The 54,663-nt window shown below is 70.1% G+C and carries 54 protein-coding genes and 1 tRNA gene (1 of these 55 only partly in view); 29 read left to right on the plus strand and 26 right to left on the minus strand.

What is annotated here, in order from left to right; genetic code table 11:
* Nucleotides 1-265 precede the first annotated feature (265 nt).
* The 5 genes from DEIPH_RS06640 to metG all read right to left on the minus strand — a co-directional run bounded on the left by DEIPH_RS06640 (nt 266) and on the right by metG (nt 6,251).
* Entirely contained in the window at nt 266-1,147 is an 882-nt protein-coding gene (locus DEIPH_RS06640) for a DMT family transporter (protein ID WP_034355946.1), read from the minus strand.
* Entirely contained in the window at nt 1,144-1,881 is a 738-nt protein-coding gene (locus tag DEIPH_RS06645) for a glucodextranase DOMON-like domain-containing protein (RefSeq protein ID WP_235183189.1), read from the minus strand. Before DEIPH_RS06645 ends, DEIPH_RS06640 begins: the two co-directional genes overlap by 4 nt.
* A 63-nt stretch (nt 1,882-1,944) precedes the next feature.
* Nucleotides 1,945-3,276, minus strand: a complete 1,332-nt coding sequence (locus DEIPH_RS06650) for a gluconeogenesis factor YvcK family protein (protein WP_034355784.1) — start codon at nt 3,274-3,276, stop codon at nt 1,945-1,947.
* Nucleotides 3,273-4,130: an RNase adapter RapZ gene (gene rapZ / locus DEIPH_RS06655; RefSeq protein ID WP_034355787.1), complete on the minus strand. Its 858-nt coding sequence runs from the start codon at nt 4,128-4,130 to the stop codon at nt 3,273-3,275. Before rapZ ends, DEIPH_RS06650 begins: the two co-directional genes overlap by 4 nt.
* A 66-nt stretch (nt 4,131-4,196) precedes the next feature.
* The gene (gene metG / locus DEIPH_RS06660) at nt 4,197-6,251 is read right to left on the minus strand and encodes a methionine--tRNA ligase (protein ID WP_034355790.1); all 2,055 of its coding nucleotides are present in this window, start codon (nt 6,249-6,251) and stop codon (nt 4,197-4,199) included.
* Nucleotides 6,252-6,561: 310 nt separating this feature from the next.
* On the opposite strand from metG, the gene DEIPH_RS06665 reads away from it, so the two are divergent.
* The 3 genes from DEIPH_RS06665 (at nt 6,562) to DEIPH_RS06675 (ending at nt 10,868) form a co-directional block, all read left to right on the plus strand.
* Nucleotides 6,562-8,925: a glycoside hydrolase family 15 protein gene (locus tag DEIPH_RS06665; RefSeq protein ID WP_051517209.1), complete on the plus strand. Its 2,364-nt coding sequence runs from the start codon at nt 6,562-6,564 to the stop codon at nt 8,923-8,925.
* Nucleotides 8,926-9,020: 95 nt separating this feature from the next.
* Nucleotides 9,021-9,620, plus strand: coding sequence for a Holliday junction branch migration protein RuvA (gene ruvA / locus DEIPH_RS06670; protein WP_034355792.1), 600 nt, complete (start codon nt 9,021-9,023; stop codon nt 9,618-9,620).
* Nucleotides 9,621-10,868 (plus strand): low temperature requirement protein A, encoded by a 1,248-nt coding sequence (locus tag DEIPH_RS06675; RefSeq protein WP_034355794.1) that lies wholly within the window; start codon nt 9,621-9,623, stop codon nt 10,866-10,868.
* Nucleotides 10,869-10,989: 121 nt separating this feature from the next.
* Here the strand turns inward: DEIPH_RS06675 and DEIPH_RS06680 are convergent, their stop codons facing one another.
* A complete protein-coding gene (locus DEIPH_RS06680) occupies nt 10,990-12,822 on the minus strand; it encodes a hypothetical protein (RefSeq protein WP_034355797.1) in 1,833 nt (610 codons plus the stop codon).
* 157 nt (nt 12,823-12,979) lie between these two features.
* Here DEIPH_RS06680 and DEIPH_RS06685 point away from each other — a divergent pair, with 157 nt between their 5' ends.
* The 4 genes from DEIPH_RS06685 (at nt 12,980) to DEIPH_RS20150 (ending at nt 16,843) form a co-directional block, all read left to right on the plus strand.
* A complete protein-coding gene (locus DEIPH_RS06685) occupies nt 12,980-15,025 on the plus strand; it encodes a protein kinase domain-containing protein (protein ID WP_034355953.1) in 2,046 nt (681 codons plus the stop codon).
* 3 nt (nt 15,026-15,028) lie between these two features.
* Complete coding sequence (locus DEIPH_RS06690; RefSeq protein ID WP_034355800.1) at nt 15,029-15,295, plus strand: glutaredoxin family protein; 267 nt, start codon at nt 15,029-15,031, stop codon at nt 15,293-15,295.
* Between the two features lie 36 nt (nt 15,296-15,331).
* Nucleotides 15,332-16,294, plus strand: a complete 963-nt coding sequence (gene ftsY, locus DEIPH_RS06695; protein ID WP_034355803.1) for a signal recognition particle-docking protein FtsY — start codon at nt 15,332-15,334, stop codon at nt 16,292-16,294.
* A 171-nt stretch (nt 16,295-16,465) separates the two neighbouring features.
* A complete protein-coding gene (locus DEIPH_RS20150) occupies nt 16,466-16,843 on the plus strand; it encodes a CAP domain-containing protein (RefSeq protein ID WP_267134649.1) in 378 nt (125 codons plus the stop codon).
* 223 nt (nt 16,844-17,066) lie between these two features.
* On the opposite strand, the gene DEIPH_RS06705 is transcribed toward DEIPH_RS20150, so the two are convergent.
* From DEIPH_RS06705 to DEIPH_RS06735, 7 genes are all read right to left on the minus strand, one after another.
* Nucleotides 17,067-17,777, minus strand: coding sequence for an ABC transporter ATP-binding protein (locus DEIPH_RS06705; RefSeq protein WP_034355806.1), 711 nt, complete (start codon nt 17,775-17,777; stop codon nt 17,067-17,069).
* 78 nt (nt 17,778-17,855) lie between these two features.
* A complete protein-coding gene (locus DEIPH_RS06710; RefSeq protein ID WP_081790833.1) occupies nt 17,856-18,641 on the minus strand; it encodes an ABC transporter ATP-binding protein in 786 nt (261 codons plus the stop codon).
* 5 nt (nt 18,642-18,646) lie between these two features.
* Nucleotides 18,647-19,588 carry a branched-chain amino acid ABC transporter permease gene (locus DEIPH_RS06715; protein ID WP_034355814.1) on the minus strand — a complete coding sequence of 314 codons (942 nt, stop codon included), beginning with the start codon at nt 19,586-19,588 and terminating at the stop codon, nt 18,647-18,649.
* A 1-nt stretch (nt 19,589) separates the two neighbouring features.
* Nucleotides 19,590-20,564 (minus strand): branched-chain amino acid ABC transporter permease, encoded by a 975-nt coding sequence (locus tag DEIPH_RS06720; protein WP_034355817.1) that lies wholly within the window; start codon nt 20,562-20,564, stop codon nt 19,590-19,592.
* 195 nt (nt 20,565-20,759) lie between these two features.
* The gene (locus DEIPH_RS06725) at nt 20,760-21,917 is read right to left on the minus strand and encodes an ABC transporter substrate-binding protein (protein ID WP_034355820.1); all 1,158 of its coding nucleotides are present in this window, start codon (nt 21,915-21,917) and stop codon (nt 20,760-20,762) included.
* A gap of 220 nt (nt 21,918-22,137) precedes the next feature.
* The gene (locus tag DEIPH_RS06730; protein WP_034355821.1) at nt 22,138-23,277 is read right to left on the minus strand and encodes an acyl-CoA dehydrogenase family protein; all 1,140 of its coding nucleotides are present in this window, start codon (nt 23,275-23,277) and stop codon (nt 22,138-22,140) included.
* 154 nt (nt 23,278-23,431) lie between these two features.
* On the minus strand, nt 23,432-24,496 hold the full coding sequence (locus tag DEIPH_RS06735) for a lipid II:glycine glycyltransferase FemX (protein ID WP_034355823.1): 1,065 nt from the start codon (nt 24,494-24,496) through the stop codon (nt 23,432-23,434).
* Between the two features lie 110 nt (nt 24,497-24,606).
* On the opposite strand from DEIPH_RS06735, the gene DEIPH_RS06740 reads away from it, so the two are divergent.
* From DEIPH_RS06740 to DEIPH_RS06765, 6 genes are all read left to right on the plus strand, one after another.
* Entirely contained in the window at nt 24,607-25,611 is a 1,005-nt protein-coding gene (locus DEIPH_RS06740) for a peptidylprolyl isomerase (protein WP_034355825.1), read from the plus strand.
* Between the two features lie 313 nt (nt 25,612-25,924).
* Complete coding sequence (locus DEIPH_RS06745; protein WP_034355827.1) at nt 25,925-26,797, plus strand: PRC and DUF2382 domain-containing protein; 873 nt, start codon at nt 25,925-25,927, stop codon at nt 26,795-26,797.
* Between the two features lie 107 nt (nt 26,798-26,904).
* Entirely contained in the window at nt 26,905-27,375 is a 471-nt protein-coding gene (locus DEIPH_RS06750) for a YsnF/AvaK domain-containing protein (protein WP_034355829.1), read from the plus strand.
* A 109-nt stretch (nt 27,376-27,484) separates the two neighbouring features.
* A complete protein-coding gene (gene mnmD, locus DEIPH_RS06755; protein WP_034355832.1) occupies nt 27,485-28,183 on the plus strand; it encodes a tRNA (5-methylaminomethyl-2-thiouridine)(34)-methyltransferase MnmD in 699 nt (232 codons plus the stop codon).
* Nucleotides 28,180-29,157 (plus strand): NAD(P)/FAD-dependent oxidoreductase, encoded by a 978-nt coding sequence (locus DEIPH_RS06760; protein WP_034355959.1) that lies wholly within the window; start codon nt 28,180-28,182, stop codon nt 29,155-29,157. Before mnmD ends, DEIPH_RS06760 begins: the two co-directional genes overlap by 4 nt.
* 35 nt (nt 29,158-29,192) lie before the next feature.
* Nucleotides 29,193-30,194 (plus strand): isocitrate/isopropylmalate dehydrogenase family protein, encoded by a 1,002-nt coding sequence (locus DEIPH_RS06765; protein ID WP_034355835.1) that lies wholly within the window; start codon nt 29,193-29,195, stop codon nt 30,192-30,194.
* Nucleotides 30,195-30,245: 51 nt separating this feature from the next.
* Here the strand turns inward: DEIPH_RS06765 and DEIPH_RS06770 are convergent, their stop codons facing one another.
* The 3 genes from DEIPH_RS06770 to DEIPH_RS06780 form a co-directional block, all read right to left on the minus strand.
* Nucleotides 30,246-30,692, minus strand: coding sequence for a DUF421 domain-containing protein (locus DEIPH_RS06770; RefSeq protein ID WP_034355838.1), 447 nt, complete (start codon nt 30,690-30,692; stop codon nt 30,246-30,248).
* Nucleotides 30,693-30,704: 12 nt separating this feature from the next.
* Nucleotides 30,705-31,238 (minus strand): hypothetical protein, encoded by a 534-nt coding sequence (locus DEIPH_RS06775; RefSeq protein WP_152544844.1) that lies wholly within the window; start codon nt 31,236-31,238, stop codon nt 30,705-30,707.
* A gap of 174 nt (nt 31,239-31,412) precedes the next feature.
* Nucleotides 31,413-31,904, minus strand: a complete 492-nt coding sequence (locus tag DEIPH_RS06780) for a DinB family protein (protein WP_034355841.1) — start codon at nt 31,902-31,904, stop codon at nt 31,413-31,415.
* A gap of 71 nt (nt 31,905-31,975) precedes the next feature.
* Between DEIPH_RS06780 and DEIPH_RS06785 the strand changes: the two genes are divergently transcribed.
* From DEIPH_RS06785 to DEIPH_RS06795, 3 genes are all read left to right on the plus strand, one after another.
* Nucleotides 31,976-32,938 (plus strand): helix-turn-helix transcriptional regulator, encoded by a 963-nt coding sequence (locus DEIPH_RS06785; RefSeq protein WP_034355844.1) that lies wholly within the window; start codon nt 31,976-31,978, stop codon nt 32,936-32,938.
* A gap of 114 nt (nt 32,939-33,052) precedes the next feature.
* On the plus strand, nt 33,053-33,970 hold the full coding sequence (gene mraY, locus DEIPH_RS06790; protein WP_034355847.1) for a phospho-N-acetylmuramoyl-pentapeptide-transferase: 918 nt from the start codon (nt 33,053-33,055) through the stop codon (nt 33,968-33,970).
* 102 nt (nt 33,971-34,072) lie between these two features.
* On the plus strand, nt 34,073-35,029 hold the full coding sequence (locus tag DEIPH_RS06795; RefSeq protein WP_034355850.1) for a class I SAM-dependent rRNA methyltransferase: 957 nt from the start codon (nt 34,073-34,075) through the stop codon (nt 35,027-35,029).
* 57 nt (nt 35,030-35,086) lie between these two features.
* Here DEIPH_RS06795 and DEIPH_RS06800 read toward each other — a convergent pair whose 3' ends face one another.
* Entirely contained in the window at nt 35,087-35,323 is a 237-nt protein-coding gene (locus DEIPH_RS06800; RefSeq protein WP_034355853.1) for a hypothetical protein, read from the minus strand.
* Nucleotides 35,324-35,395: 72 nt separating this feature from the next.
* Here DEIPH_RS06800 and DEIPH_RS06805 point away from each other — a divergent pair, with 72 nt between their 5' ends.
* From DEIPH_RS06805 to DEIPH_RS20790, 4 genes are all read left to right on the plus strand, one after another.
* Nucleotides 35,396-36,055 (plus strand): monothiol bacilliredoxin BrxC family protein, encoded by a 660-nt coding sequence (locus DEIPH_RS06805; protein WP_034355856.1) that lies wholly within the window; start codon nt 35,396-35,398, stop codon nt 36,053-36,055.
* A gap of 228 nt (nt 36,056-36,283) precedes the next feature.
* Nucleotides 36,284-37,111, plus strand: a complete 828-nt coding sequence (locus DEIPH_RS06810) for a hypothetical protein (RefSeq protein ID WP_034355858.1) — start codon at nt 36,284-36,286, stop codon at nt 37,109-37,111.
* Nucleotides 37,108-37,530: a hypothetical protein gene (locus tag DEIPH_RS06815; RefSeq protein WP_034355860.1), complete on the plus strand. Its 423-nt coding sequence runs from the start codon at nt 37,108-37,110 to the stop codon at nt 37,528-37,530. Before DEIPH_RS06810 ends, DEIPH_RS06815 begins: the two co-directional genes overlap by 4 nt.
* A 103-nt stretch (nt 37,531-37,633) precedes the next feature.
* Nucleotides 37,634-39,307: a HAMP domain-containing protein gene (locus DEIPH_RS20790; RefSeq protein WP_034355863.1), complete on the plus strand. Its 1,674-nt coding sequence runs from the start codon at nt 37,634-37,636 to the stop codon at nt 39,305-39,307.
* Nucleotides 39,308-39,373: 66 nt separating this feature from the next.
* On the opposite strand, the gene DEIPH_RS06825 is transcribed toward DEIPH_RS20790, so the two are convergent.
* The 3 genes from DEIPH_RS06825 to DEIPH_RS06835 form a co-directional block, all read right to left on the minus strand.
* Entirely contained in the window at nt 39,374-40,354 is a 981-nt protein-coding gene (locus DEIPH_RS06825; RefSeq protein WP_034355866.1) for a hypothetical protein, read from the minus strand.
* A gap of 61 nt (nt 40,355-40,415) precedes the next feature.
* Nucleotides 40,416-41,915 carry a YifB family Mg chelatase-like AAA ATPase gene (locus DEIPH_RS06830; RefSeq protein WP_034355869.1) on the minus strand — a complete coding sequence of 500 codons (1,500 nt, stop codon included), beginning with the start codon at nt 41,913-41,915 and terminating at the stop codon, nt 40,416-40,418.
* The gene (locus DEIPH_RS06835) at nt 41,915-42,772 is read right to left on the minus strand and encodes a DegV family protein (protein WP_235183191.1); all 858 of its coding nucleotides are present in this window, start codon (nt 42,770-42,772) and stop codon (nt 41,915-41,917) included. Before DEIPH_RS06835 ends, DEIPH_RS06830 begins: the two co-directional genes overlap by 1 nt.
* A 224-nt stretch (nt 42,773-42,996) precedes the next feature.
* On the opposite strand from DEIPH_RS06835, the gene DEIPH_RS06840 reads away from it, so the two are divergent.
* From DEIPH_RS06840 to DEIPH_RS06860, 5 genes are all read left to right on the plus strand, one after another.
* Nucleotides 42,997-45,042, plus strand: a complete 2,046-nt coding sequence (locus DEIPH_RS06840; RefSeq protein ID WP_034355875.1) for an elongation factor G — start codon at nt 42,997-42,999, stop codon at nt 45,040-45,042.
* Nucleotides 45,043-45,123: 81 nt separating this feature from the next.
* Nucleotides 45,124-46,149: a threonine aldolase family protein gene (locus tag DEIPH_RS06845; RefSeq protein ID WP_034355878.1), complete on the plus strand. Its 1,026-nt coding sequence runs from the start codon at nt 45,124-45,126 to the stop codon at nt 46,147-46,149.
* Between the two features lie 51 nt (nt 46,150-46,200).
* Entirely contained in the window at nt 46,201-47,154 is a 954-nt protein-coding gene (locus DEIPH_RS06850) for a type II CAAX endopeptidase family protein (RefSeq protein ID WP_034355881.1), read from the plus strand.
* A 5-nt stretch (nt 47,155-47,159) separates the two neighbouring features.
* Nucleotides 47,160-47,537, plus strand: a complete 378-nt coding sequence (locus DEIPH_RS06855) for a YkvA family protein (RefSeq protein ID WP_034355884.1) — start codon at nt 47,160-47,162, stop codon at nt 47,535-47,537.
* Nucleotides 47,538-47,559: 22 nt separating this feature from the next.
* The gene (locus DEIPH_RS06860; protein WP_034355887.1) at nt 47,560-48,252 is read left to right on the plus strand and encodes a YIP1 family protein; all 693 of its coding nucleotides are present in this window, start codon (nt 47,560-47,562) and stop codon (nt 48,250-48,252) included.
* Between the two features lie 17 nt (nt 48,253-48,269).
* Here the strand turns inward: DEIPH_RS06860 and DEIPH_RS06865 are convergent, their stop codons facing one another.
* The gene (locus DEIPH_RS06865) at nt 48,270-48,770 is read right to left on the minus strand and encodes a DUF456 domain-containing protein (protein ID WP_034355890.1); all 501 of its coding nucleotides are present in this window, start codon (nt 48,768-48,770) and stop codon (nt 48,270-48,272) included.
* A gap of 94 nt (nt 48,771-48,864) precedes the next feature.
* Between DEIPH_RS06865 and DEIPH_RS06870 the strand changes: the two genes are divergently transcribed.
* Together DEIPH_RS06870 and DEIPH_RS06875 are read left to right on the plus strand one after the other, a co-directional pair.
* A complete protein-coding gene (locus DEIPH_RS06870; protein ID WP_034355893.1) occupies nt 48,865-49,455 on the plus strand; it encodes a peroxidase-related enzyme in 591 nt (196 codons plus the stop codon).
* An 89-nt stretch (nt 49,456-49,544) separates the two neighbouring features.
* Complete coding sequence (locus DEIPH_RS06875; protein ID WP_034355896.1) at nt 49,545-49,724, plus strand: hypothetical protein; 180 nt, start codon at nt 49,545-49,547, stop codon at nt 49,722-49,724.
* Nucleotides 49,725-49,788: 64 nt separating this feature from the next.
* Here the strand turns inward: DEIPH_RS06875 and DEIPH_RS06880 are convergent, their stop codons facing one another.
* The 4 genes from DEIPH_RS06880 to DEIPH_RS06895 form a co-directional block, all read right to left on the minus strand.
* Nucleotides 49,789-50,625: a 3-hydroxyacyl-CoA dehydrogenase family protein gene (locus DEIPH_RS06880; RefSeq protein ID WP_034355899.1), complete on the minus strand. Its 837-nt coding sequence runs from the start codon at nt 50,623-50,625 to the stop codon at nt 49,789-49,791.
* A gap of 119 nt (nt 50,626-50,744) precedes the next feature.
* Complete coding sequence (locus tag DEIPH_RS06885; RefSeq protein ID WP_034355903.1) at nt 50,745-51,068, minus strand: YciI family protein; 324 nt, start codon at nt 51,066-51,068, stop codon at nt 50,745-50,747.
* Between the two features lie 19 nt (nt 51,069-51,087).
* Nucleotides 51,088-52,269, minus strand: a complete 1,182-nt coding sequence (locus tag DEIPH_RS06890; RefSeq protein WP_034355906.1) for a thiolase family protein — start codon at nt 52,267-52,269, stop codon at nt 51,088-51,090.
* A gap of 23 nt (nt 52,270-52,292) precedes the next feature.
* Nucleotides 52,293-52,598 (minus strand): nucleoside triphosphate pyrophosphohydrolase, encoded by a 306-nt coding sequence (locus tag DEIPH_RS06895; protein ID WP_034355909.1) that lies wholly within the window; start codon nt 52,596-52,598, stop codon nt 52,293-52,295.
* A gap of 49 nt (nt 52,599-52,647) precedes the next feature.
* Between DEIPH_RS06895 and ffh the strand changes: the two genes are divergently transcribed.
* Complete coding sequence (gene ffh, locus DEIPH_RS06900) at nt 52,648-54,000, plus strand: signal recognition particle protein (protein WP_034355912.1); 1,353 nt, start codon at nt 52,648-52,650, stop codon at nt 53,998-54,000.
* Between the two features lie 82 nt (nt 54,001-54,082).
* A tRNA-Lys gene (locus DEIPH_RS06905) sits at nt 54,083-54,158 on the plus strand.
* 94 nt (nt 54,159-54,252) lie between these two features.
* Here DEIPH_RS06905 and DEIPH_RS06910 read toward each other — a convergent pair.
* Nucleotides 54,253-54,663, minus strand: the 3' portion of a protein-coding gene (locus DEIPH_RS06910) for a tyrosine-type recombinase/integrase (RefSeq protein ID WP_034355914.1). It continues 798 nt past the right edge of the window; the window shows 411 of its 1,209 coding nt (coding positions 799-1,209); its start codon lies beyond the right edge, outside the window — the gene reads right to left on this strand; the stop codon is at nt 54,253-54,255.

Consider the following 54,663-nt stretch of genomic DNA (forward strand, 5'->3'; position numbering starts at 1 on the left):
TGGGAGTACGGCCTCATACCCCACCTTACGCCTCCGGCAACCTTTCTGCGCCCCGCCCTAGTGGGCCGTCCCCGGGGTGAGAGACTGGCGTGTGGGCGGTTCCCTCCTGTTCCTCCTCTTTTCCCCGGCGGGCGCTGTCCTGCTTGCCCTGCTCATGGGCGTTGTGGCTCTGCTGGGCGTGACGTATCGGGTGCCGCGCTGCTCCTGGGGCTGGCTTCTGCTGATCGGTTGCCCGCTCCTCGCGTTCGGCCCGGTCTCGGTCGCCCTACTCCTGGGCGCGCGCTGAGGCGGGGACCGCCGGGCGTTTCTCCATGCTCAGCAGCAGCGCCGCGCCGATCACCAGCGCGGCCCCACAGAGCGCGGTGGGCGAGAGGCGCTCCCCGAACAGCAGGGCGGCCAGCGCCGCCGCCACCACCGGCTCCAGGCTGGCGATCACGCTGGCGCGCGTGGCGGGCAGGTGCCGCAGGCCCGCGCTGTACGCGAGATAGGCGAGGTAGGTGCTCAGGACCGCGATCCCGGTCAGGCTGCCCCAGGCGGCGGGCGTCTTGGCGCTGAACCCCACGAAGGGCAGCAGCCCCAGCGCCCCGACCGGCAGCGCGACCGCGAACAGGGCCGCCGGGGCGTAACGCGTGAAGTAGGCCTTGCCGTACAGGTAGTACAGGCTGTAGGTGAAGCCGGCAGTCAGGCCCCAGGCCAGCGCCGCGCCGGTCACGCTCACGCCCTGCCCGCCGCCCAGGCTGATCAGGGTGATGCCCGCCAGCGTTCCGGCCACCGCCAGCCCCTCCCGCGCGCCCAGCCGCTCGCGCAGCAGCGCCCAGCCCAGCAGCGCCACGAAGGCCGGGGCGGTGTACAGCAGCACGCTGGCGAGGCTCGCGCCGCCCGCCCGCACCGCCAGCTGGTAGGTGCCGTAGAACACGCTCACGCCCACCACGCCGAAAGCCGCCGTCATCAGCAGGTCCCGCCCACGCGGAAAGGTCGCCCGGGTCGCCGCCGCGTGCAGGGCGAACAGGCCCCCGGCCAGGACCGCCCGCCAGAAGGCCACCTCCAGCGGTCCCACGCCCGCCGACTGCGCGTTCTTGCCCAGGATGCCCAGCAGGCCCCACAGCACGGCGGCCAGCAGGATCAGCAGAGGCGCGGGGACCCTCATGGGCCGCGCCGCCACAGGATGACGGTTGCCACGACCACCAGCAGGAGGCCCAGGCCACCCAGCGCCACCAGGACCAGGGTGCGGTGGTCGCGCGTCTGCCCGACGGGTGCGAGCGTGCCCTGGGTGTAGGGCGACCCTTCCCCGGACGGCAGCAGCACGTCCACCGGCACCGGGGCGTCGGCCCGGCCCGCCTGGAGATTGGTGGGGCCGGGCGTGGTCCCGGGGCGCAGCACCCCATCCGCCGTGAGCGGTGAGTACACGCTGCTGGTGACCCAGTAGGCGTACTCGCCGGGCGGAATGGCCGCGTCGACCACCAGGCTGGTGCCCTCCACGCGCACGGTCGGGGCCGGGAGCGGCAGGGGTGTTCCGCCGCCTTCCGGCACCTGCTCCAGCGTGCTGCCGAAGCCGGTCACACGCAGGTGGTAGTCCCAGCCGCCGCCCGACGTGTTCAGCCGCAGGCCGTCCAGGGTCCGCTGCCCCCCCAGGCTGCTGCCCACGAAGATGTCGGTTACGCCCGCCGAGAAGCCCCCCGGCGCGTCCCAGGGGTTCTCGATGCGGCCCAGCCCCACCGTGAAGCGCATCCCCGCGCCCTGCGGCGCGGCCTGGAAACTCCGCAGGTCCAGCGCGTCCTCACTGACGGCGGGCCGGGTGGGCAGCACGTACCCGCCGTCTCCCCGCGCGTCCCCCGCAGGATCGGAAAAGGACAGGAGCGCGGCGGTGAGAAGCGTCAGCACGCGCGCCAGCATAGCGGCTGACCGCGAAGGGTGAACAGGGGAGAAGCTGGCCCGCCCCCCCGTTCAGTTCCCCGTGCGGGGGCGGGCGAACAGGTTCAGCAGGGCCAGGGCCAGGGCTTCCGGGTCGTGGCGGGCCGTTTCCCCGGCTTGCAACAGCGGGGCGCTGCGGACCCGGCTGCGCAGGTCCCGGCTCGCGCCCTGTAGGTTCAGGACCTGCGCCCCCTCGGCGGCGTAGCGGGCCTGCACCTCCGGCGGAATGGTCTTGCTGTTCAGCAGGACGCCGTCGGGCGTGCGGCCCAGGTGGGTGCTGATGGCGGCCACGTGGTCTTCCAGGCTGAGGCCGGTGGTCTCGCCGGGTTCGGTCATCAGGCTGGCGACGTACACGACGGGCACCGCCGAATCGCGCAGCGCCCGCGCGATGCCGGGCACCAGCAGCGCCGGAATGATGCTGGTAAACAGGCTGCCCGGTCCCAGCACGATCAGTTCCGCGTCCCGGATGGCGTCCAGCACGGCGGGCAGCGCGGGCAGGTCCGGGGGTTCCAGCCGCACGCTCTCGACCCGCGCCGCACCGACCTGGCGGGCCAGTTCGCTCTCGCCGCGCACCTCCCGCCCGTCCGAGAGCCGGGCCACCAGCGTGGTGGGCGTGGTCGTGGCCGGAAAGACCTGCCCGCGCACCCGCAGCACCTCGTGAACGTCGCGCATCGCCCCTTGCAGCCCGCCCTGTTCCTCGCTGAGGGTGGCGAGCAGCAGATTGCCGAAGGTGTGCCCCTCCAGCCCCTCCCCGCGCCCGAAGCGGTGCAGCAGCAGCCGGGCCAGCACCGGGCTGTCCGAGAGCGCCGCGTAGCAGTCGGTCAGGTCGCCGGGGGCGATCATGTCCAGCGATTCGCGCAGCCGCCCGCTGGAGCCGCCGTCGTCCGCGACCGTCACGATGGCGGTAATGTTGCCGGTGTGGGTCTTCAGGCCGGTCAGCAGGTTCGACAGGCCGGTGCCGCCCCCGACCGCCACGATCCGCGCGCCGCGTGAGAGGGCGCGGCGCGAATAGATCACGTCCACCGCCGTTTCGGGCGCGGTGCCGGTCGAGCGCAGCATCGAGCGGTTCAGCATCACGATGCTCAGGAACGCGCCCGCCAGCGCCAGCGCCATGACGAACATGCCCCCCGCGTACAGCGGCATGACGTTCGGCTCGGTCAGCGCGTTCAGCCACAGAATCCAGCGGGTCGCCACGAAGTGCAGCGGCCCCGTCCAGGTGAAGTGCAAAAAGCCCACCGCGCCGATCAGGGTACACAGCACGAACAGCAGCAGCCAGCGTTTCACGCCCATCCCCGGCGTGAGCCACATCCGGGCGCGGCGGCGTGCCCGTCCGGCCTCCGCCCAGCCGCGCGGCAGGTCGCTCATCCGCCCACGTCCGGTTGCGGGGCGGGAGGCTGCATATCGCGGTGGTCGGCCACCTGCGTGCCCAGGTCCGCCAGATCCTGCTCCAGCCGCGCGGCGACCGCCACCGAGCGGTGTTGCCCGCCCGTGCAGCCGATCGCCACCGTGTACCCGTGCCGCCCCGACGCCTGCGCCCGCTCGGCGGCGGTCCGCACGAAGTCCCGCACCTCTCCGTAGAACTGTTCGGAGGCCGGGTCGCGGAACACGTACCCCGCCACGTCGGCCTCCAGCCCGGTCCGGGGGCGCAGCGCCGGGTCGTAGTAGGGGTTGGGCAGCGAGCGCACGTCGATCACCAGGTCGGCGTCGCGTGGCGGGGCGTGCTTGAAGCCGAAACTCAGCAGCCGCAGGTGGAAGTCCTGTTCCAGCCGCAGGGTCTGAAGCACCCGTTGCGACAGGTCCGCCGCGCTGAGGCTGGTCGTGTCGATCACGATGTCGGCCAGGGCGCGCAGGGGGGCCAGCAGGTCACGCTCACGGGCAAAGTCCACCATCAGCGTCTCGCCCAGGGGATGCTCGCGGCGCGTCAGGTTGTAGCGGCGCAGCAGCACTTCCGAGTCCGCCTCCAGAAACAGCACCCGCAGGTCCTCGCGGCGGCGCGAGAGCCGCAGGTAACTGTCCTCCAGCGCCCCCAGAAAGTCCCGCGTGCGCGCGTCCGTGCTGACCGCCACCCGCTCCAGCCCGCGCGCCTGCGCCAGGTCGTGCATCGCCCCCCACAGCTCGGGCGGCAGGTTGTCGGTGATGAAAAAGCCCGCGTCCTCCAGCGTGCGCAGCGCAGTACTCTTTCCACTCCCCGACAACCCCGAGACGATCACGAACGGCATGGGGGCAGTGTAGCGGGGCGGGGGAGGCCGTGCGCGGTGAGGGCCGTCCCTTTCCCGCCCCCCCGCTTACCTGACCTTCGTCCCGCTCGGCAGGTCCAGCCGCGTGCCGACCAGATCGAGGTTCCCCTGATCGTCCTCGGCGGCCAGGATCATGCCCTGCGACTCGATGCCGCGCAGTTTGGCGGGCTTGAGGTTGACCACCAGAATCACCTTGCGGCCCACCAGGTCCTCCGGCGCGAACCACTTGCGGATGCCGCTGACCACCGTGCGCGTTTCCTCGCCCAGCCGCACCGTCAGCTTCAGCAGCTTGTCGGCCTTTTCGACCGCCTCGGCGGCGACCACTTCCGCGATGCGCAGGTCCACGCGGGCGAAGTCGTCGATGGAGATCAGCGGTTCGGTCGCGGCGGGCGTGTCCGTGGGCGTGGGGGCGGGCTTCGGCTCGGGGGCCGGGCTGTTCTGGGTCATGGCTTTCTTCTCCTTCTTGGGGGCGGGCGGGGTGGGGGCCTGCGCCGCTTCTTTCTGTTCGGGTTGGGTGAGTTCAGGCCTGGGCCGCTCTGGTTTGGGCCGCTCTGGTTTAGGAAAGAGGATCGGGCCGCCCACCACCCGTGTCCCGGCGGGCGTGAGGCCCCAGGCCCCGGTCAGGCTGTACGACTGTCCCCCCAGGCCGAGCTGCGCGCGCAGTTCGCGGGCCTTGCCGGGAATGACGGCTTCCAGGGCCACGCTGGCGACCCGCAGCCCCTCGGCGGCGGTGTACAGCACGGTATCGAGCCGCCGCGCCGTGTCCTCCGACTTGGCGAGGTTCCAGGGCGCGCTTTCCGCGATGTAGCGGTTGAGGTCGCGCACGAAGTTCATGGCCGCCTCGATCGCCATGTTCACCTTCAGGTCACGCGCCAGCCGCAAGACTTCACCGGGCAGGGCCAGCGCCGCCGCCTCGATCTGGTGTTCGCGTTCGCTGGGGTCGTGGGCCTGGGGCAGCACACCGCCCCGGTACTTCTGGATCATGCTGATGGTCCGCGAGAGCAGGTTGCCCAGGTCGTTCGCCAGGTCGGAGTTCAGGCGCGACACCAGGATGCCCTCGCCGTAAGGGCTGTCGGCGCTGAGGGTGGCCTCGCGCAGCAGGGTATAGCGGACCGCGTCCACCGGATACTCGCGCACGAGCTGCTCGGGGTCCAGGGCGTTGCCCAGAGACTTGCCCATCTTGCGCCCGTCCTCCGCCAGGATGTGGCTGTGCACCACCAGCTTGCGGTAGACCGGCAGGCCCGCCGCCCTGAGCATGGTCGGCCAGAACACCGCGTGCGGCTTGAGGATGTCCTTGCCGATCACGTGCCACGCCGTCCCGATGACGGCCTCGCTCTCGCCCCGGCTGACCGGCGCGGACACGTAGTTCAGCAGCGCGTCGAACCACACGTAGGTCACGTGGTCGGGGTCCCAGGGCAGCTCGATGCCCCAGGGCACGCGCGACTTGGGGCGGCTGATGCTCAGCGGCCCGATGGGTTCCCGGAGCATCTCCAGCACTTCGTTGCGGTACCCGGCGGGCTGGATGAAGTCGGGGTTCTGCTCGATGTGCGCGCGCAGCCAGTCCTGGTACTTCTCCATCTTGAAAAAGTAGTTGGCTTCGCGCCGCAGCTCGGGCGGGTCCTTGTCGCCGGGATAGCGGCGCACGCCGTCAGCGCCCTCGACCAGTTCCTTCTCGGTCACGTAGCGTTCGGCCCCGACCGAATACAGGCCCTCGTATTCCGCGAAGTAGATGTCGCCCGAGTCGTACACCCGCTGGAGAATCTCGGTCACGAAGCGCTTGTGGCGCCCTTCCGTGGTGCGGATAAAGTCGTCGTAGCTGATCTCCAGCCGGTCCCACAGGCTCCTGAAAGCGTTGTCGCTGAGATTGTCCGCAAAGGTCTGGGGCGTGACGCCTTCCTGCGCGGCGAGCTTCACGATGCGCTCGCCATGTTCGTCGGTCCCGGTCAGAAAGGTCACGTCGTACCCGGCCAGGCGGTGATACCGCGCCAGCGCGTCGGCCAGCACCTTCTCGTAGACGTGCCCGACATGGGGTGGCCCGGTCAGGTAGTCGATGGCGGTGGTAATAAAGAACTCTTTGTGGTCGGACTCAGGCGGTCTCGTCATGCGCGGCTCCCCGCCCGGTGGCTGTCCCTGATGAGAGGATGACCGGGCAACTTCCCAAAGATACGGAAAAAATCACGTGCCCCCCAAAAGCAGCTGAGACAAGGGCCTGGCACAAGGGGAGGCGGGGTGCCCTGCCTCAGACACCCCGCCGCTCCTGATCCGGTCAGGCGCGCGGGGGCATTCGCATCATCACGGCGGGGGTGATGGTCATGCGCCCAGTGTACGGCGTGGAGGAGCCGCAGGGCGCGTAGACTCGCGGCAGGCATCCCGACCCGTCAGCCCTGTCACCGCCCCATGAAGGAGAGGCCGCATGAGTGATGTCCCCGCCCAACCCCTTCCAGAGCCGCCCCTCCCGGACCAGCACCTGGCTCCCGGCGCCCCCGGCCTGCCGCCCACCTGGACCAGCAGCGACAAGGACTTCGTGACCACGGCGCTCGGCGGCGCGTCCCGGCTGTGGGCGACCGGCGGACACGGGATGATCAACGAGGTGTACTGGCCGTCCACCGGGCAGCCCCAGATCCGCGACCTGAACTTTTACCTGATCGGAGAGTCGGGGTGGGTGGATCTCAAGCGGGTGCAGCAGTATGTGTTTTCCAGGCCCAAACCGTACTTGCCGCTCCCGACCATCCTGCACCGGGGCGAGGACTACCAGCTCGCGCTGGAGGTGGTGCCCGACCCCAGCCGCGACGTGCTGCTGGTCCGCTACGCCCTGACGGGGCCTTACCGGCTGGCCGTGGTGCTGGCCCCCCACCTGACCTCCACCGGGCATGACAACGCCGCCTGGGTGGAGGGCCAACGGCTGCTGGCGGTGTCCGGCGACCGGGCACTGGCGCTGCTGGCGAGCGGGCCGATGAACCACCTCAGCGCCGGGTACGTGGGCTTCTCGGACGGGTGGCAGGACCTGAACGCGCACGGCCGCCTGACCTGGAGCTACCTGCGCGCGGAGAACGGCAACGTGGCCCTCAGCGCCGAGCTTCAGGAGCCTTCGGGGCTACTGGCGCTGGGCTTCGCGGAGAATGTGACGGGGGCGCAGGGCCTGGCGCGTGCCAGCCTGGCGGAAGGGGACGAGGTGGCCCGCCGCGCCTTCCTGCACGCCTGGGAAGCCTGGGGCAGCGCGCTGAAACTGGGCGGTCCCAGTCCCGAGCTGGACGCGGAGGCGCTGCTCAGCGCGACGGTCCTCAAGATTCACGAGGACCGCGCCTATCCGGGGGCGCTGGTCGCCAGCCTCAGCATTCCCTGGGGCAACAGCACCGACACGCTGGGCGGCTACCACCTGGTCTGGCCGCGCGACGCGACCCTGGCGGCCTTCGCCCTGATCGCCTGCAACCAGCGCGAGGACGCCCGGCGGGTGCTGGCGGGCTTCATCGCCAACCAGCAGCCCGACGGCCACTGGCTCCAGAACTACTACCCCGACGGCCAGGGCTTCTGGCACGGCATCCAGCTCGACGAGACGGCCTTTCCGGTGCTGCTGGCCGCCAAGCTGCGCGAGGAGGGCGAGCCGGAACTGGAAGGCACCCGCGATATGGTGCGCCGGGCGCTGGCCTTCGTGGCCCGCACCGGCCCCACCAGCGACCAGGACCGCTGGGAGGAGAACCGGGGCGTCAATCCCTTTACGTTGGCGGTCGCCATCGCCGCCCTCGTGGCGGGGTCGGGCTGGCTGGAGGAGAACGAACGCCACTACGCCCTCGATCTGGCCGACGACTGGAACGAGCGGTTGGAGAGCCTCTGCTACGTCACCGGCACGCCGCTGTGCCGCGAGCTGAACGTGCAGGGCTACTACGTGCGGCTGGCCCCCCCCGACCGCGACGGCGACCTGACCGGACAGGTGACGCTGCAAAACCGCCAGGGGCAGACCGTGGAGGCGTCCGCGCTGGTCAGCCTGGACTTCTCCTACCTGCCGCGTCTGGGGCTGCGGTCGGCGCTCGACCCCCGCATCCGCGACACCGTGAAGGTGGTGGACCATGTGCTGGCGCAGGAGCTGCCGACCGGCATCTTCTACCACCGCTACAACGACGACGGCTACGGCGAACACGCCGACGGTTCTCCTTACGACGGGCACGGCATCGGGCGGCTGTGGCCGCTGCTGAGCGGCGAACGCGGCCACCTGGCCCTCCAGGCGGGCGAGGACCCCCGGCCCTACCTCGAAACGCTGCTGCGCTGCTCCAGCCCCGGCGGCCTGCTGCCCGAGCAGGTCTGGGACGGCCCCCCCGTTCCCGAACGCGGCCTCTTTCCGGGCCGCCCCAACGGCAGCGCGATGCCGCTGCTGTGGGCGCACGCCGAGTTCCTGAAGCTGCTGCACGCCGCCCAGACGGGCCGCCCCGCCGAACTGCTGCGCGAGGTCGAGAACCGCTACGCCGAGCCGCTGCCCGCCGAGGCCCGCCACTGGCGCCCCGCCGCACCCGTCCCGCAACTCGAACCGGGCCGCCTGCTGCTGATCGAGGACGAGAGGCCGTTTACCCTCCACTTCGGCTTCGACGGCTGGCAGGACCCGCAGGACCGCCAGGCGCTGCCCCTGCCGTTCGGCCTGTGGGGCGTGACCTTCAGCCCCACCGAACTGGACACCCACCACGTCCTGAACTTCACCCGCCGCACCGCCGCCGGGTGGGAAGGGCAGGACCACCAGATTCGTCTGGGGCAGAGCGAGGCCACGTCTCTCCCCGAGCGGCGCGGCTGAGTGGTAGGGCTGACCGGTGGGGGCTGCGGGAGGCCCGGTGAGAATCGGGCGCCATGGCCCCTTCCCCCCGCAGCCGGCCCTCTAGAATCCGGGGCGTGATTGCCTACCTGAGTGGCGTGGTGCGCGAGGTGCGCGAGGCGAGCGCCGTGATTGTCGCCGGGGGCGTGGGCTACGAGGTCTTCTGCCCCGCCTCCACCCTGGGCCGCCTCGCCGTGGGCCAGCCCGCCGAACTGAACACCCGCCATATCGTCCGCGAGGACGCCCAGCTGCTGTTCGGCTTTCTGGATGCGGACAGCCTGCGCCTCTTCGACCTGCTGACCGGCGTGAGCGGCGTCGGCCCGAAGCTGGCACTCAGCCTGCTGTCCGCGGTGCCCGTCAGCGCGGTCGCGCAGGGCCTCCTGACCGGTGACGTGAAGCTGCTCTCCAGCGTCTCCGGCGTGGGCAAGAAGACCGCCGAGCGGCTGGTGCTGGAACTCCAGAACAAGGTGCCCGAACATCTGGCGGCGGGCGCGCCGGGGGGCGGGGGCCGGGCCGCCCCGGTCGTCAGCACGGCGGGGCGCGACGCGGTCGAGGCGCTGCTGGCCCTGGGCTTCCGCGAACCCCAGGTGCGCGGCGTGGTGGCCGAGCTGCTGGCTGCCGATCCGGACCAGAGCGCCGACGCCCTGATTCGCAAGGGCCTGGGGAAACTGCGCTAGATGACGCGCGGCCAGCCTGACGCCGTCAATCTGGAAGACAGCGGCCCCCTGTCCATGCCCCCCGGCCCGCCTGACCTGGGCGGACAGGACGAGCAGCGGGTCACCTGGCTGGAACTTTTCTTCGACCTGATTTTCGTGGTGGCCTTCGACCAGCTCGCCAAGCGGCTGGGGGACACGCCCAGCGGGGCGAATATCGGGATCTTCCTGCTGCTGTTCACTGCCGTCTGGTGGGCCTGGGCGGGCAACACCACCTTTGCCGCCCGGCATGGCAACGGCGGGCGCACGTACCGCTGGGGCACGCTGCTGCAACTGCTGACGCTGGGCATCCTCGCCCTGACCGAGCGCGGCGATCTGGACCAGACGGGGCGGGTCTTCGCGCTGGCCTTCGCGGCCAACCGCCTGGTGCTGGTCGGGATGCACCTGCTTCTCCTGCGCCGTGATCCGGGCAGCGCCGCTTTCACCCGCCCCACCGCGGCCGGGTACGGCGTGGCCGCCCTGATCTGGCTGGGCAGCGCGCTGCTGACGGGGCCGGCGCAACTGGTGGCCTGGGGCGCGGCGCTGACCACCGACCTGCTCACGCCGCTGCTGATCCGGCGGCGGCACGGCGCGGCCCTGCCCCACCAGGAACATCTGCCCGAGCGGGTCGGCCTCCTCCAGATCATCGCGCTGGGCGGCATCGTGACCGAGGTGGTCACGGGCGGGCGGCAACGCGACCTGACCTGGGAGGCGCTGGCACCGGCCCTGTTCGCGCTGCTCGCGGCCCTGGCCCTCTGGCGGCTGTACTTCGATCAGGCCCGCGCACTGCCCGTGCTGCACGCCCACCGCGCGGGGCGCGTCGGCGCGTTCCTCACCTGGATGTATGGGCACCTCCCCTTTACCCTCGGCATCGTGATGCTCGGCGTGGGGCTGGGGCACGGCATCAGCGACACCGAGAACGCCCGCGACGCCGTGAACCGCCAGCTCGTCGCCTGGCCGCTGGCCGGTGCCCTGCTGACCCTCGCGCTGCTGCGCTGGAATGCGCTGCGTCTCACGGCGCGCCGCTCCCGGCTGGACCGCAGCCTGCTGGCGCTGGGCACGGGGGTGCTGCTCGCGGCGGCCCTGGCCTTCAGCGGCCTCGGCACCTTTCCCCTGCACGGGGCGGTCGCGGCCCTGACGCTGGGCCTCGCGCTGATCGTCGCCACCGACCCCGCCACCCGGCGTCTGGGGCGGCTGGAAGAGCATCTGGGCGGAAGCGGCTCAACCCTGTAGGCGCGTGGGCCTGCGCCGGCGGCCCTTCACGATGGGGGCGAAGCAGAGCGCATGAACGGGGAAGCGCGTCGGGGACATTTTCCCTCCTGAGCTGTCCTTTGGGCCAATGTTCCGGGCGGCTCTAGGCGGGGGGCGTGGCCGTATCCGCTGTCCGGACCTCGGCGGCGGCCAGCCAGCGGCCCTGGCGGACCAGCAGGAGGTGGGCGCCGGGCACGCGCAGCACCAGCAGGTCCGCCAGCGGCACCGGGGGCTGACCGGGCAGCAGAACGGCCAGGCTGCCCTGGTCGTCCCGCAGGGTCAGGGCGCGGCCCCGGGCTTGCAGCGTCACCGGGTCGTCCCCCAGGGTCACGCTCACGAAACGGCCGTCGCCGGGCAACTCCAGCTGCGTGATGGGATACGGTTCGGGCAGACGCTCCGGGATAAAGGTGGCCGCGTGCAGCGCCTCGTGCAGGGCCTGGGCACGCGGCGTCGGCAGGCCGAGGGCCGCCGCACTGGCGCTGAGCGCCGCCGCGACCTCGGCGGGCGTCAGGCGGGAGAGGCGGGTGGTCAGCGCCCCCACGCCCCGGCGCGCAAAGGCCAGCAGGGTGTCGGGGTCCGCCGCCGCATATTTCGCGGCGCTGGCCGGCCCGAGCGCCGCCGCGTCCACCGGTTCACCTTGCAGCGCCTGGGCGGCGGCCCGGGCCAGACGCAGGTTCGCATACTGCCCTTCCGGGTCGAGCAGCCGCGCGGCGGCGCGGGCCTGCGCCGCCAGCCGGCCGAGCTGTTCGGCGGGGCGCTCCCCGGCCTGGAGCAGCAGGTACGCGCCGCTCAGGGCCAGGCGCAGGGGCAGGTGGGGCGTGTTCAGCGTCAGCACCCGCTCGGCGGCGGGCAGGCCCGGGCGCAGCAGGACCACCTGTTTCTGCCCGTCCGGCCCCTCCACCAGCATCTGCCAGTTCGGCTCCTGCGCGCTGTCCTGCCTGTTCGGGCCGACGGGTTGCCAGCGGAAGTCCAGGCCGCGCCAGCGGGCCGCCTCGCCCCCCGCCAGGTGGATGACCAGCTCGCTCGCCGCGTCGTCCGGGGCGGGGAGAGCGGCGGAGGCGGCCCCGGCATACAGGATGCTGTGGGCCAGCGTCACGCCCAGGCCAGGGCCGGGCGCATCTTCCAGCAGCGTCTCCAGCGTCTGCTGCAACTGGCGCGCGGCCTCGCGGATGGCGGGCCGTTCGCGCGGGTCGCGGTTCTCTTGCGGGTACGGCGCGCGCAGGGCCTGCACCAGCGCCTCCCGCGCCTCCGGGGCGAGAGGTTCACGCCCGGCGGCCTGAATCCGGGCGGCCAGCACGTCCGCGTCCGCGTGGCGGGGAAAGGGAGCCTCCTGAACGGCCCCCAGCGCCCCCAGAAAGCGCGCCCGGCCTTCGGGGGTCAGCAGGCGCTCGGCCAGGGCCAGCATCAGGTCGCGGACCACCTCGGGGTCGTGCAGGGACACCAGGGAGTCGCCCACCGGGGGCACCGCCAGCGCCGGCGTGACGCCCCGCGCGTCCCGGTCGGCGTTCTCGACGGCCGTATACAGCACCCGCAGCGACAGGCGTTCCGGTTGCGTCTGGAGGGTGCGGCCCAGGTGCAGCAGCCGCGTCCGCAGGTCCGCAAACCACACCAGCCGCTGCACCTCCTCCCAGGCGCGGGCCTCCGGCGTGCTGCCGGGCGCGGGTGCCGTCCAGGTGGCCCGGGCCGCCGGCGGTGGGGGAGGGGGGGGGAGAGACCTGGACACCGGCCCCCCTTCCTCCCGCGCCCGCTTCAGGTGGGTGCGGTACTGGCGGTCGGTGTCCAGCAGGCGGCGGGACAGGGCCGGTTCCAGCGGCGCGGCGAACAGCACGTCGCGCAGGTACGCCAGCGACCCCCGCCCCCCGCGCGGCAGGCGGCCTTCCAGGGCGTCCGCCACCCTGTACTCGTACAGCTCCACGAGTTCCGCCCAGTAGGTCACGGAAGTCAGTATAGGCAAGGCCCACTGGGGGCATGCCCCAGGCTGTCAGCTTCCGGGCAGAGGGGTCCGCTATAACTTAGGAGCGCATGCCTGTCCCCCCCGCCCCCTGCTGGTCCTGGCCGCCCCCCTCGCCCGGAGGCAGGCCGTGAGTGTCCTGCTGAATGTGCTGCTGCTGGCCGCGCTGTTCGTGGTGGGGCTGCTGCTCACGGTGCGGGCCAGCGAGCGGACCCTCAGCGCCCTGGTGAGCGTGCTGTCGCTGGCCCTCGCCGCGCTGCTCGCCGTGCTGGCGCTCCAGGGCGGCAACCTCGACCGCGCGCAGGGGGTGCTGGTGGTCGTCGCCGTGTTGCTGGGGAGCGCGGCCTTTGTGCTGGGCACCCTGCCACTGCCGGGCCAGGGGCTGGGCGGTTTCCTGGGGCGCGGGGCAAAACCCGTGCGGGTGCAGCGGACCGCCCCGCCCCGGCCGGCCTCGCCCACGCCGACCGTGCCGGACCTGCGCTTTCAGGACTACGAGGTGCAGGGCCGTATCGGCGTGGGCGGGATGGGCAGCGTGTACCGGGCGCGGCGCAAGCTCGACGGGCGCACCGTGGCCCTCAAGGTTCCGCAGGAGAAGTACCTGGCGGACGCCAAGTTCGTCAAACGCTTCTACCGGGAGGCCGAGGTGCTCAAGCGCTTCAACCACCCCAACATCGTGCGGGTGTACGACTACCGGATGCAGGACCCCGAGCATTACATCGCGATGGAGTTCCTCGACGGCGAGAGCCTGGAGGCCCTGCTCGAAGACCGCCGCCTGCCCTTTGCCGAGGGGGCCCAGGTGCTCCGCGCCCTGGCCGACGCCCTGCGGCACATCCATATGCAGAACGTGGTCCACCGCGACATCAAGCCCGCCAACGTGATGGTGCTCAAGGGGGCCTTCGTGGACGGGCAACTGCGCGAGGGCGGCGTCAAGCTGATGGATTTCGGCATCGCGGTCGGGCGGGTCCTGACCCGGCTCACCATGACGGGCGCGCGGGTCGGCACACCGATCTATATGGCCCCCGAACAGGCCAAGGGGCACCGGGTGGACGCCCGCAGCGACGTGTATTCGCTGGGGCTGCTGGCCTACGAACTCGTGACCGGCGAGACCGCCTTCCGGGGCAGTTACGAGGCGGTGGTGCATCAGCAGGTCTTCGAGGCCCCCAAGCCGCCCAAGCAGGTGAACATCGAGGTGCCCGGACGCCTCAGCGACCTGATCCTGAACATGATCGAAAAGGACCCCGCCGCCCGCCCCACCCTCGACGAGGTGATCGCCCGCCTGGACGCCGGGGTGCTGACCGACGAGGTGTTCGACGACCCCGTGGCGCTGGCCCTCAGCGTGGGCGAGAAGCGCGCGGCCCTGCGCCTGCTGGACCTGCAAGGCAAGCTGCGCCTGGGGCTGCGGAACCTGTCGGGGGCCGAAGGCGGGCTGCCCAGCGTGCCGAATGCGCTGGCCGGTGATCCCGAAGGCAACCTGTATCTCACGCTGCTGGAGTTCCGGCAGGGCAAGGCGGGGGCGCTGGTCCGCAAGCTGGCCCCCGACGGGCGGGAAGTCGCCTCGTTCGGAAGCTACGGCCTGGGTGAGGGCGAACTGCTGCAACCGGTCAGCATCGCGGTGTCGCAGGGGCACGTGTACGTTCTCGATGCCGAGGCGCACCACGTCGTCGTGTATGACGCCCAGGGCCACTTCGTGCGGCGGTTCGGGGGACGCGGGCAGGGCCTGGGCCGCTTCGAGAAGCCGCGCGCCATCGTCGCCGCGCCGGACGGCCAGATCTACATCCTCGACAGCGGCAACAAGGAGGTGCAGCGCTTCACCCCGCAGGGCGAGTACCTCAGCCGCTACGCCTTTCGCCTCGACCGCAACAGCGAGGCCCTGCGTGACCTCGACGGGCTGGGGGTGGACGCTTCGGGTACGGTCTACATCGTGGACAGCGTGGCCCGCAAAGTCCGCCGGATCGAGGCGGACGGCACGCCCGGCCCGACCTTTGCCCTGGAAACGCTGGTGGGCGAGCCGGAGGGTGCCCCCTGGCTTCTCCAGATCAGCGCCGACGGCCAGGTCTATGCGGTGCGGCAGGGCGGACAGGTGCTGCGGACCTACAACGCGGCGGGCGACCTGCTGACCTCGCGCGACATGTACGCGCCCGTCCACGCCATGACCCTGGTCGCCCGCCCCACGCCGGTCGGTGCCTGAGCCGTGAGCCGCCTGCCCACGCTGACCCTCTATACCCGCCTGGGCTGCCACCTGTGCGAGCAGGCCGAGTCCGGGTTGCGGGCGCTGGACTACCGCTACGAGGCGGTGAATATTGACCTCGATCCCGTTCTGAAGGCCCGGTACGGCCACGACGTGCCGGTGCTGGCCCTCGGAGACCGGGTGCTGCTCAAGGGCGTGCTGGGCCGGGGCCGCCTGAGTGCGCTCAAGCTGCAATTGCTGCGGGAAGTGCAGGCGAACGGGACACCCTGACCGTTCCCCCGTCCCGGCGGACGCTATGGTGGGAGCATGAGTTGGCTAGAGCGCCTGCGGGACGGGCTGAGCAAGACCCGCAAGCAACTGAATGACACCGCCGGGAACCTCGGCACCGACCTCAAAGACACCTTCACCCGCCTGGACTCCGTCGAAGACCTGGAGTACGCCCTGATTGCCGCCGACGTGGGCCGCACGGCGACCGAAGAAATCCTGGAGGATGTCCGCGCCAGCCGCCAGCCGAACCTCCAGCAGGCCCTGATGGAGGCCCTGACCCTCCAGCTCGAACCCGACGCCCGCCGCGCACAGTTTCGCAAGCTGGGCTTCTCGCCCGACGCGCGCCGCACCGTGGTGGACCCCAAAGGCCACGTCGTTATGGTGATCGGCGTGAACGGCGTCGGGAAAACCACCACCATCGCCAAGCTGGGCCAGTACTACATGGGCCGGGGCCGCAGCGTGATGTTCGCCGCCGGGGACACCTTCCGCGCGGCGGCGGGCGCGCAGCTCGGCGTGTGGGGCGAGCGGCTGGGCGTGCCCGTCGTGCAGGGGCCGGAGGGGGGCGACCCTGCCGCCGTGGCGTTCGACGCCGCTTCCGCCCGCGCCGCCCGCGGGACCGACCTGCTGTTCGTGGACACCGCCGGACGCCTCCACACCAAGCACAACCTGATGGAGGAGCTGAAAAAGGTGCGCCGCGTGATCGACAAGGCCGACCCCGGCGAACCCACCGAGGTGTGGTTGGTCCTCGACGCCGTCACCGGACAAAACGGCCTCGCGCAGGCCAAGAAGTTCCACGAGGCCACCCCCCTGACCGGCGTGATCGTCACCAAGCTCGACGGCACGGCCAAAGGCGGCATCCTGGTGCCCATCGTCCGCGAACTCGGCGTGCCGATCAAGTTCATCGGCGTGGGCGAGCAGGCGGACGACCTGCAACCCTTCGACAGCCAGGACTTCGTCCGGGCACTGTTCGACGTGGAGATTCCCCGCAGCCAGCCGGGCTGAGCGGGGGCGGCGGGGCTGCGCGTGAGGCGCGTGTCAGAGCTAGGCCGTTGGATCTCAGGCGGTTGCTCCTGCGAGGCGCCGCACAAAGGACTCCCCATGCGTCTTGCCCTGCCCCTGCTGATTCTCGGAACCATGGCCCTGACCGCCTGCAACACGGCAGCCCACGTTCCGATGCGGACGACCAGACCAGGAGCGTCGAGGAAGCCCAGGTCCTGGCGCTCGTCAACGAGGACGAGGCCCGCGCGCAGCCCCGCACATGTGGCGGCATGCCGCCGATATGGCAGTCCACGCCTTGATCACGTGAACCCCGAGGGCCAGGGGGTTCGGGAGCGGGCCGAGGCGGCCAGCTACACCGGTTGGCAGGAACTGGGCAAGAACCTCGCGGCTGGAGCCGCCACGCCCGCAGAAGCCGTTCAGGACTGGCTGGACAGCCCCGGCCACTGCCAGACCCTGATGGACCCGAAGTTCAGGGAACTGGGTGTCGGGTCCGTGGCGGCTCCCGGCAGCCCTTATGCCCGCTCCTGGGTCCAGAACTTCGGCACGCGCTGACGCTGGCCGTGAGACACGGAGAAGGGGCGGTTCCTCCCGTGGGGCGCCCCCTTTTCTTCCCCTGTTGATACGGCTTCCATCTGTAACGCTCACAAACCGGGCGAGCGCCGGTTGGTTCATGCCATGCCTGGAACCCGTTTTTCTCCTTCTCGCTCTGCTTCGCAGCTTTGCAAGGCCGCCCGGATTTCAGGTTGACGGGTAAACCTTTCTATCGGAATCCGTATTACCCCCCCAGATAGGCGTGCAACACGCGCTCGTCGTTCACCAGCCGGGCGCTGTCGCCTTCCAGGGTCAGCTGCCCGGCTTCCAGCACGTAGGTCCGGTGGCTGCGCTGCATGGCGAGGCGGGCATTTTGCTCGACCAGCAGGATGGTGGTGCCGCCCGCGTTCAGCTCCCCGATGATGTCGAAGATTTCCCGCACGATGATCGGCGCGAGGCCCAGCGAGGGTTCATCGAGCAGCAGCAGCCGGGGACGGCTCATCAGGGCGCGGGCAATCGCCAGCATCTGCTGTTCGCCGCCCGACAGGGTGCCGGCCAGCTGGTTGCGGCGCTCGCCCAGGCGGGGAAAGCGCCCGTACATGCGCCCGATGTCCGCCCGCACCTCGCCCATGTCCCTGCGGGTGTACGCGCCGAGTTCCAGATTGTCCTGAATGCTCTGCCGCGCCAGCACCTGCCGGCCCTCGGGACTCTGCGCCACGCCGAGCCGCACGGCCTCGTCGGGGGCCACGCGGGTGATGTCCCGGCCCGCGAACACGATGCGGCCCTCGCGCGGGCGCAGCATCCGCGACACGGCCCGCAGCGTGGTCGTCTTGCCCGCCCCGTTCGCGCCGATCAGGGTGACCACCTCACCTTCCTCGACCTTCAGGCTCAGGCCGCGCACCGCCTGAACGCCGCCGTAATTCACGCTCAGGTTCTCGATTTCCAGCAGCGCCACGCTAGGCCGCCTTTCCCGCCCGGCGGGCGTTCATGTCGGGGGTCTTGTCAGAAAGCAGTAAGACGGAGGGCGGCACCTTCACTCGCCCCCCAGGTAGGCCTCGATCACCTTCGGGTCGCGCTGCACCGCCGCCGGGTCACCCACCGCGATCAGCTGCCCGAAGTTCAGCACCGCCACCCGGTCGCACAGGTCCATCACCAGCGGGACGTGGTGTTCGATCACCAGCACCGTCAGGTCGAAGCGCGCCCGCACCTCGCGGATAAAGGCCGTCAGCTGGCCCTTCTCGGCGGTGTTCATGCCCGCCGCCGGTTCATCGAGCAGCAGCACGCGCGGCTCGGTGGCCAGCGCCCGGGCGATTTCCAGCCGCCGCTGGTCGCCGTAGCTGAAGTTCCCCGCGCTCTCCCCGGCCCGGTCGGCCAGGCCCACCAGGTCCAGCAGCGCCCAGGCTTGGTCCTCCACCCGCCGCTCCTCCGCCCGCGAGGTGCCGAAGACGCCTGCCCACAGCCCGGCCCGGGTGCGGACATGCTGCGCGATCTTCACGTTTTCCAGCGCCGAGAGCGCCCGGAACAGCCGGATATTCTGGAAGGTGCGGCTGATGCCCAGCGCGGCGATGCGGTGCGGCGCGAGGCCGGTCACCTTCTGGCCCCGGTAGGCCAGCGTCCCGCTGCTCGGCGGCGTCAGGCCGGTCATCAGGTTAAAGAGGGTGGTTTTGCCCGCCCCGTTCGGCCCGATCAGCCCGAAGATTTCCCCCTCGCGCACGTCGAACGACACGTCGTTCACGGCCACCAGGCCCCCGAAGCGCCGGGTCAGGCCGCGCGCCTCCAGCACGGTTCCCCGTTCGACAGTGCCGCGCTCGGTAGTCACGGCGGTCACGAGCCGCCTCCCGGCGCTTCCACCACGACCGGGACGGACGGCGGACGGCGGGGCGGCGGCGGACGGCGCACCCCTCCCAGCGCCCCCACGATGCCCTGCGGCAGATACAGGCTCGCCACGACCAGCACCAGCCCGTTGATGACCAGCCGCCAGTCGGCCAGGAAGCGCAGCAGCTCCGGCACGGCGGTCAGGAGTGCGCCGCCCACCACCGGCCCCCAGATGTTGCGCGAGCCGCCGATCAGCACGAAGGCCAGAATGGCGATGGAGGCGTCGAAGGTGCCCTGCTTGGCGTTCCAGGTGTTCAGGAAGGGCGCACTCATCGCCCCCACGAGGCCCGCCAGCACCGCGCCGATCACGAAGGCCAGCACCTTGTAATGCGTCGGCGGCACGCCCATCGCGTCAGCGGCCAGCTCGTCCTCGCGGATGGCGCGGAAGGCCCGACCGACCCGCGAGCGTTCCAGTTGCCGCGCGAACAGCAGCGTCAGGATCAGCAGCGGCCCGAACAACCAGATGTACTGCCAGCGGTCCTGGAAACCGAACGCCTGCGGAATCCCGAAGATGCCGATGGCGCCGCCCGTAATGGAGAGGTTCAGGCTGATGACCCGCAGAATCTCGATAAAGGCGATGGTCGCCAGCGCCAGATAAATGCCGCGCAGCCGCAGCGCGGGCACGCCCACGATCAGCCCCAGCACCCCGCAGATCAGCGCCGCCGCCAGCCACGTCAGCGGGAACATGCCGTTGCCCAGCGCGTCCCGCCAGCCCGCGAAGGCCGGATTCGTCAGCAGGATCGCCGCGACGTACCCGCCCACCGCGTAGAAGCCCGGACTCGCCAGGCTGAGCTGCCCCGCCTGAAGGGGGAAATAGAGGCTGAGGCCCAGCAGCCCCGCCTGCACCATCGTGACGATCAGGAAACCGTACTGCCCGAGGAAGTCGCCCACGTTACACCTTCTGAATCTGGGCGCGGCCCAGCAGCCCCTGGGGCCGCACGAGGAGAATCACGAACAGCAGCGCGAAGGCCACCGCGTCCTTGTAGGCGCTGTACTGCGCGGGCACGAACGCCTCGGCCAGCCCGATCACCAGGCCGCCGACCACCGCGCCCGGGATGCTGCCCAGGCCGCCCAGCACGATCACCGCCAGCCCCTTGAGGCCGTAGGAGACGCCGAAATACGGCCCCGCCACCCCAAAGGCCGTGCCGACCAGCGTGCCTGCCAGACCGCCCAGAAAGCCCGACAGAAAAAAGGTGATCAGAATGAAGCGGTCCACGCTGATACCCAGCAGGCTGGCCGTGCCGGGATTCTCCGCGACGGCCCGCAGCGCCTTGCCCACCCGGGTGCGCCCGATCACGTAGCCCAGCAGGGCCAGCATCACCAGGCTGACCGCGAAGATGATCAGCTGCACGGTGCGGATAATCACGACCTTCTCGCCGATATGAAAACTCAGCGCGGGCCGCACCTGCCCGTAGGCGTCCGACGGAAAGTTGTAGATCTCGGCCCCGACCAGCAGCTGAATCAGGTTCACGACCACCAGCGCCACGCCCAGGCTGCTCACCAGCGCCAGCAGCGGATCGCCCCCGCGTGACCGCATCGGGCGGAAGGCCAGGCGCTCGATCAGCACCGCGACCAGTCCCGCGACCGCCGCGCCGATCAGCGTCGCCAGCGCAAAGAGCCAGGGGTTTCCCGAAAAGGGCGACCCGTCCGGAAACAGGTTGATGCCCTTCAGGAGGCCGTTGTTCTCGAACTGCCCGACCACCAGCGTGTAGGTGAAGTACGCGCCGAGCGTAAAGACCGCCCCGTGCGCGAAATTGATGATGCCCAGGATCGAGAACACCAGCGTGTAGCCCAGCGCAAAGATCGCGTAGACGCTGCCGATCGCCAGGCCGTTCATCAGGTTCTGAATAAGTTGACTCAGTTCCATAGATTGGGTTCCGCGGCTTCCTTTGCTGTGCAAGAGGCTTTCAGGCGTCAGCCGCCAGCTCTCAGCTTTGTTCCTGCTGACGGCTGACGGCTGACCGTTTCTCCGGCTTCCGTTGTTTCCTTCTCGCCCTGCTCCGCAGCTTTGCAGGTCCGCTTGGCCTGAACAGGGAGCAGAACTACTCAGGCGAAGTCGGTCTTACTTCAGAAAGACGAACGTGCCGGTCTTGGCGTCCTTCATTCTGATCTGCGCGACGTAGAAGTCCTTTTGCAGGATCTCGCCTTCCTTGTCGAAGCGCAGTTCGCCCAGCGGCGTGTTGTACTTCCCGGCCAGAATCTGCTTGTTCAGGGCCGCGCGCAGCTCGTCCAGGTCCCACTGGGCCAGCTTCTTCTTGCGGTCCAGGACCCTGAGGGCGTCGGTCATGACCTGCACGCCCGCGTAGGCCTGGGCGGCGAACTGGGGCGGGTCTTTCTTGTACTGCGCACGGTATTCCTTCACGAACAGCTGGTTGGCGGCGCTGGGCTGCGCGGGGCTGTACGCCTGCGCGATAATCACGCCGTCGCAGTACTTCTGGCAGACCGGGAAGATGTTGGAGGTGTTCAGGCCGTTGCCGCCCACGATCAGCCCCTTGTAGCCCAGCTGCCGGAGCTGCTTGACCAGGTTGCCGCCGTCCGCCGCCAGGCCGGAGAGGATCACCAGATCCACGTCCGCGTTCAGCACCGCCGTGACCTGCGTGGTGAAGTCGGTGTCGGTCGTCTGGAACTTCTGCACGGTGGCGACACTGATGCCCTGATCCTTGGCCGCCTTCTGGAAAGCCTCGGTCTCGCTGACCGAGAAGGCGTCGTTCTGCGCGTACAGGACGGCGGCCTTCTTGATCTTGGGATCGAGTTTCATGGCCTGCCGCACGGCGTTCGGCGCGACCACCGCGATGGGGGCCGACACGCGCGCCACGTAGTCCCCGATCTGCGGAATGCCCTTGGCCGTGTTGCTCGGCCCCAGCACCGGCACCCTGGCGCGCTCGGCGATGGGATCGGCGGCGAAGGCCTGTTGCGAGAGCGTCGGCCCCACGATGCCCACCACGTTCGACTTGGTGATCAGGTTCTGGAACGCGTTGATGGCGCTGTTCTCGTCGCCCGCCGCGTCCTGGAACACCAGTTTGATCGGCGTGCCGCCAATGCCGCCGTGGGCGTTGATGTGCTTCTCGGCCAGCCGCGCCCCGATCACCTGTTCCTGCCCCAACAGCGCCGTGTTGCTGGTCTGCGCCAGCGCCACGCCGATGGGGACGGGCGTCTGGACTTTTTCCGCAGAGACGCTGGCGATCAGGGCCAGCGCGATGGTCAAAGCTGCTCGGTTCATGCTTGTTCCTCCCAGGATGAGGGGCGTCTCCAGCCCAAAAAAGGCTGCGTGGGTTTGAAGCCGGTGAGGCCGCGTTTTGATTGCGCACACTATCCGGTGGAGGGCGGGGGAAGTCAAGCCGGATTCGTCGTGGCCGCTGGGCAGAGAGCCATGCAAAAAGCACCGGGTCGCCCCGATGCTTCCTCGTCTCCCCGCGCCGCCCGCCGCCTGCGGCAGAGCCTTATTTGAGCAACTGGCGGCTGATGACCACGCGCTGAATCTCGTTGGTGCCCTCGTAGATCTGGTTGAGCTTCACGTCGCGCAGCAGCTTCTCGACCGGGTACTCGCCCACGTAGCCGTAGCCGCCGTGGACCTGAATGGCCTCGTTCGCGGCGTCGAAGGCCATTTCCGAGCAGTAGGCCTTGGCGATCGCGCTCTCGAAGCCGTGGGGCTGGCCCTGGTCCACCAGCCAGGCGGCCTTCCAGTACATCAGGCGGCCCGTCTCGATGCCCATCGCCATCTCGGCCAGCTTGAACTGGATCGCCTGGAACTGGGCAATCGGTTTGCCGAACGCCTCGCGCTGCTTGGCGTACTTCACACTCTCGTCCAGCGCCCGCCGGGCCACGCCCACCGATCCGGCCGCCACCGGAATGCGGGTCTTGTCGAGCGTCTTCATGGCGATCTTGAAGCCGTCGCCCAGGCCGCCCAGCTGGTTTTCCTTCGGCACCCGCACGTTCTCGAAGACCAGTTCGCTGGTCAGGCTGGCGCGCTGGCCCATCTTGTGCTTGATCTTGTTGTAGGAAAAGCCGGGCGCGTCCTTGGGCACCACCAGCGCCACCGTCGCCCGGTGGCCCCCCTGGCGGTCCGTGGTGGCAAAGACCACTGTGACCTCGGCCACGCCGCCGTTGCTGATCCACATCTTGGTGCCGTTAATGACCCACTCGTCGCCGTCGAGGACAGCGGTGGTGTGCATCGCGGCGGCGTCGGAGCCGTTGTTCGGCTCGCTCAGCGCAAAGGCGGCCAGCGCAGGTTTCTCGGTCAGCGGCGTCAGGAAGCGCTGCTGCTGCTCCTCGGTGCCGCCCACCAGAATCGGCGTGATGCCCAGTTCGGAGGCCATCAGGACCGTGTAGATGCCCATGCAGCCGTAGGCCAGTTCTTCCCCGATCAGGCACTCGTCGAGCATCCCCAGGCCCAGGCCGCCCGCGTGTTCAGGGATGGAGGCGTTCAGCAGGCCGACCTCGAAGGCCTTCTCGATCACCGGCCAGGGCAGTTCTTCTTTCTGGTCGTACTCGGCGGCCACCGGAATGATTTCCTTGCGCGTGAAGTCGCGCGCGAGCTGCTGAAGCTGCTTCTGTTCGTCGGTCAGGGTGAACTCGATCATGGGAAGACTCCTTGGAAAGCCGGAAAAAGAACCTCAGCGGCAAGGGAAAGCCCCTCGCTGAACTGGGTTCAATTTAACATGCCGGTTTTGAGGCCGGGCGGACGCGGGCCAAGGTGTTCCCCCGCCCGGGACGCGCCTGCCCGCCCCCTCAGGCCTACAACACGTCGTCGGCGCTGCCCCGCTTGCGCAGGTTGTTCTGGGTCTTGCGCCAGCGCAGCGCCTTGACGATGGCGGGGGCCGCAGCGTTCAGGCTCAGGTCGTAGGCGGGGTACCACACGCGCTGCTCTGAGAACTTGAGTTTCATCTTGAACACGCCGAAGGAGTGCTTTTCCTCGTCGAGCCTGCGCGGAATGCCCCAGAAGTCGAAGAGGGTATAGCCCCGGCGCTTGGCGTCCAGCATCGCGTTCCAGTAGAAGGCGTCGGGGGCCTTGGCGTCCTTGTAGGGCGTGCCGTCCGGCCCCGTGCGGTCGTCGCGGACGCTGCCGCCGAACAGGTAAGAGGTGCCGGTGCCCATCGCCAGGAAAAAGCCCCCGGCGAGCGCCTTGCCCTCGTGGCGCGAGAGGACGATGTACGCCTCGCCGCCGTGTGCGCTGCCCTCGCGCAACATCGTCTCGTAATAGGCGCGGGGAAAGGCCCCGAGTTTGGCGCGCTCGTTCGTCGCGGTGAAAATCTCCCAGAAGGCGTCGAAATCGTCGTCACGGCCCGCGACCACCCCCATTTTCTGGGCGGCACGCACGTTGCGGCGGGCCATCGAGTGCAGGCCCGTGAACAGGTCGTCCTCGGAGCGGGTCAGGTCGGCCAGGATCGTGTGTTCGGGTTGCTCGGCCTCGGCGCGGCGGAAGGGGCCGTACGTTTCCGGGACCGGCATGCTGTCCCCTGCGGGAATGGGGGAGGGCGGCTCGATCTTGAGCAGAGCGTCAGTGGGCCGGGCCAGCTTCCGCACCGCCTCCGCCACCGCCGGAAGCAGGTCGAGCGATTCCAGCGCCGGGCCGCGCGGGGCGTAGAGCGTGGAAAAGCCTGGCACCAGCCGCTTGCGGAGCAGTTGCAGCGCCCCGACCGTCTGCCCGTTCCCCTGGATCAGGAAGCGGGCCGGCGTCTGCCCCAGCACGCGCCGCGCCTCTCCGTAGCCCCAGCCTTGCAGGGCGCTGGTGATCGGGAGCGAGCGCACGGCGTCGTCGTACACGCGCGGGTCGGTGGTGGGCACGAGGGTCAGGCGCATCGGGGGGGATTGTAGCAGGGGAAAGAAACCGGCCCGTATCGCCTCTTCCCCGGCCCGACTCTTCCCCGCACCAACGGGGGGCGGTCCCCTCCGGGCGCTACAGTAGGAAGATGAAACAAAGCATCCTGACGCTCGCCCTCCTGCTGGGTGGCGCGGCCCTCGCCCAGACCGCGCCCACAACCCCGGTGCCTGCCACCCCCACTCCGGCCACCCCAGCACCGGCTCCAGCCGCCGCAGACGCTCAGACGGTGGTCGCGCAGGTAGGCAGCGAGAAATTCACGCTGGCCGATTACGACCGGGCCTTCCGCATCGCGGTGGCGCGCGTGCTGAACTCGCAGGGGGTGCCGTACACGCCCGAGATGCTGGCCGAGTTCGCCGAGGCCCGCCCCGACTACCTGACCCAGTTTGCCCGTGACCGCGCGGTCTATCAGCTCGCCCGCCGGAATACCCAGGTCACCCCCGCCCAGATCGACGCGCAGGTGGCCGCCGCCCGCAAGGGCTTTGCCAGCGACGCGGAGTTTGCCGAGGCCCTCCAGGGCACCGGCTTCGCGAACGAGGCGGAGCTGCGGGCCGACCTCGAACGGCAGGCGGTGGTGCAGGCTTACCTCGACAGCATCAAGGCCCGCCTGACCTTTGGTGACGCGGTGGTGAACAGCTTCTACAACCTGAACCGGGCGTCCTTCAACCGCCCCGCCCAGGCGTGTGTCAAGCACATCCTGGTGAAGTCCCAGGCCGAGGGGCAGGCCGTGTTGCAGGCGGTGAAGGGCGGCGCGGACTTCGCCCAGCTCGCCCGGGAGAAAAGCCAGGACCCCGGCAGCGCCGCGCAGGGCGGCGACCTGGGCTGCATCTCGCCCGGCGACACGGTGGACGCCTTCGACCGGGCGGCCTTCAGCGGCCCGGTGAATCAGCCGCAGCTGGTGCAGACCGAGTACGGCTGGCACGTGCTGGACGTAACCAAACGCACCCCGGCAGGCCTCGCCCCCCTCGCGGAGGTCGCGCCCCTGATCCGCGAGCAGCTCGCGCGGGACGCGGCCCAGAAGTATCTGGACACCCAGATCGCGCGCCTGAATATCCAGACCAACAAGGCCGCCGTGACGCTGCCCGCAGCCAAGTAAGCGCAGCCAAGTAAGGGCCGATCAGGTCAAGTCCGGTTCAGGGAGGGAGCGACGCTGCTGGTCGCTCCCTCCCTCGCATGTGGTGTGGGCACTGGGGAGGCAGCCGCCACCGGTGCGGACCGGACTCCGAACCTGGGGCCGGGTCTGCTGCTCCTACCGCCTCCGGCACCTACGGTCCAGTTCATGATCGTGCGCTCAAGAACACGTCAGGAGAGGCTTTAGGTCCAGCTCAGCAGATTGTGACGTTTTCCCCCGAGACTGCAACGGTACCGGGGAAGACCTGGACACCATCTCACCCCACCGGAGGCTTCATATGACCCAGAACCAGAATTACCTGATCCGCCTGTCCGACCTGAACAGCAGCAACCAGATCGACATGACCGGTGAGGGCGTCTACAACCCCAGCGGCAACACGGCCTACGGCTACAACGGCGACAAGATCGGGACGGTCCGTGATGCGCTGGTCAACCCCAACACCGGGCGTATTCGCTACCTGATCGTGGACGCCGGCGGCTGGTTCTCCTCCAAGGAAGTGCTGGTGCCCGTGGGCGAGGCCCGCTTCGCCGACAACGGCGTGTACTTCGACAACCTCACCAAGGATCAGGTGCGCGACCTGGGCGAGTACCGCATGGACCAGCAGTACACCGACACCGACGAGCGCTTCGCTTCCGACGAGCGGGTGCTGCGCGGCGCGAACACCGACGAGGCCACCTACCGCGAGCGCGCCTACCGCACCCCTGACCGCCTCCAGCTGCTCGAAGAGCGCCTGGTGGTGAACAAGGACCGTTTCCAGGCCGGGACGGTCGAGATCGGCAAGCACGTCGAGACCCGCCAGGAGAACGTGAGCGTGCCCCTGACGCGTGAAGAAGTGGTCATCGAACGTCACCCCGTGACCGATGCCCGTCCGGTCGACGGCGCGGTGCTGGGCGCCGACAGCCAGACCATGCGCGTGGACCTGGAAGCCGAGCGCGCCAGCGTCAGCAAGCAGGCCTTCGTGACCGAAGAAGTTGAGATCGGCAAGCGTTCCGTGACCGAGAACCAGACCGTGACCGAGACGGTGGGCCGCGAAGTGCTGGACGTGAACAAGACCGGCGACGTGCGCCTCGAAAACGGCGACCGCATGGACACGACCACCACGAGCACCACCACGACCAACACCCGGACGGACCGCGACCGCGACCGCTGAGTCAGGAACCAGGAGAGGGCGGGGGAAACCCCGCCTCTTTTCGCTGTCACCCCCGGCGGTCGGCAGAGTTGGTCATCGGCAGGGTCGCCGGACAGAAAGGAGAGGCCATGGACGAACGGGAACGGGAGAGGCAGCAGGCTGTGGGGCGCGTGCAGGACACCGAACGGGACGAGCTGGTCAGCCGCCTGCGCCTGCATGAGGAACGCGCGGTGGTGGAGATCCTGCCCCAGCAGCACGGGGCCGTCACGATTCGCCGGGTCGTGACCGAGCGGCAGGAGGTCGTGCCCATCACGCTGCGCAGCGAGCGGCTTGAGATCACGGTGCAGGAAGGCGCGGGGGGCCAGGCCATGCTGAATGGCGAGGCCCTGGAGGTGGGCCGCACGTACGAGGTGCCGCTGTACGAGGAGCGCGCGCAGGTCGAAAAGCAGGTGTACCCCCTCAGCGACGTGACCATCACCAAGCAGGCCCGGACCTACACCCAAACCGAGGAAATCACGCTGCGCCGCGAGGAACTGGACGTGGAAGACCCGCAGGGCCTGGTGCGCGACCGGACGATGCCGGAAGGCCACAAGCCCTAGCCCTGACTGCCGGGATTGGCCGCTGTTCAGGAGCCGGAGGGAGGCCCGTCCACCTTCCGGCTTCTTCGTTGCTCCGGGAGGAAGTACCAGCCCGTATGCTGGCGACGCCATGAACGACAGTCACAGCGGCCCGGCGGGCGAACTCCTCCTCACCCCCGACGGGTCGCGCACGGCACTCAACACCCGCTACGGCGAGGCGTACGGCTCGCGGCACGGGGCGGCGGCGCAGGCGCGGCATGTCTTTGTGGAGGGCACAGAGACGGACCGGCACCCGGCCCCACGCGTGCTGGAGGTGGGCTTCGGCCTGGGCGTGAACTTCCGGGCCACGCTGGCGGAGACGGGAAGCCGGGGCGCCCCCCTGGAGTACGTCGCCTACGAATTCGATCCGGCGCCCACCGGGGTCCTGCGCGCCGTGGGCGAAGGTGGGGAAGGCTCGGGGCATCCGGCCTGGGCCGCCCTGCTGGAGGGGTGGGGACAAGCCTCCCCGTCGGCAGGACTGCCCCTGGTGGTGCAGGTTCCGGGGGTCACGCTGACGGTGCATTTCGTGGATGTGCTGAGGGCCGCGCTGCCGCGTGAGTGGGCCACCGCCCTCTACCTGGACGGGTTTTCTCCTGCCCGCAATCCGGAGGTGTGGACGCCCGCGCTGGCCGCGCGGCTGGCTGCGGCACTGGCTCCCGGCGGCCTTCTCGCCACCTACAGCGCCGCCGGGCACGTTCGCCGCACGCTGGCGGGGGCCGGGCTGAAGGTGGAGAAGCGGCCCGGTCCCCCTGGCAAGCGCGAGTGCCTCCGGGCGGTGCGGGAAGCGTGAGGGCCGCGCCTCATCTGCTGGTGATCGGCGGGGGCGTCGCGGGCGCATCCGTCGCCTGGTTCGCAGGCCAGGCGGGGGCGCGCGTGACCGTCGTGGATGCGGGCCAGCACGCGGCCAGCCACGTTCCCTCGGCGCTGGTAAATCCGGTGCGGGGGCAGTCCGGGCAGGTGGCGCGGGGGGCGCTGGAGGGGATGCGGCTGACCTGGGCACTGGTGGACACCCTGGAAAAGGCCGGGATCGGCGTGCCCCACGGACAGACCGGCGTCCTGCGCCCTGTTCCCGACGACCGGACGCGCCAGAAGTTCGGGCGCAATCTGCCCCCGGATCTGCCGCACACCTGGCTCGGGCCGGATCAGTCCCCGGCCCCGCTGACGCCCGGCTGGCCGCACGCGCTGTGGCTGCCGGAGGGCGGCTGGCTGGACGGTGCGGCCTTCACGGCGGCACTGCTGGCCCTTGCGGGGGCGGACGTTGTGCGGGCGCGGGCGCAGACCTGGGACGCCCGCTCCGTCACGCTGGAAAATGGAGAAGTCCTGTGCGGTGACGCCGTGGTGTGGTGCGGCGGCTCGGTCGGCGCGGCGTGGGCAGGCGAGCCGGGAACGCACCGGGCCGGCACCCTCCTGACGCTGGACCGCGCGGTGGCGGGGGTTCCGGTGAGTTTCGGCGCGTACCTCGCTCCGGCCAGGACCGGCGGGGTGCTGGGGGCGACCTTCGAGGCTCCCACCGCCACCTGGCGTGAGCCGGCCTTGCCTGCCGCGTCTCTGCGGTGGTTGCTCGGCAGGGCGGACGCGCTGACCGACCTGAGCGGCGCCCAGGTCACGGGCCGCTGGAGCGGCACCCGTCTCTCCGGGCTGGTGACCGGGCGCGGCGCCGACGGGGTGTGGCGGCTCGGTGGGCTGGGCAGCAAGGGTTTTTTGCTGGGGCCACTCCTGGCGCGTCACGTTGCCGGTGACGTTCTGGCAGGGCTGAGAGTGTGACGCTCCTCCCAGGGAACCTCTAGACTGGCGAAGTTATGGCGAAGTACCGCATCTGTTTGATTGAAGGGGACGGCATCGGCCACGAAGTCATCCCCGCCGCCCGCCGCGTGCTGGAAGCCGCTGGCCTGGACGCCGAGTACGTGAACGCCGAGGCCGGGTACGAGTACTTCCTCGACCACGGCACCAGCGTGCCCGCAGCGACCTACGAGGCCGTCGAGAACACCGACGCGACCCTCTTCGGCGCGGCGACCAGCCCCAGCGGCGAGAAGCCCGACGGCTTTTTCGGCGCGATCCGTCACCTGCGCCGCAAGTATGGCCTGTACGCCAACGTCCGCCCCACCCGCACCCGCCCGGTGCCCGGCGCCTACGAGAACGTGGACCTGGTGATCGTCCGCGAGAACACGCAGGGCCTGTACGTTGAGCAGGAGCGCCGCTACGGCGACACCGCCATCGCGGATACGGTCATCACCAAGGATGCCAGCGAGCGCATCGGCAAGTTCGCCGCCGACCTCGCCATGAAGCGCCGCCAGAAGCTGACAGTGGTCCACAAGAGCAACGTGCTGCCCGTCACGCAGGGCCTCTTCATGAACACCGTGCTGGACGAGGCCAAAGCCTTTGAGGGGCTGAACACGGGCACCATGATCGTGGACAATGCGGCCATGCAGCTCGTGCGCAACCCTGGCCAGTTCGACGTGATGGTGATGACCAACATGTTCGGGGACATCCTCTCCGACCTGGCGGCCGGGCTGGTGGGTGGCCTGGGCATCGCGGCCAGCGGCAACGTGGGCGACCAGTTCGGCATCTTCGAGAGCGTGCACGGCAGCGCGCCCGACATCGCCGGGCAGGGGGTCAGCAACCCCACCGCGACGATCCTGGCCGCCGTGCTGATGCTCGACCACATCGGCGCGAACGACGTGGCCCGCAGGCTCGACAGCGCCGTGAACACCGTGCTGGCTGAAGGCCCCCGCACCCGCGACCTGGGCGGCACCGCCGGAACGAAGGAATTCACCGACGCGGTGATCGCGCAGCTGAAATAAGGCGGGCGCGAAAGGAGGCCGGGGCCAGGGCGTCCCGGCCTCCCCGCATTGTTAGCCTTCCTGCGGAATGATGGAGATGTTGCCCGACCGCTCCAGCACGGCGTACTTGATCTGTTCCAGCCGTTCCAGCCCCTGCAACTCACGCGCGGCGTCCAGAATGTCCGATTCGTCGATGCGGAGCTGCTTCATGCGCTCCGGGATGGGGCGGCCATGTTCCAGGATCAGGACGGGCACACTGTCGATCAGGCGTTCCAGCTTCGGGGAACGTTGCTTCCAGAGGGACAGGCCCACGTCCAGCCCGACCAGCGTGGTGATCGCCAGCAGCGCCTGCGTGACGGAAAAGTCGTCGCCGATCATGGCCTGCTGCGTCACCTCGCTGATGATGAGCAGCAAAATCATGTCGAAAGTGGTGATCTGGGCCAGCGTTCTCTTGCCGGACAGCCGGAAGATCAGCAGCAGGAACAGGTAGATGGCGGCGGAACGTAAAACGGCGTCCATGGGGCCTCCCGATTACGGATAAATGAATGAGCTGAACTGAACTTCCTCCGCTTGGCCCGCCTGTGCCGAGGTTCCCGCCAGCCCCGCCGCCCCTTTCAGGGTGCCGATGGCCTGCATTTCCAGCTGAAAGACGACCTGCTGGGGCTGACCGGTCTTCAGCGCCTTGAAGGTGTAGGTCAGCCGCTGCCCTTCCAGCTGCACCGAGTCCGGTTCGGGCGTGATCTGCTGAATCTGCACATGCTGGAGAAACTCGCGGCTCAGCCAGACGTGCAGCCCGCCTTCCTGAATAGAGTCCGGGCTGAACGTGAGCGTGAGTTCGGCAGGTGCGAGGTACCGCGCAAAGCGGTTGTACTTGACCGTGAGGCCGCCGCCCGCCGCCTGCGCCGTGGCTTTGCTGAGGGGGCCGGAGCCGAACAGGCCCAGGAGCGCCGCCAGCAGGATCAGCAGCATCACGGCCCACCCGACGTTCTCGGCCCTGACTTCGCGGCGGTGGAACTCCAGGTCCTGCCTGATTTCCAGGTCGCCCACACGGTGCGGCCTGGTCACGTGTGATGGTCCCCCGTCCAGAGCGTGATCATGGCCGACAGTATGCCGACGTACACTCGTGGAACCTGAAGACCTTCTTGACCAAGTCCTGTGGTTCATGCCCCGTGCAGCGCTCTTGTGGCAGGCGCAGGGGCCGAAGTGACAACGCTTCGGCCCCTGCTGGCGACGGTCGGTTCAGCGCTCGTAGAAGGGCGGCGGCTCTATCCCCAGGGCGCGCAGGTAGACGTACCCCTGGCCCCGGTGGTGAATCTCGTTGTCGATGTTGTAGATGGCGGCGACCCAGCCGCTCATCTCGCCCCACGGCAGGTTGTGCAGCTGGGAAAAGAAGGCCGGGTCCACCTGCGGCAGCTCTGCCCCGATCCGGGCGGTCAGTTCGTCCCACTGTCTCAGCAGTTCGGCCCGGTCCTGCGAGACGCCCCCGCGCCAGTCCGGCATGGACCAGTCACCGGTCAGCAACCCCGTCAGGGTCAGGGCGCTGACCTGATGGATTTCCCAGGCCAGCTCGCCAAAGGGACGCATGGGCGGCGCGGCCGTGAAGGTGAAGAGCTGGTCTTCCGGGAACGCCTCGATCACGCGCCGGGTCAGGCGGCGGTGGCCCTGCCAGTGGTCCAGAAACTGCTCGGGCGAGACGATGACGGGCGAGTCGGCAGTGGACGTATTCTTCATCTTGACCTCCGCCCCCAGCGTAACCGGGATTCCCGTCAACACCTGTCGTCATTCGGTGGCATGCTGGGGCCATGTACGACCCCTCCATGCGGGTGCTGACCGTGCTGGAACTTCTCCAGGCGCAGGGGCGCGTGACGGGCGCGGAACTGGCCCGCCGCCTGGAGGTCAGCCCGCGCACGGTGCAGCGCTACATCGTGCGCCTCCAGGACCTGGGCATTCCGGTGGAGTCTACGCGGGGGGTCGGTGGGGCTTACCACCTGAAACCGGGTTTCCGCCTGCCGCCGCTGATGTTCACCGGGGAAGAAGCCCTGGCGCTGGCCCTGGGCCTGCACGCCCTGAACCACCTGGGCCTGACCGCCCTGGCCCCGGCGGTGGCGGGCGCGGGCGCAAAACTGAGCCGCACCCTGCCCCATCCCCTGCGTGAGCGGATGCGGACGCTGGAGGAAGCCGTGCAGCTCGACGCCTTCCCCTGGACCGTCCAGACCGACGCCGAGATTCTTTCGGCGCTGCTGGCCGCCATGCAGGCCGAGCAGGTCGCCGTCTTCACGTACCGCTCGCACGCGGGCGAGAACACCCGGCGCGAGGTGGAGGTCTACGGCGTCGTTCACCTCGACGGCCGCTGGTACGCGGTGGGGCGCTGCCTGGCGCGCGCCGCCCTGCGGACCTTTCGCCTGGACCGCATCGCGGAGCCGGGCACCCTGGACCGGACCTTTACCCGGCCCGGGGGCTTCGATGCGCGCGCCTACCTGCGCTCCACCCTGCCGTTCGTCCACGCTCCCTTTGACGTGGAGGTCTGGCTGGACCTGCCCGTTCAGGAGGCCGCCGCCCGCTTCGCCCCCTGGCGGGTGTCGCTGGAGGCCGACGCGCTGCGCGGGGGCACCCGGCTGCGGTGCAAACGCGACGTGCTGGAACCTTTCGCGGCCCTGCTGCTGGGCCTGGGCTGCGCGGTGGCCGTCCACCACCCCCCGGAACTGCGGGACATTTTCGGGGGGCTGGCGGCCCGGGCGAGCGCCGCGCAGCAGCCCCCGGCCTGACGCCTGCGCTGCGGGCTGCGGCTGCGCCGTCCCCCGGCCAGGGACGTGCGTGCTAGGCTCACCGGTTGAGATGCCGCTTCTTTTGATGCTTCAGGTCACATTCGGGGGCCGCGCGTGACGGTCCTCTGCGCGCTGCTGTCATGGTTCCTGGTGGGGCTGTTTATCCGTGCGAGCCGGGCGCGGGGCTGGGGCCAGCCGGTCCGCCAGGACGGGCCGCAGACGCACCTGAAAAAGGAAGGCACCCCCACGGCGGGCGGCGTGGCCTTTGTGCTGGCGCTGGCGCTGGTGTTCTTCCCGCTGTACTTGACGGGGCATGCCGGAGGCCCGCGCGAGCTGCTGATCATGCTCACGGCCCTGGCGATGGGCGTGATCGGCGGGATCGACGACCTGCTCAAGATTCGCTCGCGGATGCGCGGCAAGGGCAAGAAGGAACTGTTGGCCCGCGAGAAGTTCCCCCTCCAGTTTCTGGTGGGTCTGGCCTTCGCGTACTTCGCCGCGCCGCTCGCCAGCCACGAACTGCTGCCCAGCCTGGGCACCGTGCCGGACATCATCCTGCTGACGCTGGTGATGGTGGGAGCCGTGAACGCCTTCAATTTCACCGACGGGCTGGACGGGCTGCTGGCGGGCGTGGCGATGATCGTGCTGTTGCCGCTGCTGGCGGTGTCGCCCGTCAGTGCGCTGCTCGCCTCGGCGCTGCTGGGCTTCCTGTGGTTCAACGCGCACCCCGCGCGGGTCTTCATGGGCGACATGGGTAGCCACGCCATCGGGGCCGTCGCGGCGGGCGCCTACGTGCTGTATGCCGACGTCTGGCTGCTGCCCCTCGCGGCCATCATCCCCGTCGTCGCGGTCCTGAGTGTGGCGATTCAGGTGATCTCGTTCAGGACGCGCGGCCGACGGGTATTCCGCATGAGTCCCATCCAGCACCACTTCGAGCTGAGCGGCTGGCCCGAGACGCACGTCACCGCACGCTTCTGGGTGGTCACGGCGGTGGCGACGGCGGCGGTGTGGTGGATTCTGGGGGGCAGGCCGTAGGCCGGTTGTAGGGTGTGGGTTGTCGGTTGTGGGGGCGAAAGCAAGAGCTTTTGCTCCCACTTTTCTTTTCCCGCAGCCCACAACCCCTCTACACTTGCCCCCGTGACCCACCCCCTCCCCGATCTTGCGGCTCTCCTCGCCCGGCGCGCGCACCTGCCTGCCAGGGGCACCACCGTCTTCCGCGCGGCCCACACGACGGAGACGGGCGGCCTGTTCGCACTGGACCTGGCGGGCGACGCGGCGGTGCTGAGCCTGTACACGGACCTGACGGCCGAGGAGGAGGCGCGGCTGGCCGGGGCGTGCGGGGCCTTGCCGGGGGTGGCGGGGGCCTACCTGAAGCGCCGCCCGGTGGAGGCCCGGCACGCGGCGAATGTGGCGCGCGAGTGGCTCTCGCCGCCCGGGCCGGTGTGGGGCGAGGCGCGGCCCGAGGTGACGGCCCTGGAGAACGGCGTGCCCTTCCTGCTGCGGCCCGGCGCGGACCTGAGCACCGGGCTGTTCACGGACGCGCGGCCTGTCCGGGCCTGGGTGCGGGACCGGACCCCGCCGGGAGGCCGAGTGCTGAATACCTTCGCCTACACCTGCGGCTTTGGCCTGAATGCGGCTCTGGCAGGCGCAGGGACCGTGAAGAACGTGGACCTCTCGCGCAAGGTGCTGGCCTGGGGACAGGAAAACTACGCCCTGAGCGGCCTGCCCGCCCCCGGTACGGACTTCCTGTACGGTGACGTGTTCGAGTGGCTGGGGCGGCTGGCGCGGCGCGGCGACGTGTTCGATCTGGTGATCCTCGACCCGCCCAGCTTCGCGCGGGGCAAAGCGGGCGTGTGGCGGGCCGAGCGCGACTACGCGCGGCTGGCGGCCCTGGCCGCAGGCGTGACGGCGCCGGGAGGCCAGCTCCTCGCCCTGACGAACCACGCGGGCGTGACCGGGGCGGCCTTCGAGCAGCTGGTCACGGCGGGGCTGGGAGAGGCGGGGCGGCGCGGACGCATAAGCGCAAGGCTCGGCGCGGGCGAGGATTATCCCGGCGCGACCCACCTCAAGGCGCAGGTCTGGACGCTGGGGTAGGGCGGCGCTCCGTTGCGTTAAGGTTGCCAAAAAGTAGCAACATTTCTACGCCCCGCCCTAGCGGTCCCGATGCGGCGCGGGCACGAACGGCGAAGGCTCCCCGCCGATGAAGGTGCAGGCCACGTCGCCCAGCGCCAGCTCCTGGCCCACGTCGCTATGAACGGCCGTGACCTGCCTCAGCACCACGTCCACGACCTCGCCCGCCTCGATGCGGCTCAGCTCCTCCGGTGTCACGAAGGCGCTGATAGAAACGTTTCCCAGCACGAGATGGACGAATTCGCTGGCGCTGGACATACCTCAGGATACCTCCGCGCTCCCTGTGGCCCACCTCACTTCGTTTTCTAAAGTGGGCGCTATGCTGGGGGCATGACGCAGACTTCAGGCTCTCCCACAGCCGCCGAGCAGCAGCAGGTGCTGGTGCCCCTCACCACCCCGGAGGAGGTGGACACCTTCCTGGTGGAGTACCCGCTGGCGGCGGTGTTCAAGGCGGGCACCTGCCACAAGACCATGCAGGGCTTCGGGGTGCTGGAAACCTTCCTGCAAAAGCACGAGCTGCCGGTGGGCTTTATCCGCGTGGTGGACTGGCGGCCGGCCAGCAACCACGTGGCCGAGCTGACCGGCATCCTGCACCACAGCCCGCAGTTCATCCTGTTCCGGGACGGGCAGCCGCAGTTCGAGGTGAACAACTGGGACATCACCCCCGAGGCGCTCGCGCCCGTCTTCGAGGCGCAGGTGCCGCGCCGCAGCGGCGAGGGCACGGTGGCGACCGACGACAACGTGGAGCCGTACCGCCGCCTGATGCGCGCGTACCTGGACGGGCAGCTCAGCGACTGGGCCTTCCAGGACCAGTACGTAACCCTGTTCCGCGACGACGCCAGCCTGCGCAGCCAGCGCGAGTTCGAGGCCCTATCTCGTCTGTTCGGTGATCCCGACGCGTATCACGGCGGTCTGCACCAGCTCGGTGCCCCCGAGGAACGCGGCGACCTGAAGGCCCGCGTGCAGGCCCTGCTGGCCGAACTCGGCTGATCCCCCGCTTTTTCCCTCCGACCCGTCCGGCCGCCTTCCGGGCGGGTTTTTCGTGTCCTGCACATGAGCAGGAGGTGGCGGCCACGTGAGGTTTCGCGCAAATGTAAGCGGCACGTAAGAGCCGGTGGAGTGTGATGGGTGCAGCACTCTTTCCGCCGCCGTGACGTTCCGGGTACGGACCACGGCCTGACCCGCTTTCCTTCTCTCTCCACGGACTTCCTGACTGCTATGTCGACTCCCCAACCCCGACTTTCTGTGCCGCTGGACCAGGCCGTCTACGTTCAGCTCTGCACCGACCACTACCCCTGGACCGAGGTGACGGTGGACCTCGCGGCGCGGCAGGCGCAGGGCCTGAGCGGTGTCTTCGACGCGCAGCAGGGGCCGGACTGGGCGCGGTTCGTATGGGTGCGCGGCATACTGCGGGGCGGCTTCACCGCCGCCGGGGACGCCGCCTGGCCCGCGGTCCTGGCCGCCCTGCCGCGCGCACAGGTGACGCTCGCGACGCTTGATCCGGCGCTGGCGGAACTGGTGTGGTCCAGCCGCACCCAGGCTCCGCAGCAGCTGGAGGAGCACTGGCCGGAACTGCAAGGCACGCTGGAACGGCAGCGGTTCTCCGGGGTGCTGCTGGGCGGGCGGGCGTGCAGCTTCTGGGAAGGGGGCCGGGCCATCGGCGGCACGTTGCCCCCTGCCGGCGTGGTTTGCACGACCCTCTCGCGGCTGCCGGGCGGCATGGTCACCCACGCGGCGTTGCTGGACTTCTGGCGTGACCTGATCGCTGCCACGCACCGGACAGCTCCCCTTGATGAGGCGTGGCGGCAGGTGAGCGTGCGTTTGGCCGGACAGCATCCCTGCCTCGATCCCTTTGCGCGGGAAGTCGTGGTGCAGGGCGGGCAGCTGCACGTCGAGGCAGACGTGCCCCCCACCGAGGCGCAGCCGGCGTTGCTGGGGGCCTTCCAGGCGACCCTGGCCCGGCTGGGCCTGCGCCTGACCGATCTCCCGCTGACTGAGCTGTCCGGGCGACCGGAGTGGGCCGCCGCCGGCCTGGAGGCCCTGTGACCGCTCCGCAGGCCGCCGGTGTCCCCAGCTGGCCGCCCGGCCTGACGGGTGACACGCCCCTGCCCTTCGCGGTCTGGCGCGTGCTGCATCACGTGGACGGTGTGCGGGGCGTGGCCGAGGTCGCGCAGCTGGCCCGGACCACCCCGCAGGAGGTCGCGGCGGCGGTCGCGCAGGCCACCGCCTGGGCCAGCCGCGCCACGCAGCGGACCCAGCCGGTGACGGACGCGTCCGCCCAGGCCGTGACCGAGTGCGTGATCGCGGTGGTCGGCCCGATGGGCGAGTTTCTGGTGGACGACGTTCTCGACGAGTTGGGGGGCGGCGCGACCCTGAGTGCGCTGCTGTCCAGGGTGGCCGCGCAGCTCAGCGAGGCCCAGGTGCAGGCGTTCGTGCGGCATCTGCGCGCGCGGGGAATCGCGTGACGGCCCGGCATCTCTCTCTCATTTTCCGGCAATTCAAGCCGTGGTGGCCCGGCGGCCCGTCCTCTGAGGGGACGACCGGCCCGGCGGCCAGGAAGGGCAACCCATGAAGTACACGGTCGTGATCCGTCAACCCGTTCCGGACAAGGTCCGTCCGGCCCTCGAACAGCAGCTCGTGGAGCGCTTCGGGCTGTCGAGCGAACAGGCCCAGCGTCTGGCTGCGCGCCGCTCGGGCCGCCTGATGAAACCCACCGGGCGTCCCCGGGCAGACCTGCTGCTGCGTGTCTTTCAGGATGTGGGCGCACAGGTCGCGCTGGAGGAGGTGCGGGAGGAGACCGGCGTGCTGGAAGGGCCGTTCCAGGGGGCGCCGCAGACCCCCGCCGTGCTGCGCGCCGTGCCCGACCCCGCAGGCGGCGTGACGCTCGCCCCACCCGTGCCGGACTTCGGGGCCTTCGAGTCGCCTGCGGCGCTGGGGACGGGGACCGCCCGCACGGCGGAGAGTTCGGTGGAAGCGCCCTTCGCGGCCCCGTCCCGGGAAGGGGTGGGCGTGCTGACCCTGCCCGCCGACGATGCCTGGGCCGACCTCTCGGCCGACCCCTTCGCGCCGGGGGGCCTGGGTGCGGACCCGTTCGCTGCGCCTGTCGCGCCCGTGCCTGCCGCCGTGCCCGCCCCCGCAGCGTTCATCGCCCCGCCTGCGCCGCAGGGGGAAGAGGTGGCCGCGCCCACCCCGGTTCCGCAGCCCGACGCTGGCGCCAGCGCGGATATCTGGTCGGACTTCACGGGTGCCCTGACCATCCACGACGCCAAGCCGCAGGAGGAGGCGGGCGGCGCTGCCCCCGAGATGTTCCTGACCACCGTCGCGGGTGAGGCCCGTGGGCCGCTGGGCCGCCGCCGCAGCCTGGCGCGGCAGATGACCTTCGGGGCGCTCGCGCCGCTGGCCCTGTCCACCGCGCTCACGCTGGGGCTGCTCACGGCCATCCTGCCCAGCCTCCAGCGGCAACTGGTGCAGCAGAACGCCGAGGCGGTCGCGGTGGCCGTCGGCACCAGCCTGGACACCCGCGATCAGGAAACCGTGAATGCCCAGCTCGACGCGCTGCTCAAGCGTTCGGCGGTGGGCTTCGTGCGCGTGGAGCTGCCCGACGGCACCACCTACTTCCGCAGCCAGAACCCGCAGCTCGACGGCACGTTGCAGGGCCGCGTCGCCGGCTTCGTGAAGGACAACCCCGAGACCGGCACCTTCGTGACCAGCGGCAGCGCCGCCGACGCCTACCGCGAACAGCTCAAGCAGCTCGAGGATGTCGGCGCGGGCGAGTCGCCCCAGGCGAAGGAACTCCGCACCCTCGCCGAGGCCCAGGACAACCAGCATGCCGAGCGCACCAGCTACGTGGTGAGCCGCCTGGGCGTGGTGGACAGCGGGAACGGGCAGCGCACCACAGCTGCCGCCACCCAGGACACCTCCGACCTGCTGTACCGCATCGCGGTCGGTGTGCCGACCAACGAGGCGCAGGCCAACCTGAGAAACACGCTGCTCCTGGTGCTGGGCGTGTCGCTGCTGGCGCTGGTCCTGGCCGCGCTGCTGGCTCTGCGCGCCGCGCGCCGCGTCGTGCAGCCCATCGAGCGCCTGGTGAAGGTGGCCGACGCGATCAGCATGGGCGACCTGACCCGCCCGGTGCAGGCCGACCGCAACGACGAGATCGGCGACCTCGCCCAGGCCCTCGAACGCATGCGCCTGAGCCTGGAATCGGCCATGGACCGGCTGCGCCGCCGCAAGCGCGGATAAGGGGAGGGCCGGAAACGGGCGGCGGTGCGTGGGGATCAACTCTCACGCACCGCCGCCCGTTTCCCCTCACTCCTCCAGCCGGAACGCCTCCCGCAAGCCCGCCTCGGCGGCCTCCCGCGCGGCGGCGGGGGCATAGGACAGCGCCAGGACCGCGCGGTAGGTCCGCACCGCCAGCTCGCGGTCGCCCTGCGCGTCCCGCACCTGCCCCAGCCGCGCCAGGACCAGGCCGGGCAGGCTGCGGGGCAGGTCGTCGGTGAGGGCGTGTGCGGCGCGTTCAAGCAGGGCGCGGGCACTCTCCAGATCACCGACCGCGAGGTAGACCCCGGCGGCGGCGGCCTCCAGCTCGGCCCTGGGCGTGACCGCGTCGCCCGGTTCGCGGTCCAGGGCCGCGAGCAGCGCCCCCAGGTCATCGTCTTCGCGCAGTTGCCAGGCCCGGTCGGCCAGGGCGCGCAGGCGGGAGGTCTCGCCGGGGGTAAAGCCCTCCAGTCCGGGCAGCCGGGCCGTGGGCCACCGCGTCAGCAGCTCCGGGAGGTCGTCCAGCGGGACCAGCACCACGCCGCCTTCCCCCGCATTCAGCGCCGCCGCCACCGCTGTCAGCCGCCGTTCCCGCCAGCGCGTCCCCGGTCCCTCGTCCAGTGCCGCGCGGATCGCCGCGTGATAGGTCCGGGCCGCCTCCAGCACCTCGGCGCTGAATGCACGCTGGACGGTCAGGGGGGCCGTCAGGACCGCCGCGAACGCCTGCTCGGCCTGCCCCGCCTCGCGCAGCCGCGTCCGGCCCTGGGGGTACTGGCTCAGGAAGGCCACGAGCTGGGCGTGATCGGCCTCGGCGTCGGGCAGCGACAGGGGCAGCTCCCGGACCGGGAAGCCGGCGGCGGGCAGGGCGTCGCGCAGGGGGTGGTCGGGGTCGGTGCCGCTGGCCCACAGCACCTCCGGCACGGGCAGGCCAGCCGCACGCAGGTGACGCAGCACCTCCACGACCGTCCCGGCGTTGAACTGCGGTTGCAGGCGCAGCAGGTCGCCCAGGTCGGGCAGCAGGGTCAGGCTCATATGTTCTTCCTTCTGTTCCTGTGGCAGCCCGACGCGAGAAAGGGTGTTTGGGCAGACCGCCTCATGCCAGGTCACGCGGGCGGTACGTGACGGCCTCGGCCAGATGGGCTTCGCGGATGTCGGCGCTGCCCGCCAGGTCCGCCACGGTGCGTGCCACCCGCAGCACCCGGTCGAAGCCGCGCCCGGTCAGGTTCAGTTGCCGGGCGGCGGCGCGGATAAAGGCGTCCGGGCCGGGCGCGAGCGGCGCGTGCTGCCGCAGGGCCTGTCCGGCCAGGTCGCTGTTGCGGGTGCCCTGCCGCGCCAGCATGGTTTCGCGGGCGCGCACGACCCGCCGACGGACCGGGGCGCTGCCCTCGGCCTCGGGCGCGCGGGTCAGTTCGTCCACGGTCAGGCGGGGGACGCGCACGATCAGGTCGATGCGGTCGAGCAGCGGCCCGCTGAGGCGCGCGGCGTAGCGGGTGCGTTCGGCGGGCGTGCAGGTGCAGGCTTTCTCGGGGTCGCCGCTGTGGCCGCAGGGACAAGGATTCATCGCCCCGATCAGCTGGAACCGTGCGGGATAGCTGACGGTGGCACGGGCGCGGCTGATCGTCACCTGCCCGTCTTCGAGGGGCTGCCGCAGGGTTTCCAGCGCCTTGCGCGAGAACTCGGGGAATTCATCGAGAAAAAGGACCCCCCGGTGCGCCAGGCTCACCTCGCCGGGCCGGGGCACGCTGCCGCCGCCGATCAGTCCCGCGTCGCTGACCGTGTGGTGCGGCGCGCGGTAGGGGGCCTGCCCGACCAGCCCACCCCGCGCGGCGAGCAGCCCGGCGGCGGAGTGGATGCGTGTGACCTCCAGCGCCTCCCCGCGTGTGAGGGGCGGCAGCAGGCCGGGGGCGCGGCGGGCCAGCATGGTCTTGCCGCTGCCCGGCGACCCGATCAGGAGCAGGTTGTGCCCCCCCGCCACCGCGATTTCCAGCGCCCGCTTGGCGGCGGTCTGGCCCTTGAGGTCCGCGAGGTCGAGCAGCGCCGTCTCGGCGGGCGCGGGCTGGGGCGGCGGCGTGGTGGGCAGGGGTGTTTGCCCCGACAGGTGGCGCACGGCGTCGAGCAGGGTGCGCGCCCCGTGGACCGTGACCCCCTCGATCAGGGCCGCTTCCGTCGCGTTCCCCTCCGGCAGCAGGGCGGGGCGGCCTTCCTGCGCGGCCAGCAGCGCCAGATTCACGGCTCCCGCGATGGGCCGCAAAGAGCCGTCCAGCGCGAGTTCCCCGGCGCTGACCACCCCGGCTAGGGCGTCTGCCGGGAGCATCTCCTGGGCCGCCAGCAGGCCCAGCGCGATGGGCAGGTCGTACAGCGGCCCCTCCTTCCGGAGGTCGGCGGGGGCGAGGTTCACCGTGATGCGGGCGGCGGGAAAAGGTAGGCCCGCGTTCCGCACGGCGGCGCGCACCCGCTCGCGGGCCTCGCTGACGGCCTGGTCGGGCAGGCCGACCACCGTGAAGGCGGGCAGGCCCGGGGATACGTCCACCTCCACCTCGACGGGCACGGCGTCCACGCCAATCAGGGCCACGCTGCGGACGCGGGCCAGCATCAGCGGGTCACCGGTGGCAGGCCCGCCACGCCGACCGTGCCCGGCCCCGCGTGGACCAGCAGCACGGCGGCGACCTCGCGCGTCTGGGTCACCCGCACGTTCCTGAGGGCCAGTTCTCCCGCGAGCCGTTGCGCGTCTTCCGGGTTTCCGGCGTGCAGCACGGTCGCCTCGCGGTCCGGGGGAAAGCTGCGGACCAGCTCGCGCAGCGCCGGATGAAAGCCCCGCACGCGCGAGACGGCCTCCACCCGCCCGCCCTCGACCCCGATGACGGGCCGGACGTTCAGCACCTTCGCGGCGGCCCCCGCCACCCGCGACAGCCGGCCCCCGGCGATCAGCCAGTGCAGGTCCTGCGGCACCAGGCGCAGAAACACCCGTTCGCCGTACCCGGTCAGGGCCGCCGCCACACTGCCCAGGTCGCGGCCCGCGTCCAGCCACGCCCGCGCCTGCCGCACCGCTCCGCCCAGCCCCACGCTGACCGCCTGGGTGTCCACCACCTGCACGCGCCCCGCGAACGCCTGCGCGGCCTGCACCGCCGCCGCAAAGGTGCCGCTCAGGGACGAGGCGACCGGCAGGCACAGCGCGCGCTCCGCCGTTTGCAGCGCCGCCTCGTAGTGCCGGGCAAAGTCGTCGGGCGTGCCCTGACTTGTCCGGGGGGCCGCGCCCGCGAGCATCCGCGCGCACAGGGCCGGGTTGGTCATCACCTCCAGGCCGGGGCGGATCAGGGTCCCGGGATCGCTGTACACCACGCCGCCGACCTCCAGCGTCAGCGGCACGGCGGACACCCCCAGCGCCGCGCACTCCGCCGCGCCCAGATCGGCTGTGCTGTCGGTCAGCAGCGCCACACGTTCACGTCTCACGGGCGCAGTCTAGCGGCCCTGCCCAGGTGGAACCGCCGCAACCCTGCGGTCACGGTGGGGGAGGGGCGCGCCTGACCTGGGCGGCGCGGCCCCCGTCCGTCCGGGTGTATGCTCCTGGCACTTTTCCTTCGCCTCTGCCCGCGTGGTGGCTGTTCGCCTGCCCTCCTCTTGCCCGGCCTCCGCAGGTCTGGCGTCTGGTTCTGGAAAGGGTCCGGTGGTCTTTTATGCCGTCTGTTTCGTCTGAAACTGTCTTTCCCGGAAAGGGCAGGAGTCCCGTCCGGATCGTGAGTCTCGCCGGGCACAGTGGCGCGGGAAAAACCACCCTCTCGGAGGCCCTGCTGGTTCACGGCGGGGCCTTGGCCCGTCCGGGGCGGGTGGAGGACGGCACCACCCAGAGTGACCACACCGACGCCGAAAAAGGGCACGGCTTCTCGATCTCGACCGGCGTGCTGCGCCTGAACGCCGGCGGGACCGATCTCACGCTGCTGGACACCCCCGGCTACGCCGACTTCGTGCGCGAGATTCGCGGCGGCATCCGCGCGGCGGATTCGGCCCTGATTCTGGTCAGCGCGGTCAGCGGCGTGGAGGTCGGCACCGAGCGCGTCTGGGCCACCGCCGACCGCTTTTCCATGCCGCGTGTGGTCGTGATCGCCAAGATGGACCGCGAGCGCGCGAACTTCCACGCGGTGCTGGCCGACATCCGCGCCAGCCTGGGGGGACCGGTCGCGGCGGCCTTTCTGCCGGTGGGCGAGGGGCCGGAATTCCGGGGCGTGGTAGACGTGCTGGCCGCCGAGCCGGACAGCGTGCCCGGCGAATTGCGTGCGCCGCTGCGCGAGGCCCGCGAGGCGCTGGTGGACGCCACCGTGGAAACCGACGACGCCCTGATGAACCGCTATCTGGAAGGCGAGGAGATCGCCCCCGAAGAACTGCGTGCCGCCTTCCTGCGGGCGGTTCACGCGGGCACCCTCTTCCCGGTGATTCCGGTCAGTGCCGAGACGGGCGTGGGCGTTCCCGAACTGCTGACCCTGATGGAAAAAGGCCTGCGCAGCGCCGAGGAGCGCGGTGTGCTGACCGGTCTGGACGGCCAGACGCGCGAGCCGACCGCCGACGCCCCCGCGAGTGCGCGCGTCTGGCGCGTCTCGGTGGACCCCTTCGTGGGCAAGCTGGCGTATATCCGGGTCTGGAGCGGCACCCTGCGTCCCGGCGACACCCTGCGCAACACGACGCGCGGCGTGGACGTGAAACCCGCCCACCTGTACGTGGTGAGCGGCAAGGAGCTGACCGAAGTGCCCGAACTCCGCGCCGGGATGATCGGCGTGCTGACCAAGCTGCCCGACCTTCATACCGGCGACACCCTGGCCGACCCCGCGCACCCCATCGAATACGACCCGCTGCTGCTGCCCGACCCGGCCCACACCGTCGCCCTCTTCCCCAAGACCCGCCAGGACGAGGACCGCCTGGGCGCGGCCCTGACCCGCCTGCTGGATGAAGACCCCACCCTGCGCTTTGCCCGCGAGGGGCAGACCGGCGAGCTGCTGCTCTCGGGCATGGGCGACATGCACACGACCATCGCGGTGGAGAAGCTGGCGGCGCTGGGCGTGAACGTGGACACGGGGACGCCGCAGATTCCCTACCGCGAAACCATCCGCGCGCCTTCGCAGGCGCAGGGCAAGCACAAGAAACAGTCGGGCGGACACGGCCAGTACGGGGACTGCCACCTGCGCCTCGACCCCGGCGAGGGCAGCGCCTTCCGCTCGGAGGTGGTGGGCGGCGCGATTCCCGGCAAGTACCTGCCCAGCATCGAGAAGGGGGTGGGGGACGCGATGGGCAAAGGGCCGCTGGCGGGCTACCCGATGCAGGACGTGCATGTGGCCGTCACCCACGGGTCTTACCACGACGTGGACTCCAGCGACCTCGCCTTTCGCACCGCCGGGGCGCTGGCCTTCCGCAACGCGGTGGAAGGGGCCAAACCCACCCTCCTCGAACCCGTGATGCTGCTGAAGGTGCGCGCGCCCGCCCAATTCACCGGCGACCTGATCGGCGACCTCCAGACCCGCCGCGCCCGCGTGCAGGGCATGGACCCCGAAGGCACCGTCATCACCGTGACGGCGGTCGTGCCCCAGGCCGAACTCCAGACCTACAGCGCCGACCTCCGCAGTCTGACCGGTGACCGGGGGGCCTTCAGCGTGAAGCCCTACGGCTACCAGGACCTCCCCGAACATCTGGCGAAGAAGGTGATCGAGGCGCGGAAGGCGGCGGCAGCGGGGTAGGGGAGTCGGAAAGCGGGGTGCGATCCGCACTGAGAGACGCTCGGGCGCACCGTTCCCCGCGCACCGCGTACCATTCCCCCCATGACCCCGTCCACCCTGTCCCGCGTCCTCGCCGACCTCCGTTCCGATACCGTCACCACCCCCACGCCGGAAATGCGGGAAGCGATGGCACAGGCTGCCGTCGGCGACGACGTGTATGGCGAGGACCCCACCGTCAACCAGCTTCAGGCCGAGGTCGCGCGCCTGACCGGTCACGAGGCCGGGCTGTTCATGCCCAGCGGCACCATGACCAACCAGGTGGCGATCGCGCTGCACACCCGCCGGGGCGAGGAGGTGGTCTGCGCCGAGGGTTCTCACATCTACGAGTGGGAACTGGGCATGATGGCGACCTTTTCCGGCGTGGTGCCGCGCTTCGTGCCCGCGCCGCTGGGTGTGCCCGACCCGGAGGGGGTGCGCCTGGCGGTGCGTCACTCCGTCCACCAGTCCCCCACGGGCATGATCAGCCTGGAAGACACCCACAACAAGGCGGGCGGCACCGTGATTCCGCTGGAGGTGCTGGCGGCCGTCCGCACGGTCGCGGACATGGAGGGCCTGCCGCTGCACCTCGACGGGGCGCGGGTGTTCAATGCGGCGGCGGCCCAGAACGTGCCCGTTTCGGACATTACCCGGCACTTCGACACGGTCAGCGTGTGCCTCAGCAAGGGGCTGGGCGCGCCGGTCGGGAGCGTGCTGGTCGGCAGCGCCGCCGCCATGAAGCAGGCGCACCGTTACCGCAAGATGATGGGCGGCGGGATGCGGCAGGCCGGGGTGCTGGCCGCCGCCGCATTGGTCGCGTTGCGGGACGGCCCTGATCGCCTGAGAGAAGACCACCGCCGCACCCGCCAGCTCGCGGAGGCGCTGGTGGAAGCAGGCTTCGATGTGAATCTGGCTGCCGTGCAGACCAACATCATCTACGCCACCCTGCCGGACGCGGCGGCCCAGGTCGCCCGCTGGGCCGAGCAGGGGGTGCTGGCGAGTGCCCTCGGCCCGGATTCGGTGCGCTTCGTGCTGCACCATCAGGTCAGCGATGAGGCGCTGGCGGAGGCCATCCGGGTGCTGACCGCCTGAATAAACTTTAGGACGATGCCCCGTTCCTCCGCCCCGCGCTAGGCTGACCCCATGACGGCCCCGGACGTGACGCCCGCCCACCCGCCCTCCGCGTCTCTTCCCGGCATTCGTGCCGTGAACGGCAACCGCGCCGCGCTGACGCTGCTGCTCGCTCAGAACGTGGTGTCGGCGCTGCTGCTGGCCGCCCACGTGCCGCTGGGCACGGCGCTGCTGGGGGCTTTCGTGGCAACGGTGCTGATCGGCCTGCTGGCCTTCCGGCCCACCCTGACGGCGCTGGTCCGGGACACCCGCTGGCGCACGCCGCCCTCCTGGGGGCTGGCGCTGGCGGCCTTTGTGCTGGCGTTTCTGGCCTCGCGGGCTTTTGCGCTGGCCTACGTGACGCTCTTTCCGCAGGGTGCGGACGCCATTCCGCAGTTCCTGAGCCACGGCCCGGACCTCTGGGTGCTGGTGCTGGCGGCGGGCGTGCTGGTCCCCTTCGCGGAAGAGGTGGCCTTCCGGGGCCTGATGCTGCGCGGGCATGAGCGGGCGGCGGGCTTCCTGGTCGCGGCACTGACGACCACCTTCGCCTTCGGGATCGCGCACGGCGTTCCGGCGAGCGTGGCAGGCATCCTGCCCCTGGCCTACGCGCTGGCGCGGCTGACGCAGCACACCGGCAGCCTGTGGAACGCCGTGATCGTCCACGCGCTGAACAACACCCTCGCGGTGGGGCTGGGCGCGTTCGTGGCGGGCCGCAATCTGGGGGACACGGCGCAGGCCACCGCCATGCTGCAAAACCCGGCGCTGGCCCTCCCGGTCGCTCTCGGGTCGCTGCTGTTCGGGACCGCCGTGCTGGCCGTGCTGCACCTGTGGCTCACGCCGAAGCCGGACCCGCAGGTGCGCAGTGCCCCCGGCCCCTGGCTGAGTGCGGCGTACATCGGCGTCGTGCTGTTCGGGCTGGCGTCGGCGGCCTTCACCTTCCCGGCCGTGCAACAGGCCCTCAGCGGTCTGCGCGGCGCGCTGCGCTGAGGCCGATGCTCAAGCGGCTGCGCGCGTTCGCCCGGCACCTGGGGGGAGAGCTGCTGGCCCTGAGCCTCGCCGCCCGCGACCCGCGCACGCCCTGGCCTGCCCGCGTGCTGGCGCTGCTGGTCCTCGCCTACGCCCTGAGTCCCATCGACCTGATTCCCGACTTCATCCCGGTGCTGGGGCAACTCGACGATCTGTTGCTGGTGCCCGCCGGGCTGTGGCTGGCCCTGCGCCTGATTCCGCCGCAGGTGCTGGCCGACGCCCGCGCGCAGGCCGCCGCCCAGCCGACCCGCCTGGCCCGCAGCGCGTGGGGGCTGGCGTTGATGCTGGTCCTGTACGCACTGGCGGCGTACCTGCTGTGGTCCTGGTGGGCGCACCGTTCCTGAGGGGCCGCTAGAGTGGCCGGATATGGCCCGCCGTCCCCGCCCTGCCCCCACGCCGCCCCCTCCCCCGGAAGCGCCGCCCGCCGCCGAACTGCTGACCGCACCCCGCGCCTTTTTCGAGCGGCTCCGCGCCGCCGGGCCGAAAGCGTGGCGGTACGTGGCTCCGGTCCTGCTGGCCGCCGTGCTGGCGGGCGTGCTGTATGCGCTGCTGCTGCGGCCCGTCGTGGCGGCGACGGCTGGAGGTGGGAACCTGGCCCCGGCCTTCACGGCCCACGTGACCAACGCTTTCGGCACCTTCTTCCTGACGGTGTTCAGCGCCGGACTGATGGCGGGCCTGGGCCATCTGGGCGCTGGCCGCGAGGGCCGCGCGGCGGAGGTCTACGGCGCGACCTTCGTGCTGCTGCCGCCTCTGTACCTGGGGCTGGCGGTGCTGCTGCTGGTGCTGCCGCAGCCCCACTGGCCGTCCTTTTTCCTGGAGTCGGATGTGCTGCACCGCCAGCAGACGACGTTGCGGGCACTTGCCCACTGGCCCCTGACCCGCGTCACCGTGCTGGTGATGCTGCTGGGCACGCTCGCCCAGTTCGCCTTCGCCTACCGGGGCTTTCTGACGCTGACCGGCGACCGCCGCCGCGCGCTTCTCGGGACGTTGCTGCCCTTGGTGCCCGCGCTGGGGCTGACCGGGTTGGGTCTGGCCCCGCTGCTGGCCGCGCTGTTCTGACCGGAGAGGGGGCCCGCTTACCCGAACACGCTCCGGGCAGGGTCCCACAGCCGCCACAGCTCGTAGACGCCGATCAGCAGGTGAAGCGCCAGCTTGGCGGCGAGGCCGGTCAGCAGGCCGACCAGGGTGCCCCAGGCGGCGCGCACCGCTGCGCCCAGGGGCTTGCGGACCACGACCAGTTCCGCGATCAAGGCTCCCGCCAGCGGCCCCACGATCAGCCCGAACGGAATCAGAAGACCGACCAGCCCGCCGATCAGCGCGCCCCACACGGCCTGCTGGCTGCCGCCGTACCGCCGCGCACCCCACGCCGAGGCCACGTTGTCCACCAGGCTGATCAGCACCGTGATCACCGCGAAGGTCAGCAGAAAGGGCAGGTCCGGCCAGAGCTGAAACCCGTCCAGCAGGGTCGCCGCGACCGTTCCGGCAAAGATGATCACGGTAGCGGGCAGGGCGGGCACGAAGGTCGCCACCATGCCGATGATCCACGCGAGCAGAAAGACGAGAAAAGCCAGGCTCATACGCCTGCCAGATACGGCCTGAGGGAGGTGGGGGTTCCGGGCCTGCCTCCCAGGCGACCTAACGGGCGTTAGGTTCCGTGCGGTAAGCTACCGCATGACCGAGACGAGCGACCCGGTGACCCTGAACCGCATCTCCTACCTGCCCGTTCCCGATGCGGCGCAGGTGCGTGAAGGCGTCAGCAAGCTGTGGGGCAAGGCCGAGAAGAACATCGGGTTCGTGCCCAACGTGTTCCGCGCCCAGGCGGTGAACGGTGAGCAGTTCCTCGCGTGGTGGAACTACTTCAACCTGTTGCTGAACAAGGAAGGCTACCTGACGAACGCCGAGCGCGAACTCGTGGCCGTCGTGGTTAGCGGGGTGAACCGCTGCCTGTACTGCGCGGTCTCGCACGGCGCGGCCCTGCGCGAGTTCCTGGGCGACCCCCAGAAGGCCGACGCCCTGGCCGTGAACTGGCGGCACGCCCACCTCACCGAGCGCGAGCGCACTCTGGCCGAGTACGCCGAGAAACTCACCCTGCACCCCGCCGAGGTCACCGCCGCCGATCTGGACCCCCTGCGCGCGGTGGGGCTGGACGACCACCAGATCATGGAACTGGTCCAGGTGATCGCCATGTTCAACATGACCAACCGTGTCAGCAGCGCGCTGGGGTTTGTGCCGAACGCGGAGTACCACACCCAGGGGCGCTAAGGGCGGGGCACTTCAGCGCGTCTTAAGCTGATGGCCTGTGGCCTCTGGCAACGGCTAGGCTGGGGCAAAGCCGATCAAGGAGGCCCAGCATGACAGACCGCAAAGGCGAGGGCGAAGGCGGCCAGCTTTCCGAAAGCGCCCACTCGCGCACCCGGAACGACAACGAGCCGACGCCGACGATTCAGCCGACCGATAACGCCCCCCAGCAGGACGAGAACGCGGGCAAGCACGGCCGGCCCACCGACGACTCCGACCCCGGCCATAGCTGAAGGGAGGACCATAGGAAGAGGAGCCGAGGCAAAAGCCCTGGCTCCTCTTCCTATGGTCTGACGTCTAGTAGCTGTAAAATCCGCGTCCGCTCTTGCGCCCGAGTAGCCCGGCCTGCACCATCTTCCGCAGCAGGGGAGAGGGGCGGTATTTGTCGTCGCCCAGGCCCGCGTGCAGCACTTCCATGATGGCGAGGCAGGTGTCCAGGCCGATAAAGTCCGCCAGCGTCAGCGGTCCCATCGGGTGATTCATGCCCAGCTTCATGATCTGGTCGATGGCCTCCGGTTCGGCCACGCCCTCCATCACGCACTGGATGGCCTCGTTCAGCATCGGCATCAGGATGCGGTTGGAGACGAAGCCGGGGAAGTCGTTGCATTCCACCGGCGTCTTGCCCATCGCGCGGGCCGCCTCCGTCACCTTCTGCGCCGTCTCGTCGCTGGTGGAGTAGCCGCGAATCACCTCGACGAGTTGCATCAGCGGCACCGGGTTCATGAAGTGCATGCCGATAAAGCGCTCGGGCCGCCCGCTCGCCGTGGCGAGGCTGGTGATCGGAATGGAGCTGGTGTTGCTCGCCAGAATCCCCTCCGGCTTCACGATCTCGCCCAGTTGGCGGAACAGCTGCGCCTTGATCGCCTCGTTTTCCACGATGGCTTCCACCACGATGTCGCAGTCCGCGAAGTCCGCCAACTCCGTCGTGAACTGGATGCGGCCCAGCACCTCGGCGGGCGTTTCCGTCAACCTGCCCTTCTCGTGCAGCTTGCCGAGGCTCTTTTCGATGGTGGCCCGCCCGCGCGAAAGAAACTCGTCTTTCACGTCCTGCACGATGACATCAAACCCGCTTTGCGCCGCAACCTGCGCGATACCGCCGCCCATCTGTCCTGCTCCGATGACTCCGAATTTCATGGTTGTCGCTCCTTACGTCGCTCCGTCTAACAGTCGAAAGGTCTAAGAGCCTAAGGGCATAGGTCTTCCAATTCTCTTAGACCCTTAGATTCTTAGACCCTGATACAGGCGCCCGCGCCTCACTCCACCAGGGCCACACCTTCAAGCGTCAGCGCCGGCCCCCGCTTGACCGGTGTGAAGGGCGTATATGTGTACTCCGAGCAGCCCTCCAGCACGAAGGGGTCGTCCTTGAAGACCTCTTCCAACTGCTCCTGACTCCCGGCATTCGCCAGCAGCACGCCGCCCTGCCCGCTGAGCATCCGGCCCGACACGAGGAAGAGGCCGGAGCGGTAGTGCTGATCGAGCCACGCGCGGTGGCGGGGCGTAACCTCCGCCAGTTCTTCAGTGGGCTTCAGGTAACGGCTGGTGATGACCCACAGGGTCGGCGCGTTCGTCTGCGTCATGCGGTTCAGCCTAGCGCGTTCAACTCAGCCGCTTCACGCTGAGGGCGAGGCCGTTGCCGCCGCCCATGCACAGGGTCGCCACGCCTGTTTCCTTGTCCTGCTGTCGCAGCGCGTACAGCAGCGTGACCAGGATGCGCGCGCCCGAAGCGCCGATGGGGTGCCCCAGGGCGACCGCGCCGCCGTTCACGTTCACCCGCGAAGGGTCCAGCCCCAACTCGCGCTGCACGGCGAGGCTCTGCACACTGAACGCCTCGTTCAGTTCCCAGAGGTCCACGTCGTTCACGCCCAGACCGATTTTTTCCAGCAGCTTCCGCGTGGCCGGCACGGGCGTCATCATCACCCACTCGGGGGCGAGGCCGCCCGTGGCGTAACTGGTGATCTCGGCCATCGGCGTCAGGCCGTGCGCCAGGGCCGCTTCCTCCGACATGACCAGCAGGGCGGAGGCCCCGTCATTCAGGCCGGGCGCGTTGCCCGCCGTCACCGTGCCGTCCGTCTTGAAGGCGGGTTTCAGCCGCGCCAGCGTCTCCGGGCTGGTGTCGGCACGCGGCCCCTCGTCGGTGTCCACGACCGTTTCACCCTTGCGGCCCTTGATGGTCACGGGCACGATTTCTTCCTGAAAGCGCCCGCCCTGCTGCGCCGCGATCGCCTTCTGGTGGCTGCCGGTCGCGTAGGCGTCCTGTGCTTCCCGCCCGATGCCGTACTTCTCGGCCACGCGCTCGCCGGTCAGGCCCATGCCCTCGTCGTTGATGGAGCACCACAGGCCGTCGTGCGTATTCGCGTCCAGCACCTGCGCGTTGCCCAGCCGGTAGCCCTTGCGTGCGCCGGGGAGGAGGTAGGGCGCGTTGCTCATGCTCTCCATGCCCCCCGCGAGCACGGCGGTCTGGTCACCCGCGCGGATGGACTGCGCCGCCAGAATCACGGCCTTGAGGCCCGAGCCGCAGACCTTGTTGATCGTCAGCGCGCCGACTTCGGGCAGCAGACCCGCTTTCAGGGCCGCCTGGCGCGCCGGGTTCTGCCCGCTTCCAGCCTGCACGACCTGCCCCATGATGACGTCCTCGACGAGTTCGGCGGGAATCCCGGCGCGGCGCAGCGTCTCGCGCAGGGCGGTGGCGCCCAGTTCGACGGCGGTGACGTCCTGCAAGGCCCCCAGGAACTTTCCGGTCGGCGTACGCGACGCCGAGACGATCACGGCTTTGTTCATGGCGGCAGTCTAGCGCGGGAAGGCTAACGGTCGTTAGGCTCCGTGCCCAGGCAGTCCAGCCACACCCGTTTCAGGAAGCCCCCGCGTTCGGCGGCCTTGCGTGCTCGCAGCATTTCCAGGTCCGCCGGGGTCAGGCCGTGAAGCGCGGCCAGCCCATGCAGCACTTCCAGCACGTCCGCGAGTTCTTCCGGCGGCCGGTCGGTGAGGTACTCCTGCGTCTCCTCCAGCAGCTTGTCCCGCAGCGCCCGCGCGTACTCGGCTTCGTCCAGCATGTGATAGACGTTCTCGGGAAACAGGTCGGGAATGCGGTCACGGACGAGCTTGGGCATGGGGGCACGCTACACCAAGCCTTTTGCGCGTGCGTGGTAGCCTCCGGGCATGTTTGAGGCGCTCGGGAACAAGTTGCAGGACATCCTCGACCGCGTGGGGCGGGAGAGCAAACTCACCGACGCGCAGGTCAAGACCGCCATGCGCGAGATCCGGATGGCCCTGCTCGAAGCGGACGTGAATTTCAATGTCGCCAAGGACTTCGTGGCGAAGGTCAGCGAAAAGGCCGTCGGGCAGGAGGTCACCGGATCGCTCAATGCCGGTCAGACCGTCGTGAAGCTCGTCCACGACGAACTGATCGAGACGCTGGGCGGCGAGAGCAAGCAGCCCACCCTCAAGACCGACGGGAATGTCTGGTTCATGGTGGGCCTCCAGGGCGCGGGCAAGACGACCAGCACCGGCAAGCTGGCCGCCTTTTACAAGAGCAAGGGCCGCCGCGTGCTGCTGGTGGCCGCTGACACCCAGCGCCCCGCCGCGCGTGATCAGCTGGAGGTGCTGGCAAAACAGGTGGGCGTGCCGGTCCTGAAGGTCGCCGACGGCGAAGCACCCCAGGAAACCAGGCGCCGCCTCGACGAGTACCTGAGGACCGATTACCGCGACCTGGTGATCGTGGACACGGCGGGCCGCCTCCAGATCGACGAGGCGCTGATGGACCAGCTCGCGGACCTTCAGACTGAACTCGCGCCCAGTGAGACGCTGCTGGTCGTGGACGCAATGACCGGCCAGGAGGCGCTGAACGTGGCCCGCGTGTTCGACGAGCGCGTGAAGCTCTCCGGCCTGATCATCACCAAGATGGACGGCGACGCGCGCGGCGGCGCGGCCCTGTCGGCGCGCAGCGTGACCGGACACCCGATCTACTTCGCAGGCACCAGCGAGAAGCTGACGGGCCTCGAACCCTTCTACCCCGACCGCGTGGCGGGCCGCATCCTCGGGATGGGCGACGTGCTGGGGCTGATCGAGCGCGCCCAGCAGGCCGACCTCAAGGCGATGGAGGTCAAGAAGCCCGGCGACTTCGACCTCGAAGACCTGCTGACCCAGCTGCGCCAGATTCGCAAGATGGGGCCGCTGGGCGACCTGCTCAAGCTGATTCCCGGCATGAGCCGCGCCCTGCCCGAAGGCTTCAACGTGGACGAGAAGCAGATTCAGCGCATCGACGCCATGATCTCCTCCATGACGGCCAAGGAACGCCGCAACCCGAAGATCATCGACGGGCAGCGCCGCAAGCGCATCGCGGCGGGCAGCGGCCACACCGTACAGGACATCAACCGCCTGCTGAAGATGCACGAGCAGATGAAGGACATGATGAAGATGCTCCAGCGCATGAGCGGCCCCGGCAGCAAGGGAATGGGCAAGGGTATGAAGCCCCCCAAGATGCCGCCCATGCCGCCCAATCTCAAACGCTGACGCGTTGTGCAGCGTTGACACCTTCCAGCACGCTCCCTATACTCAGGCCCGCTGATCGACGCCCCACATGGCGCAGCGCAGCGGGTCGTTAGCTCAATCGGTAGAGCAGCTGACTTTTAATCAGCGGGTTCCGGGTTCAAGTCCCGGGCGACCCACCAGAGAAGCCCCGTCTAAGACGGGGTTTCTTCTTTTCCGCAGGTCCGCTGCAATGCCACAACAGGCGGAAGTGCCACAACCGCGCCACAACTGACCCTAATTTGCTCCCCCGGCAACCGGGAAGAAGTCGCTCAGGTCAAAGGCCGCTTCTTCCCGCTGCTCGTCATAGAGATGGGTGTAGGTCCGCAGAGTGAAGCCCACGTCGGCATGTCCCAGGCGTTCGCTCACTGTTTTGGGGGGAATGCCCCGGCGAATCATCAGTGAGGCGGCGGTGTGGCGCAGGTCGTGGAAACGGATGACCGGCACGGCGCTCCTGTCCACAATCTCCCGGAACCAGCGGTAGAAGTTGCGTGGGTCGGTGGGCGTCCCGATTTCAGAGGGAAACACGAAGCCCTGCTCCTGCCAGGCCTCCCCGGCCCTGGCCCGTTCCACCGCCTGCCGTTCGTGGTGTTCCCGCAGCTTAGCCACCGTCCCGGGGGAAAGCACGATGCTGCGCCGGGACCCCGC

It is taken from the genome of Deinococcus phoenicis, assembly GCF_000599865.1.
In the GTDB taxonomy this organism is placed as follows: domain Bacteria; phylum Deinococcota; class Deinococci; order Deinococcales; family Deinococcaceae; genus Deinococcus; species Deinococcus phoenicis.

Excerpts from the sequence above, each read along its gene's own strand:
- DEIPH_RS06640 (WP_034355946.1), bottom strand. The coding sequence starts at position 1,147 with ATGAGGGTCCCCGCGCCTCTGCTGATCCTGCTGGCCGCCGTGCTGTGG.
- DEIPH_RS06650 (WP_034355784.1), bottom strand. The coding sequence starts at position 3,276 with ATGAGCGACCTGCCGCGCGGCTGGGCGGAGGCCGGACGGGCACGCCGC.
- rapZ (WP_034355787.1), bottom strand. The coding sequence starts at position 4,130 with ATGCCGTTCGTGATCGTCTCGGGGTTGTCGGGGAGTGGAAAGAGTACT.
- metG (WP_034355790.1), bottom strand. The coding sequence starts at position 6,251 with ATGACGAGACCGCCTGAGTCCGACCACAAAGAGTTCTTTATTACCACC.
- DEIPH_RS06665 (WP_051517209.1), top strand. The coding sequence starts at position 6,562 with ATGAGTGATGTCCCCGCCCAACCCCTTCCAGAGCCGCCCCTCCCGGAC.
- DEIPH_RS06675 (WP_034355794.1), top strand. The coding sequence starts at position 9,621 with ATGACGCGCGGCCAGCCTGACGCCGTCAATCTGGAAGACAGCGGCCCC.
- ftsY (WP_034355803.1), top strand. The coding sequence starts at position 15,332 with ATGAGTTGGCTAGAGCGCCTGCGGGACGGGCTGAGCAAGACCCGCAAG.
- DEIPH_RS20150 (WP_267134649.1), top strand. The coding sequence starts at position 16,466 with ATGCGGACGACCAGACCAGGAGCGTCGAGGAAGCCCAGGTCCTGGCGC.
- DEIPH_RS06720 (WP_034355817.1), bottom strand. The coding sequence starts at position 20,564 with ATGGAACTGAGTCAACTTATTCAGAACCTGATGAACGGCCTGGCGATC.
- DEIPH_RS06725 (WP_034355820.1), bottom strand. The coding sequence starts at position 21,917 with ATGAACCGAGCAGCTTTGACCATCGCGCTGGCCCTGATCGCCAGCGTC.
- DEIPH_RS06730 (WP_034355821.1), bottom strand. The coding sequence starts at position 23,277 with ATGATCGAGTTCACCCTGACCGACGAACAGAAGCAGCTTCAGCAGCTC.
- DEIPH_RS06735 (WP_034355823.1), bottom strand. The coding sequence starts at position 24,496 with ATGCGCCTGACCCTCGTGCCCACCACCGACCCGCGCGTGTACGACGAC.
- DEIPH_RS06740 (WP_034355825.1), top strand. The coding sequence starts at position 24,607 with ATGAAACAAAGCATCCTGACGCTCGCCCTCCTGCTGGGTGGCGCGGCC.
- DEIPH_RS06745 (WP_034355827.1), top strand. The coding sequence starts at position 25,925 with ATGACCCAGAACCAGAATTACCTGATCCGCCTGTCCGACCTGAACAGC.
- DEIPH_RS06750 (WP_034355829.1), top strand. The coding sequence starts at position 26,905 with ATGGACGAACGGGAACGGGAGAGGCAGCAGGCTGTGGGGCGCGTGCAG.
- mnmD (WP_034355832.1), top strand. The coding sequence starts at position 27,485 with ATGAACGACAGTCACAGCGGCCCGGCGGGCGAACTCCTCCTCACCCCC.
- DEIPH_RS06765 (WP_034355835.1), top strand. The coding sequence starts at position 29,193 with ATGGCGAAGTACCGCATCTGTTTGATTGAAGGGGACGGCATCGGCCAC.
- DEIPH_RS06770 (WP_034355838.1), bottom strand. The coding sequence starts at position 30,692 with ATGGACGCCGTTTTACGTTCCGCCGCCATCTACCTGTTCCTGCTGCTG.
- DEIPH_RS06780 (WP_034355841.1), bottom strand. The coding sequence starts at position 31,904 with ATGAAGAATACGTCCACTGCCGACTCGCCCGTCATCGTCTCGCCCGAG.
- DEIPH_RS06785 (WP_034355844.1), top strand. The coding sequence starts at position 31,976 with ATGTACGACCCCTCCATGCGGGTGCTGACCGTGCTGGAACTTCTCCAG.
- DEIPH_RS06800 (WP_034355853.1), bottom strand. The coding sequence starts at position 35,323 with ATGTCCAGCGCCAGCGAATTCGTCCATCTCGTGCTGGGAAACGTTTCT.
- DEIPH_RS06805 (WP_034355856.1), top strand. The coding sequence starts at position 35,396 with ATGACGCAGACTTCAGGCTCTCCCACAGCCGCCGAGCAGCAGCAGGTG.
- DEIPH_RS06810 (WP_034355858.1), top strand. The coding sequence starts at position 36,284 with ATGTCGACTCCCCAACCCCGACTTTCTGTGCCGCTGGACCAGGCCGTC.
- DEIPH_RS20790 (WP_034355863.1), top strand. The coding sequence starts at position 37,634 with ATGAAGTACACGGTCGTGATCCGTCAACCCGTTCCGGACAAGGTCCGT.
- DEIPH_RS06825 (WP_034355866.1), bottom strand. The coding sequence starts at position 40,354 with ATGAGCCTGACCCTGCTGCCCGACCTGGGCGACCTGCTGCGCCTGCAA.
- DEIPH_RS06830 (WP_034355869.1), bottom strand. The coding sequence starts at position 41,915 with ATGCTGGCCCGCGTCCGCAGCGTGGCCCTGATTGGCGTGGACGCCGTG.
- DEIPH_RS06840 (WP_034355875.1), top strand. The coding sequence starts at position 42,997 with ATGCCGTCTGTTTCGTCTGAAACTGTCTTTCCCGGAAAGGGCAGGAGT.
- DEIPH_RS06845 (WP_034355878.1), top strand. The coding sequence starts at position 45,124 with ATGACCCCGTCCACCCTGTCCCGCGTCCTCGCCGACCTCCGTTCCGAT.
- DEIPH_RS06850 (WP_034355881.1), top strand. The coding sequence starts at position 46,201 with ATGACGGCCCCGGACGTGACGCCCGCCCACCCGCCCTCCGCGTCTCTT.
- DEIPH_RS06855 (WP_034355884.1), top strand. The coding sequence starts at position 47,160 with ATGCTCAAGCGGCTGCGCGCGTTCGCCCGGCACCTGGGGGGAGAGCTG.
- DEIPH_RS06860 (WP_034355887.1), top strand. The coding sequence starts at position 47,560 with ATGGCCCGCCGTCCCCGCCCTGCCCCCACGCCGCCCCCTCCCCCGGAA.
- DEIPH_RS06865 (WP_034355890.1), bottom strand. The coding sequence starts at position 48,770 with ATGAGCCTGGCTTTTCTCGTCTTTCTGCTCGCGTGGATCATCGGCATG.
- DEIPH_RS06870 (WP_034355893.1), top strand. The coding sequence starts at position 48,865 with ATGACCGAGACGAGCGACCCGGTGACCCTGAACCGCATCTCCTACCTG.
- DEIPH_RS06875 (WP_034355896.1), top strand. The coding sequence starts at position 49,545 with ATGACAGACCGCAAAGGCGAGGGCGAAGGCGGCCAGCTTTCCGAAAGC.
- DEIPH_RS06880 (WP_034355899.1), bottom strand. The coding sequence starts at position 50,625 with ATGAAATTCGGAGTCATCGGAGCAGGACAGATGGGCGGCGGTATCGCG.
- DEIPH_RS06885 (WP_034355903.1), bottom strand. The coding sequence starts at position 51,068 with ATGACGCAGACGAACGCGCCGACCCTGTGGGTCATCACCAGCCGTTAC.
- DEIPH_RS06890 (WP_034355906.1), bottom strand. The coding sequence starts at position 52,269 with ATGAACAAAGCCGTGATCGTCTCGGCGTCGCGTACGCCGACCGGAAAG.
- DEIPH_RS06895 (WP_034355909.1), bottom strand. The coding sequence starts at position 52,598 with ATGCCCAAGCTCGTCCGTGACCGCATTCCCGACCTGTTTCCCGAGAAC.
- ffh (WP_034355912.1), top strand. The coding sequence starts at position 52,648 with ATGTTTGAGGCGCTCGGGAACAAGTTGCAGGACATCCTCGACCGCGTG.